Source organism: Ornithinibacillus gellani (assembly GCF_003730295.1).
Taxonomy (GTDB): Bacteria; Bacillota; Bacilli; order Bacillales; family Amphibacillaceae; genus Ornithinibacillus_A; species Ornithinibacillus_A gellani.
In genome coordinates, this window is record NZ_QTSZ01000011.1 from 1 (window position 1) to 57,671 (window position 57,671).

The following is a 57,671-nucleotide window of genomic DNA, read 5'->3' on the forward strand; positions in this document are numbered from 1 at the left end:
CCACCACCTTTAAATACTTTAACTACTATTAATAATACCCTTATATATTTAATAGTTAAAGCACTGTAATTAAAAAATCCTAAACTTCGAGTACTTAGAGTACTCTAGTTTAGGATACTATGTTTAAGGGATCACCAGAGGGGTGATTGTGGGCAACAATAATGGAAGCAGCCGAGCGTTTTACGGCTTCTCGAAACACCTCACGCGGGTGAACAATGGAAGCGTTGAGGCTGCCGATAAATATCGTTTGCTGGTGGATGATTTGATTTTTTGTATTTAAGAATAATGCGACAAAATGTTCCTGATTCAGATGCCGCATCTCTTCCATAACAAAATCTGCACCATCCTTTGGGGAACGAACGACATATCGATCTGTTGTTTTATACTGACTCATTCGTTTCCCAAGCTCAAGTGCAGATAAAATCAAAACACCTTTTGCCCTGCCAATTCCTTTTATTGCCGTTAATTCCTCTATCGTTGCATCCTTTAATAAATTTAAACCTTCAAAATGCATCAACACACGGTTAGCTAAAGATATAACTGATTCTGTTCTCGTTCCACTTCCTAGTAATATTGCGAGTAATTCCTGGTTGGATAAGTGATTTGCACCAAGCTTTAATAGCCGTTCCCGTGGTCGGTCCTCCTTTGGAACATCTTTAATTCGAATAGCATGCATCATTCATCAACATCCCTTCCATTCATTACATAGAGCATATCCAATGAAAGATGAAATAACAAATGAGCATTTTCGCAATTTACCAGTACGAATCATCTACAAAAATTACTTTCCTCTCATGCTTTTTTCCATTTTTACGCATACATTTTAATCATTCTTTAAATTCAACTATCCTTTCTAAAGATTATGTTCATATGTTTTCCAAAGCTCAAGCAAATGAATTGTAGCGGCATTTCCAATAAACTGCTGCCAATCTGGTACAACCTGATCAAATAATTGCTGCCATTTAGAATCTGCTAAGGAAAGGGCGCTACCCGTTTCTTTTAATTTTTTCCACCCTTCCGATGCTACATTTTTGTCTTGATCTAATGTGCTTAGCGACGCTTCCCATTGTGCTTGAAAATCACGAACCCATTCATAGGAATCCGTTGAAATCTCTAACGTTTTGCTAGGTACAATCCATTCTTTAACATATACGTCAAGCTGCATGGCCTTTAATTTTTCAGCTTTGCTATTTGCTGCTTCTAATGTCCCCGCAGCATCTGCAAACAGGTAATACTGATCATCCCTATTCCAAACCATCGTATGAACACCTGCTTTTTGAAATTGGGCAGCAATTTGGTCTGCATTTTCTTTTTCTGAAAAAACACCAGCTTGTAACACATATGCTTGCATGGCTTCCAATTGTATCGTCTGCGGTTGTTCTGTGGCAGATGGACTTGCACCTGTAGTAGCTTTTGGCACAGTTGATTGACTACCCCATAAATCATATGTGTTGTCTGAACCAATGAAAAATTGAATAACCATTAAGCCAAGTACTGTACCTATTAAAAGTGCAGCTATGCTAGAAAGAACGACAGGGTGAAACAACTTCACTTTCCGTTTCTTTTGAAAAGCATTGTGACTGCTAGTATCATTAGAAAATGCTAAATCACCCGCAGCTTTCTTCAATGGTATACTAGTTTTTTCTCGCTTTAATTGCTTTGCTTGAATCGCCTTCATTGCTTTTTTCTTCATCTATTTGCCTCCCCGCATTGCTAGATTTATTTTCAACCCTAGCATAGTCAAGTGAAGAAAATAGACGAAGCTTGTCACCTATCGTTCGTAAAGGTTCTACATTTTCAACATACTCATCAACATGAAAACACAAAAAGACCGATTAACTTTCATGATAATCGGCCATGTCATACGTCATATACTTTTATTGGTTTGATTCACGATGGCTGTCCTCACAAGCTTTATAAAATGAAGGGAGCCGGCAAAAAAATATACAGCTTCTGAAGACCGATGCTGGTTGGCTAATATAGTCTGCAGTACCTTCAACCAATCGGCGTCTTTCAATATACCTTTTCCTTCAATAAAACGACTGAGTTCTTGAATAGAAGCTGCTCGCTCATGTGCAAATGTCGTCAAAGTAATGGAATGAAAAAACGGCTGACTCGCTTGCAACATATGTTTGAGATCTTTATCGCTAAAACCAGCAAAGATAAGATGTTTTTCCTTATCATGATACCCTTGTTCAACCGCTGCTAAAAATGCTGACATCCCAGCCGGGTTATGCGCACCATCGATAATGATGAGCGGTTTTTTATGAACCTTTTCAAATCGACCCGGTAAAGCTGTTATTCTAAAGGCTTCAAGTGTTCGCTGCCAATCGTTACGGTAGCCCAGTTGCTCCAGTAGCTTTAACCCTTGAAGTGCAAGAGCAGCATTTTTCACCTGATGAAGCCCAGGCATCTTGATCATAACGTCTAAAGCATCACCTGTCTGATTATTCCAAGTAAATGCAGTAACATCGTTTGTAGAGACTACTTGCGTATACAGAAAATCTTCACCTAAATGATAAGAATCAGCGTGCAGCTTCACTGTTGTTTCTTTTATAATTTGTGCCGCGGAATCATCCATTTCTCCCCAAACCACAGGAACATTTTCTTTAATTATACCTGCTTTATGACGAGCAATTTCAGCAACATTTGATCCTAAAAAAGCCGTATGGTCTAATGCAACATTCGAAATGATAGATAAGATTGGCTGCATACAATTGGTTGTATCCTCCAATCCACCCATCCCTGCTTCTACTAAAGCAATATCTACAGAATTTGAAAAATGTAAAAATGCCATAGCTGTCAATATTTCAAATTCAGTAGGGTGATTGTCTTGTTTATCCATTGTCATAACATGCGGGATAACCTTTTCCAGTAAATCTAAAAACACATCCTCTGTTACTGCCTGCCCGTTCACAAGGATATGTCCAGTTAAACCCGATAAACTTGGGGAAGTAAACTGACCAGTTATATAACCATTAGCTCGTAAAGCATGCTGCATGAAGGCAACCGTTGACCCTTTCCCATTTGTTCCTGCAACATGTACGGCTTGTAGCTCATGCTGTGGGTTTCCTAGTGATTCTAAAAGCTTCACCATGCGTTCTAACCCTGGTTTAATCCCATAATTTTTTCTGTTCTCAAAAAAAGAACATGCTTCCTGATAATTTACAATCATAACTGCACCGCTTTTCCGATAATCTGATAATATACATAGTATAGCAGTTTCCAACAATATGTTGCACCCAGATTCATTGATATAGTGAAACTTCAAGCCGTGGGGGTTTTCGCACTCCCCCACGGATTGTTAGTTGACCCATCAGGCCTTTACCGGCTGTTGATCCCCCACATCAAGAATTCTTGTTATCAACAAAAATTCTCGATGTGGAGGGGCTTACAGCCAGTTAATTGGTGGTAAATACAAATGTAAACGATAATCAATTTAATAGAAAGTTTAGGAGGAAGAATGAAATTGAAACCATTTGGATGGATTATATATAATGGCAATCTGCCTGGAAATAAATTTCGTGATTTTGCTGAAATGCTTCAAGAAGCAGCTTATCGAGCTTGCTTGGAAACCAGCCTTATTCCAAACAATGCCAGCCTCTGTTTAATGGATCAATATGAGTTAGGTATTTTGGATATTCCAGAGCAAAAGTTGCCTGATTTTGTAATATTTACAGACAAAGATATTTATTTGGCTAAACAACTTGAATTACTTGGAATTCGTGTTTTTAATGGTGCGGAAGCTATCGCAATTAGTGATGATAAAATTGCCACCTATCAAATGTTAGCAGCCCATGGTTTAGCAATACCCAAAACAATTATTGCGCCAAAAGAATTTAATACAGGTGGTAGTGTACCGCCACATTATCTATACGGGGTAGCAGAAACACTTCATTTTCCACTCGTTATCAAGGAGGCATTTGGTTCTTTTGGTGAACAGGTTTACTTAATTCATAACGAGGAACAATTACATAGCAAGACTGCAGCATTACGGGGCAAACCTTTTTTATTCCAAGCTTATGTTGCCAATAGCCATGGGAGGGATATACGGTTACAGGTAGTAGGAGATCAGGTGCCGGCTGCAATGAAGCGAACATCTAAAACAGATTTTCGAGCAAATGTTACCACAGGAGGTACGACACAACCCTATGAACCTACAGAAGAAGAAATTGCACTTGCAATAGCCGGTACGAAGGCAATTGGAGCTGACTTTGCGGGTGTTGATATTTTGTTTGGGGACGATGACAGACCAATTATTTGTGAAATTAATTCGAATGCCCATATACGAAGTATGCTCGTTTGTACAGGAATTAATTGTGCTGATTCCATTATTGAATATATTAATTCTGCATTAGAAAGGACAAGCTGATGACAACTGGATGGATTATTTATAGTAAAGCGGATGCTATCGAAAATGCATCCTATATACAATGGTTTATTGAAGAGGCTGCTGCTCAACACTTAGAGCTTTCTCTCATCATTCGAGAAGAAATGCAGATGGGTATCATTCACCAAGCACCAACTATCTTACTAAATCAGCAAACAGTAGAGCTACCTGACATTGCAATTGTTCGTACCATTGAACCATTGTTGAATCAAATGTTGGAGGATCGTGGAGTCGCGGTCTATAATTCTTCGTATATTTCTAGAATATGCAATCACAAGGCAAGCACACATGTAGCTGTAAATCAACTTCAGGTTCCAATGGTATCGACTTTGTTTATGAAAAAAACACACCTATCGTCCGAAGCTCCCTTTCCTTTTCCTTTCGTTATCAAAGAGGCTGGCGGGCGTGGAGGTCAACAGGTGTTTTTAATTGAAGATCAGCAAAACTGGCTGAATCGATATCCGAAAATACAGTCCAACGATCTAATTGTTCAGGATGCCTGCGCACAGTTTGGTAAAGATCTACGGGTTTATGTCGTTGGTAAAGAAATAATCGGAGCAATTTTAAGGGAAAGCAAAAAAGATTTTCGTGCTAATTTTAAATTAGGTGGAACAGCGGCGTTATACCATCTCTCCCAAGCCGAGAAAGAACTAGTGGAACGAATTATTCAGCAATTTGATTTCGGCATGGTTGGTATTGATTTTCTATTTGATATGCAAGGTGGATTATTATTCAATGAGATGGAAGATGTTGTAGGTTCACGAACATTAAGCGCGGTAACTAATATAAACATCGTCAAAAAATATGTTCGTCATATCATGAATACGTATCAAAGATAACAATATAAATAGTAATAAGCGGAACCACCAAATGGATTCCGCTTATCATCTTACTTATTTAGTTCTTCAAGTCTCTTCTGCACTTTCGATTGTTTCTCCAGATAATCCGCTTCTTTATTTCTTTCTGCAGTAACAACCGCTTCTGGAGCTTTATTTACAAAACCAGCATTGGCAAGTTTCTTCTGTACACGTTCTACTTCTTTCGTCCATTTTTCCAACTCTTTTTGTAATCTTTCTCTTTCCTTTTCTGTGTCAATCAAACCTTCTAGTGGAAGAAAAATCTCTGCCCCGGTTACAACTGCTGACATTGCTTTTTCCGGAACATCTACCTGTTCAGCAATTTCTAAAGCATTCAGATTACAGAAATGTTCCAGATATGAACGTTCCTCTTCCAATTCTTGAACAATGGCAGCATCTTTAGGCATAACAAGCATATTAATTGGTCTAGACATTGGCGTATCTACTTCTGCTCGAATGTTTCGTACCGCCTTGATCATCGCAACTAATCGACTCATTTCTGTCGCTGCTTTTTCATCGTGAAATTCCTCACGAGGCTGTGGCCAAGCTGCAACAGATATAGAATCTCCTTGATGTGGCAGCTGTTGCCAAATTTCTTCAGTAATAAATGGCATATAAGGATGCAGCATCCGCATCGTTTGATCCAAGACATATGCTAATACAGAACGTGTTGTATTCTTTTTGTCTTCGTCATCACCGTACAATGGCAGCTTTGCCATTTCTATATACCAATCACATAAATCATCCCAGATGAAATTATATAGATGGCGACCTGCTTCCCCAAATTCGTATTTATTGGTATTTTTGGTTACATGTTCAATGGTTTCATTAAGTCGTGTTAAAATCCATTTATCTGCTAAGGAAAGCTCTCCGGATAAGTCGATATTCTCATATTTGAAACCTTCCATATTCATCAACGAAAATCTTGACGCATTCCATACTTTATTTGCAAAGTTCCAGGTAGACTCTACTTTTTCCCACTGGAAACGTAAGTCCTGGCCTGGTGTTGATCCAGTTAGTAAGAAATATCGTAAAGCATCTGCACCGTACTTATCTATTACATCCATTGGATCAACGCCGTTGCCAAGTGATTTACTCATTTTTCTTCCTTCAGCATCACGGATTAATCCATGCAAAAGCACATCCTTAAATGGCCGTTCACCAGTAAACTCTTTTGCTTGGAAAACCATACGAGCAACCCAGAAAAAGATAATATCATATCCGGTAACAAGAACATCGGTTGGATAATAACGTTTAAAATCTTCTGCTTCTTCATCTGGCCAGCCCATAGTTGAGAAGGGCCATAATGCAGAGGAGAACCATGTATCTAGTACGTCTTCATCCTGTTCCCAATTGTCAATATCAGCTGGTGGCTCCAATCCAACATATACTTCCTTTGTTTCCTTATGATACCATGCTGGAATACGATGCCCCCACCAAAGCTGTCTGGAAATACACCAATCACGAATATTTTCCAACCAGTGCATATACGTTTTTTCAAATCGTTCCGGAACAAAATTCACTTTTTGATTACTGTCTTGAAGTTCAATTGCAGCATCAGCAAGTGGCTGCATTTTAACAAACCATTGGGTAGATAAATATGGTTCTACTACAGCCCCACTTCTTTCCGAGTGTCCTACCTGGTGAGGTCTTTCTTCAATCTCAAATAAGACTCCCATATCCTGCAGGTCTTTAACGATCTGTTTTCGACATTCAAAGCGATCTAATCCTTGGTATTTGCCAGCATTTTCATTCATTGTACCGTCCTCGTTCATCACGAGTACCCGCTTTAGTTGATGACGATTACCAATTTCAAAATCATTGGGATCATGTGCAGGTGTAATTTTAACTGCACCTGAACCAAGCTCTCGATCTACATAATCATCTGCAACTATTTTGATTTCTCGCCCAACAATTGGCAGGATAACGGTTTTACCAATTAAGTGGCTGTACCTTTCGTCATTGGGGTGTACAGCAACAGCAGTATCCCCAAGCATCGTCTCTGGTCGGGTTGTCGCAATTTCAATCGTTTCATCGCTATCTTTAATTGGATAGCGCATATGATAAAACTTGCCCTGTACTTCTTCATAGATAACTTCAATATCAGATAAAGCTGTCTTTGTTTTCGGATCCCAATTAATAATATATTCCCCACGGTAAATGAATCCTTTTTCATAAAGCTTAACGAATACTTCACGTACAGCTTTCGAAAGACCTTCATCCATTGTGAAACGTTCCCGGGAATAATCTAAACCAAGACCAAGCTTTCTCCACTGATTACGAATGGTATTCGCATAAGTCTCTTTCCAATCCCAAACGGTTTCCAAAAACTTTTCCCGACCGAGATCATATCGGGATTGTCCTTTTTCACGAAGCTTTGACTCCACCACTGCTTGGGTGGCAATTCCTGCGTGATCCATTCCTGGCAACCATAGTACATCAAAGCCTTGCATTCGTTTCATTCGAGCAATTGTATCTTGCATGGTTGTGTCCCATGCGTGACCGAGATGCAATTTACCAGTTACATTTGGTGGTGGTATTACAATTGTAAAAGGCTCCTTTTCTGGATTATTTTCTGCTTCAAAAAATTTTCCACTTAACCAAAAATCGTAGCGACCCTTTTCCACATCCAATGGATTATATTTGGATGGCAATGTATTTGATTTCTGTTGTTCCGCCACTTTCATTCCTCCTTTAAATTTACAGCATGGTTTGTTACTGAAAGGCATTTGTCATTACCACAAATTTTATAAAATAAAAAAAGCCCTTCCATCCTATATAAAAGGACGAAAAGACTTACATTTCCGTGGTACCACCTTGATTTGCAGCAATGAATACAGCTGCACACTCATTCATGATAACGGTATGAACCGGCTATATTCTATTAGGATTCCATCATCCGTTCAAATAAGCTGCATCATGGGCGACCTTCCAGATAATGTACAACTAGGGATCTTTCACCAATCACCCCCTCGCTTCAAGTGCCATTATTTGTACTCTTCCCACTCATCGCATGTATATGACCATATTTTAACCGAATATGCGAGAAAATGCAATTCCGTTTTTATAAAGTATTGCACAATATACCCTAGTCCATTCATAGGATATAGAAAAAGTGTTAGGAAGATATTTATAATAGGAGGGAAACTTGTCATGGCTAGATATTACCGTTATCGACTTCCACCATGGGTGAGGAACTGTATTTGTGTCATTGAACAAGCAATGCTCCCCATTTTAGTGTTTCAATTACTACGGACACTATTCTTTCCAACTACCTTAGATGTTTTTCTTTTGGGTTTAGTCGTTGGTATTTTTGTTGCCTTTTATCTGGAATGGATTTAACTTTCTTCATTTGCTTCAAATATTTGCATTGCCAGCTGCTCCGCTTTTTTGGATACTTCCATGCCGAACATCATTTGTCTAAATAATTGTTGTAGTTGTTTTACTTGACCAAGCATGGAGGTAGCATCCTCTTGACCACGAATAGTTTGGATTGTCTGTAAATACGGTAGTGGATTTAATAAATGAATAGAAAGATAATGTAGCTCACTTTCTAGTAGTGAAAAGATATCTGCATATTCATCCAATGCCTCAAGTAATTCATCTATGGGGGCTGTAAAGCGCTTTGTTTGTTGATTGAAATAATAGATCAAATCATCCATTGGATTGCTGTAGTGGGCTTGATCCCAATTGATGATAAATAATTGTTCTGATTGTAGAACATGTGATTGATCCAGCCTGCCATGACATAATGCATATCTCCATGTCTGATTTTCATTAATGGATAAAGCATAGGCGTCCAAATGTCTTTTTAGTAGTTGACAGGCTTTTTCAACATCATGAAATTGGGTACAAATAAGTAACTCTTTTGGAGACATATACCAAGACGTTTCACATTGTTCCATATAAGCCAATAAGTGATGATATAATTGTTCCACGGTTTGTTGATAACGTATATACGGTCCAATAAATGCTTCGGATTCTATCGTTTCTGTAATTACAGTTTTTTCATGTAATTCACCTAATGCAATAAATAATTCTTGTGGGCGATGTTTAGCATTATGACTTTCAACCCAAGGGCTAAGATAATACATACCAGAATCCTTATCAATGAAACGATTTTTACGTTCTGTTACATATAATGGAAGAATTGCTGATATACGTTGTTCTGCTGCTACATCATATACATGTTTCCAGAGATTGACCCCTCCTTCTTTAAAATTACCTTTTTTGATTGCATAAAGTTTACCTTGATACTCTATTTTAGCGACACGTTCCGTAATTGTTTCTACTTGGGTTGGGTGGATTCGATATGCTGCCGCAGCTTCCATTATATTTTCCATGGACGATACCACCCTTTCAAGACAGGAAGCCCCTTGAATAGTAACTATCAAGGAGCACCTCTATTTTATGGGACAAACAAAACCAATTGTTATTCATCTTTATTTCTAATTGGAACAAATAATAATTGACCAGGTTCTACATGATCTTCGTTTAATCGATTGCGATTTACGAGATGCATTGCAGATGTCTGGTATCGTTCTGCAATGGTTTCTAAAGTATCTTTTTCCTGCACGATACATAGGCGAACACGTGTATAAGCTTCTTCATTACGTTCAAATAATCCATCCAAATATCTTATACTTGAATCCGCTGCTCCACTTTCCTCATCATCTTCCCAAGTTCCTGTAGAAATGTCGTCTAATTCAGCAACAGCAGTATGACTTGTTTCTACTACATATTCTTCAGATACGTTTTCACTATCCTCTAAAGCTGCTTCTTCACCTTCCGATTCTTTATTAAAAAATTCGGATAGGCTCTGGGATTTTTCTTTCCACTTCCAGCGATCCTTTTCTGCATCATCTAATTCCTGAGATGAAGATTCCTCTGCCAATGTCTTCGTATGCTGTTGTTCATCTGTAGTCAAATTTTCATCCAAGCGGTCAACTGAATCATGAGAAACTTCTTCTGTTTGACCTTTCAATTGATTAGCATCCTCTTCCATATCCACTGAATCCTCTCTTAATCGGGGGTCAGTTGAAGCATCGTCTGCTTGCAAGGAATAATCTAATTCTATTACTTCGGAATCTCTTTTTTTCAGATCAAATTCAAAAGCATATTCCACTTCTTCTGAATCATCAGAAGCCTGTTCTCTTTCAATTTCTGTGCCATTTTCAAGCTCCACAGTTTCTAAAGGTTGATCATTTATGCCTTCAATTTCAACAGTAGATTGAAATTGAAGCTTTCCCCCATCAGGTAATTCATAATCAAAAGCAGCGATTGAAACAGTCACTTCATCTAAATTTGCAACTCGATATGCGGGAACGGATATTTCTACTGGAAAACGATGGGAAAAAGTCATGTATCCATCTTCTTTTTCATCCACTTGTTCCATGTAACGTTTCGCATGGATGTCATCTAATTTGAGCAAAGCTTCTATCTCACCAGGTTCCGAAGGCTTCTTTTCATATTCTCCCCGAAGTTCAACTACACCGCGAATAGAAATATATTCATTAAATGTCTGAATGGAAATCTCCGGATCCAATGAAATCTCCAACATCTCTGCGACTTCCTGCTCTTTTTCAAAATAGAGGGTTTCATTTAAATCAAAGCGATAGACAGGTGGTTCTGTAACCAAGCTCATCCTCCTTTCTGCATCCATCATAAAGCATGCTATCTCTAGATTATCTATATGAATTTATCAGTAAGGATATGCTTCCTTTCTTGAACTGATTACAGATTTTCCGAACGAGAAAGCCCATGCAGGTTGCAGACCGTCTTTAGACATGGGGATGATAGTGAGGTCAGACAAAGGATGATTTTTGCCACCCTAATTATCTGAAAATATGCTATACTTGGCTTATAGACAAGTAAAAGTCTTTAAAACACATCTCGTTCATTGAAAACTAGATATCGTATAAGGTTCGATAGTCGGATGAAAAAAACTGTATGCTATGGTAATAGTAGTATAGCCATATCTGCTATATGCACTGGATATGGAGGGGCAATGGGATGCCCCAATCTTGAAGGCTGTTCAAAACAGAAATGGACTGCGAACGCATAGTCATTCAAGAATCCCACTGGCGATTGCCAGCTTGCCCGTTTACGAGTGGGAATCTCAACAGTTATTTGATTTTAAGGTCAAAGTGAAGTAGGAAATTGAACAATGCATACCTGATTTACTTTTCCACACTGTCACTGCATTGCAAATAAAATAAAGTGACACTTCAATCAATGAAGGTTTTCGGCCCCCTATTATCAACAAAAATTCTTGAAGCGGGATCTGACAGCCAGCTAATCTGTGATAAAAGTATCTACTACATAACTTATGCTAGTGTTCCTGATGAAAATATACTGGGATTTACCTGATTAACGGGTATGAGAAAGTATACTGCCTGTAACCAAATTTTAAACAAATTCACAATAACAAACGGCCATGCTTATCTCTGCGTGATAAACTTGGCCGTTTTTTCATGATGAGAGACTAGTTATGTCCCAATCCCCTATCGTTAGTCATTCATTATATGTTTAAAGACATTCCATATTGCTTCAATTGTTTGATCAATATCTTCATCCGTATGAGCTGTAGATAAAAATAGACCTTCAAACTGTGATGGTGGAAGGAATATACCTTCTTCAATCATACCGCGATAATACTTAGCAAATAACTCCAGATCTGAAGACCTAGCCGTTTCATAATTGATTACCGGTTCATCTGTAAAAAATACACCAACCATTGAACCTGCTCGATTAATCTGCAATGGTACATTATATTTATCAGCTGCTTCTCGGTAAGCTTCCTCCAGACGATCCACTTGCTGATTAATTCTTTCATAGGCATCTTTATCAACTGCATTTAAGGTTTCATAGCCAGCAGTCATCGCTAACGGATTTCCAGATAACGTTCCAGCTTGATAGACGGTACCCGCTGGGGCAATATTCTCCATGATTTCCCGTTTTCCACCGTAAGCACCAACTGGTAATCCACCACCAATTACTTTCCCTAAACACGTTAAATCCGGGGTCACATCGTAATGTCCTTGAGCACAATGATAGCCTACCCGGAAACCAGTCATTACTTCATCAAAAATGAGTAATGTACCATGCTCTTCGGTTATAGCTCTAACTTTTTTAAGGAAATCATCCACTGGAGGGACCACACCCATATTTCCACAAACAGGTTCCATAATAACTGCAGCCAGTTCATTGCCATATTTCTCAAATGCTGCTTGCAGACTATCCATATCATTGTAAGGTACAGTAATTGTATTTTGAGCAATTGCACTTGGCACACCAGGACTGTCTGGTAATCCTAAAGTTGCTACACCAGAACCAGCTTTAATTAACAAAGAGTCGCCATGTCCATGATAGCTTCCTTCAAACTTTAATATTTTATCTCTCCCTGTATAGCCTCGTGCTAAACGAAGGACACTCATTGTTGCTTCTGTACCGGAGTTCACCATTCGTACCATTTCAATGGATGGAACCCGATCAATAACAAGCTGTGCTAGCTTATTTTCTAGTAATGTAGGAGCTCCAAAGCTTGTACCTTTCGCTGCGGCTTCTGCCAAGCCTTTCACTACACGTTCATCTGCATGCCCTAACAGTAAAGGACCCCAGCTTAATACATAGTCAATATAGGTATTCCCATCAATGTCTACGATTTTAGAACCTTTCGCATGATCCATAAAAATTGGATTCATTCCAACAGATTTAAAAGCGCGTACCGGCGAGTTAACCCCTCCAGGCATTAAATCAACTGCTTCTTTATATGCATCAATCGAATTTGTAAAATCTTTCACCATCATCACCTCATACCCATTTGATAAAATCCGCTAACCGTTGTTCCTTATGATTCTTGTAACCAGCGCACTGCATCCTTTGCAAAATACGTAATGATTAAATCTGCACCAGCTCGTTTCATAGAAGTTAATTTTTCTAAGACAAGCTGTTTCTCATCGATCCATCCATTCATCGCTGCCGCCTTCACCATGGCATATTCACCACTTACATTATACGCAACAACTGGAAGATTAAAATTATTTCTCACATCACGCACGATATCTAAATATGATAAAGCCGGTTTGACTATTAGAAAATCTGCTCCTTCTTCAACATCTGATGCAGCTTCACGTAACGCTTCTAATCGATTAGCGCTATCCATTTGATAGGTTTTACGATCACCAAATTGTGGTGTACTTTCCGCTGCATCCCGGAATGGTCCATAAAAAGAGGAGGCATATTTAACAGCATAGGACATGATCGGAATGTTTTCATGCCCAGCTTCATCTAGTGCTTGGCGGATGACCCTCACGAATCCATCCATCATATTTGAAGGTGCAATAATGTCTGCTCCTGCATCTGCTTGAGCCACCGCAGTTTTTGCCAATAATGTTAATGATTCATCATTATCAACCGTTTCTCCATGGATGACCCCGCAATGGCCATGGGATGTGTATTCACAAAGACAAGTGTCAGCAACCGCTAAGATTTCAGGGGCTTCGGCTTTCGCGAATCGAATCGCTTGTTGTACAATGCCATCCTCAGCATACGCGCCTTTACCCAATTCATCCTTCTCTTCCGGAACACCAAAGTACATGACTGCTCCAATACCAAGTTGCTTTAATTCAGCTAATTCACTCCCAAGCTGATCAAGTGATAATTGAAAAACACCTGGCATGGAAGGCACTTCTTTTTTTATTCCTTTTCCAGCTACAACAAATAGTGGATAAATAAAATCATTACAAGACAGATGCGTTTCACGTACCAGTGAACGCATCGTTGCTGACGAACGTAATCTACGATGTCGTTGAAAATTTGTTTGGTCAGTCATATTTATCATTTCCTTTCATTATAGCTAATCATGCAATCAATCATATCATCTATCGTGAATTGCTGTGGATAGATAATCCGTTGGAATCCATAGTATTTAGCTCGTTTCTCCGTCGTCGTTCCAATACAAACACAAACCGGCTCATGATGCTGCTGAGCTGTAGTTTCTAACATGTTATAGAACGCATCGACCGCTGAAGGGCTCGTAAAGGTAATGTAATCAAATGATACGGTATTCCAAGCATGCTCCAATTCCTGTTTTGCACATAATCGGAAATCTGTATCATAAATTTCAAGCGAGTCATAAGAAAGTCCTGCTTTAGAAAATTCCTCTAATAATGTATTCCTGGAGCGATTACCTCGAATGAACAAAACTTTCCCCGGATGCTCAAATTGTTGCAAAAATTCATTGGCCATCGTCTCCGCATTATATAGTGTTGGTACAAAATCAGCTTTAAAGTCATACGCTTGAAGAACCGCTTCCGTCTTATGTCCAACTGCAGCAAATTGTTGGGAAGCAAAACGCTCCATTTCAAATCCAATGGACTCCATATGGTTAAAAAAGCAATGTACCCCATTGACACTGGTAAAGAAAATCCAATCGTAATCCATCAGCTTTACTGTATCCATATCCTTCCAGACTTCTTGTTTACACACGACCTCAAGCAATGGAATTTCATAGGAAATACCCCCATTCCGGATAATTTGCTTTGAAAACGCTTGAGCCTGATGTGCAGCACGTGTAACCAAAACTTTCTGCCCTTTTAAACCTGCACGCATTATGCGTCTAGCTCCTTTTTGACCTGATCGATTATTTCTTTTGCCCCTTTTGAAAGCAACTTTTCAGCAGCTTTTTTTCCTGCTTCCTTTGGATCAGTATCCCTAACCGTTTCCTTTAGGATGGTTTTTCCGTCTGGTGTACCAACAAACGCAGAAAGAACGATATCGTTGCCATCCACTTGTGCAAATCCTCCAATTGGGACCTGGCATCCTCCTTCTAAGAGACTTAGGAATGTGCGTTCAGCAGTTACTGTTTTCCGCGTTTCCGAATCATCAATGACAGCAAGTAAGTCTTTCAATTCCTCGTCCGCTTCCCGGCATTCGATTGCCAGGGCCCCTTGACCTACAGCAGGAATGACTAGCTTTGGATCCAAGTATTCTGTAATAATAGATTCATCCATGCCAACTCGCTTTAATCCAGCAGCAGCGAGAATAATGGCATCATAGTCTTCTTCTTGGAGTTTACGTAGTCTTGTTTCAATATTGCCGCGTATCCATTGAATCTTAACATCCGGGCGTGCGGCTAAAATTTGTGAAGAACGGCGTAAACTACTTGTACCAATCACCGCACCCGCTGGCAACTCCATTAATTTCTCGCCGCTTTTGGATACAAGTACATCTCGATAGTCTGCCCGAGCTGGTATGGTTGAAATCATTAAACCAGATGGCATAATAGCTGGCATATCTTTCATGCTATGGACAGCAAAGTCAATCTCTTGATCATACATTGCTTGTTCCAATTCTTTTACAAACAAGCCTTTACCACCGACTTTTGATAGGGTCACATTTAATATTTGATCACCCTTGGTAGATATTTTGACCGTTTCAAACGGATTGGTTATACCTGCTTTTTGAAGCTCTCTGATTACCCATTCTGTTTGGGTAACAGCGAGATTACTCTTTCTCGTCCCTACTTGAATCTTGCGCATACAATATGTCCTCCTTTAATTAAAGTGGAAATTAGACAACGTACTAAATAAAAAGAAATTGATTAACAAGCAAAGAAATGCGACTGCATTATACATAGCAATTGTCTTGCCGCGATATCCAGCAAGCAACCGAAGCAGTAAATAAACACTATAAACAATTAATACAATAACGGAACCAAGCACTTTCATATCGAAAAAGTAAAATTCTGTCTCCGCTACAGATGCCCATACAAAGCCAAGAATTAAACCAATAAACAATATTGGTGTTCCAATCGTTATGGCTACAAAAGCTAATGAATCTAGTTTCTTTAAATCAGCAAAACGCCAGAGCCAGCGCAGACCACGTTTATCTTTTAGCATATAATATTGCATTTGGTACATGAAAGAGAACAAAAATGACAAGGTAAAGAAACCATACGAAATAATGGTAAGTACAATATGGGCTATAAGTACCTCATGTACAAGTTCAATACCAGTTCCTTGCATACCTTCTGCTCGGGATAAAATATGAACGAGAAGAATAAAGAAACTAAATATATTCGTAAACAAAATGATGAAATGCACGTGAAATATGCGATTAATTAATAACGAAAAGCTTACCAAAATCCAACTGTAGAAAAATAAACTATCCAAAACGGTTGCAAATGGGACAACCCCTTGCACAAATACTTGGATAACCAAATAAATTGTTTGCATAGACCAAACGATGCAAAGAAACCAGAAGGCGACCCGATTTGCCTTCCGGTTATGTTGAATAAAATCAATAAAATAACCAACCACACTAAGACCATAAATGATCAGAATGAGTTCGTAAAACCACTTTGCTTCATACATGTGTGAAACCCTTCCCGATTAGTCTTTCAATGGTGTACTAGCAAAGGAGTATGTGAGCTGTTTCCGAGGCTTGGTCTGCTTCGCTGTCCCAATTTTTATCGCTTGTTTATTTAATTCCTCTTCCACCTCAGCTTCGATACCAAAAATAGAGATGAAAAGATCTAACATCTGATCTGATTCTTTTGTTGCGGCCAGTTCTTTAACCTGAGTAATCGGTTCTCGTAATAGCTGGTTAATGATACTTTTCGTATGCTTACTTAATACTTTTCTTTCCCGCTCAGTTAAATCAGGCATTTTACGTTCAATACTCTCCATTGTTTGTGCTTGAATGGACAAGGCTTTTTGGCGAAGAGCTGTAATAACTGGTACAACTCCAAGTGTTCGTAACCAATCATTAAATGCAGCTTTTTCCCCAGGAATCAAAGCCGTTATTTTTGCAGCTGCCTGTTTTCTTTCTGCGAGATTTTCATCTACGATATGTTGCAGATCATCAATATCATATAAGAAGATACCATCTAGCCCCGCAATGGTTGGATCAATATCTCTGGGAACCGCAATATCAACTAGGAAGATAGGTTCTCCTTTTCTGGAACGACAAACAGACTGAAAATCATCTTTTGTTAAAATATACTCATCAGAACCTGTTGATGTAATTAAAATATCCGCTTCCTTTAATAAATCAGGAATACTTGAAATAGGTGCTGCCTCTGCATGAAACATAGCAGCTAGTTCCTTTGCCTTTTCAAAAGTTCTATTCACGACAGTAATATGAGTTGCCCCTGAACCATGTAGATTTTGTGCCGCTAACCGGCCCATTTCACCAGCACCAATTAAAACAACTTGTTTATGCTCTAAATTGCCGAAAATCTTTTTGGCCAGTTCTACTGCTGCATAACTCACTGAGACTGCTTTTTCACCGATGCCCGTATCATGGTGTGCACGTTTGGCGAATGAAATAGCTTGCTTAAACAACTCGTTAAATATCGTACCTGTTGTTTTATTTTCCTGTGCGGATAAAAAGGCATCCCGGACCTGACCCAAAATTTGCGTCTCACCCAACACCATAGAATCTAATCCACTAGCTAAATGAAATAAATAATCAATCGCTTCATCATTTTCATGGAATTCTAAATATCCCTCAAATTGGTCTTGCTCCATTTGAAACCAGTTTTGTAAAAATTGTTTAATGTAATAACGACCCGTGTGAAGCTGATCCACTACTGCAAAAATTTCTGTACGATTACAAGTAGACAAGATGACGTTCTCCAAAATACTCTTCTGTGTTTTTAACATCTGATTTGCTTGATGAAGTGAGTCATCAGAGAAGGCAAACTTTTCCCTTATTTCCACCGGTGCCTTTCTATAATTAAACCCAACCTTAATGATATGCACGTTATCTCTCCTCCAAATGACTAAGAGATTGCTTAAAAAAGTCAATAGTAATTATAATTATAACATATGAAAGCATCCCTATTATTTCACAATGTGACCAGTTTATGAAACAATATGGTACGATTATACGTATATTAATTATACTTGCTTTGGAAGCTACATATAAAAATAGATTACTTCCAAAAATTGGAGGGGTTATGTGAAACGTCAACATGCTTTTGCAGGCTATGTATTGGTCGGTTTGGGAGCCTTTTTTCTATTAAGACAATTAAAGGTACCCATTTTAACTAATTTTTATTCTTGGCCAACCTTATTAATTATTATAGGACTTGCATTTTTAATTCACAGCTATCGTTCAAAGGACTATCAACATTTATTTACTGGCACCATCCTGCTTGGTCTTGGACTACACTTCCACGGGTTGGAGCATTATTCTTTTTGGATTAACCATTGGGCCATGTATCCACTCATCGTTGGTATCGCATTCTTGGTTCGTTATACCAAAACCAAGCATGGATTGCTCATTGGTGCAGGACTTACTATTTTCTCTTTATTAATGGTTTATTCCGTTAAATTTCAGGAGACTTTCCAATGGATTCCTTCCCTATTTCAATTTCTGGAGACCTATTGGCCAATCGCGTTAATCATAGTAGGTATTTATCTGTTAACAAAGAAAAAATAGTCCGGTCAACGGACTATTTTTTCTTTTATAAGATGGAGCTTAAGAAAGCCTTTGTTCTTTCTTCCTGTGGATTGTCAAATATATCTTCAGCTTTTCCCCGTTCCACAATTCTTCCCTCATGCATATACACAACAGAATCTGACACCTCTCTGGCAAAGCCCATCTCATGTGTTACAACTACCATTGTCATTCCTTCGTTTGCCAGTTGCTTCATTGTGGTTAATACTTCACCAACCAACTCCGGGTCTAAAGCAGATGTTGGTTCATCAAACAGCATAATATCTGGTTTCATGGCCAAAGAGCGTGCAATGGCAACCCGTTGTTTTTGTCCGCCAGACAATTTATCAGGATACACATTTGTTTTATCTGCTAGACCAACCTTTTCTAGTAATTCCTTACCTTCCTTTATCGCAGTTGCACGTTTCATCTTTTTTACCTGAATGGGCCCTTCAATAACATTTTGTAATACTGTTTTATGTGGAAATAAATTAAAATGCTGAAAAACCATGCCAACCTTCTGACGTATCTGATTTAAATTTGCTTTTTTAGGGTCAATAGCTTCTCCCTCTATTATAACGGAGCCGCTATTTTTAATTTCTAAAAAATTTAAGCATCGCAGCAATGTACTTTTACCCGAGCCGCTTGCACCAATTAACACGACTACATCACTTTCGCCTACAGTTAAATCAATATCCTTTAATACATGTAAATCACCAAAATGTTTATTCAACTTTTCTACACGAATCATCTCTCTGCTTTCAGCCATGGAATCCTCCTAATCCCCAATCGCCAGTTTTTTCTCCGTATATCCAACTAGCATCGTTAAAATAAATACCAGAATTAAGTAATAAACGGCACCAATGATTAACCATGTCATGAAATCAAATGTGTTTGATCCCATTGTGGTCGACACATTGAATAATTCTGCCAGCCCAACAAATGCAGCTAGTGAAGAATCTTTTAAACCAATGATGAATTGATTACCTAATGGTGGTAATGCTCTTCTCAATGCTTGCGGCAAAATAATCCGTAGCATTGTTTGCCCGCTAGTCATTCCAATAGAACGCCCAGCTTCCGTTTGACCTTTTCCAATGGATTGAATGGCACCACGAAATATTTCCGCAATATAAGCGCCATTATGGAATGCTAGTCCTAATGCCGCAGACCAAAAGCCACTGATTTGAAGGGAACCATAGGATAATCCATAGTAAAAGATGAAAATTTGAACGATTAACGGCGTTCCACGTACAATAAAGATGTAAGCATTGGAGATCCAGACAAATGGCTTCACTCCAGATATTTTTAACAATGCAAAAAATAAACCTACAAATATCGCAATAAATATGGAAACAACGGTTAATTTTAAGGTTAACTTTGTAGCTTCATAAAACATACCTTTACTTGCGATTAATGTATCCCATAAATGACCGATATAATCTATAAATTCCAATCTTCAACGCTCCATTCCTATCGAATTAACAAGAAAAATAGTGCCCTTTGTCCCACGACAAAGGGCAAACTTTCCCATTGTATTTGTCGACGTTGTCTTACTCAGGTGCTTCAGTGATATCAGAGTCAAAATACTTTTCACTAAGTTCTTTTAGTTTTCCATTCTCACGTAATGTGTCTAACGCTTCATTGACAGCATCTAATAATTCAGGATTATCCTTGGAAATTGCAACTGCCTGTTCACTTCTTTCAATTAATTCTTTTCCTTCAATATCCAAGCCACTTCCAATTGCTTCCTTACCGGTTAAAAAGTCAGTAATTACTGCATCGTGATGTCCTTTTTCCAAGGCTTGTAATGCGACTACATCACTGTCATATGTTTTCACATTGTCTGTAACCTGTTCTGCGTATTCTGTGTAAGTAGATCCTTTCGATAAACCGATTTCTAAATCCTTTAGGTCCTCAAGTGTTTCAATATCACTATCTGGACGAACAAATATTTGTGCACCAGAATAATAATATGGTGTGGAAAAGTCCACATTTTCAGCACGCTCTGGTGTAATTGTGTGACTTGCTACAGCAGCATCAAATCTGCCGGTTTTCACGCCTTCAACAATTGCGGAAAACTTATAACGCTCTTGAGCTGCTTCTAATCCAAGTTCTTCTGCAATTGCCATCCCTACTTCAACATCAAATCCTGTCATGGTACCATCACTTTCTATATAGCTGAACGGTTTGAATTCACCAGATGAAGCAAATGTAAATGTTCCACTCTTCACCAATTCATAGGGTTGATCATGGTTCCCTTCATTACTTTCCGCATCGCTATCTTTGTCACTGCCACATGCAGCTAAAACAAAAAAGGATAGCAATAAAATTAATGCAAAATTCAGTTTTTTCACGTGTTAAACATCCTTCCTTCTTTCTATTTTTCCATATAAAATTGTCACTTGAATAAATAATAGCAATAATAAAGCATTTTCCATAATATCATTTGATCGTATATACCAAGCTTAAGTGACGTACTGAATTATATGATGAATATAACTCCATCATTCGTATGTATCCTTACAAATACGCACGTATCCTCTGTCATATGATTCTGTTAATTCTCATAAATAATATTCTGCTTCACAGGATGAAGGCTGTTCCTCGTAAAGGTAAGCTGTATAAATAAAAAAACAACACCCCTTTTTCAAGGAATGCTGTCATATAATTAATGATTTAAATAAGATCGAAGTGTTTCCCAGGCCAAATCCTTACCTTCTCCGGTTTCTGCTGAAAAAGGGATAATAGCATCCTCTTGCTGCATGTTTAATGCTTGTATCGTCCGATTTACATGCTTCATTCGCTTCCCCTTTGGAATCTTATCCATTTTTGTTGCGACAACGACTACCGGCAATTGAAAGTGCTTGAGATATGCATACATTTGAATATCGTCCTTTGTTGGCTCATGGCGAATATCCGTAACAAGCAACACTGCTTTTAGTGTTTCTCTTGTTTGGAAATATTCCTCCATCATGCCGCCCCATTTCTCTCTTTCTTTCTTTGATATTTTGGCATATCCATATCCTGGAACATCTACAAAATAAAAAGCATCATTTAATTTATAAAAATTTAAAGTCTGTGTTTTACCAGGTTTGGAGGAAGTCCGGGCTAAATTTTTTCGATTGATCATTTTATTGATAAAGGATGATTTACCAACATTTGATCGTCCAGCCAGTGCAATTTCTGGTATTCCTTCGGTTGGATACTGTTTTTGACTTACTGCACTGATTACAATTTCTGCTTTAGTTATCTTCATGCGTTTCCCCCACCAATGCGTGCTTAAGCACCTCGTCTAAGTGACTAACTGGAATAAATCGCAATTCATCCCGCACGCTTTTTGGAATATCATCGAGATCTTTTACATTTTCTTTTGGCATAATGATTGTAGAAATACCTGCTCTGTGGGCACTTAATGATTTTTCTTTTAATCCACCAATTGGCAGTACGCGTCCACGCAAAGTAATTTCACCAGTCATGCCAACCTCTTTACGAACTGCTCTCCCTGTTAAAGCAGAAACAAGCGCTGTTGCCATCGTAATTCCTGCCGAAGGACCATCCTTTGGTGTTGCTCCCTCAGGTACATGAATATGAATATCATATTTTTCATAAAAGGCTGGATCAATTTGTAATTCTTCAGCACGGGAACGAATATAGCTGAAGGCCGCTTGTGCGGATTCCCGCATGACCTCGCCCAGTTTCCCAGTCAGTGTTAATTTACCTTTTCCAGGGTAATGAGATACCTCAATGGATAGTGTGTCTCCACCCGCGGATGTATAGGCAAGACCTGTAGCTGCACCAACCTGATCCTCTATCTCCATTAAGCCATAACGAAACATGGGTTTTCCTAATAACTCTTCTATCGTTTTCTCGGTAACAATCACACGTTTTTTCTGACTTGATACAATAATTTTTGCTGTTTTGCGACATAATGTTGCTAACTGTCTTTCTAATCCACGAACTCCTGCTTCACGTGTATATCTCCGAATTAATTTTTGTAAAGCTTCATCACGTATTTGCAGACTGCCTTTTTGTAGTCCATTTTCTTTCAACTGCTTCGGTAATAAATGCTCCTTAGCGATATGAAGCTTCTCCACTTCTGTATATCCAGCAATTGAAATGAGCTCCATCCGATCCAGTAAAGGCCCTGGTATATTATTGACATAGTTTGCAGTTGCTACAAATAATACATTGGATAGGTCATACGTCTCTTCGATAAAATGATCACTAAAATTGCTATTTTGCTCCGGATCCAATACCTCGAGCATCGCAGAGGATGGATCCCCGCGAAAATCATTTGACATTTTATCAATCTCATCTAATAAAAAAACTGGATTTATCGTCTTGGCTTTTTTCATTCCTTGAATAATTCTTCCTGGCATAGCACCAATATATGTCCTTCTATGCCCTCTAATTTCAGCCTCATCTCGAATTCCACCCAAAGAAATGCGAACAAACTTGCGGTTAATGGATTTCGCAATTGACTTTGCCAGCGATGTTTTACCAACACCTGGGGGACCGACCAAACAAAGAATTGGACCTTTGATTGTCTCTGTCAATTTCTTTACCGCTAAGTACTCCAATACCCGCTCTTTCACTTTACTTAGTCCGTAATGATCTTGGTCTAGAATTTGCTGTGCTTTCGCAATTTCAATTGTATCTTCTGTTTTTTCAGTCCATGGCAGAACGAGCAGCCATTCCAAATAGTTTCGAATAACCGAGCTTTCTGCTGAACTTTGCGGCACTTTTTCATACCGATCCAGTTCCTTCAACGCAACTTGAAGGACACGGTCAGGCATTCCAGACTGTTCAAACTTCTCTCGCAAGTCTTCTATTTCACCATGCTTGCCGTCTTTTTCACCTAATTCTTTCTGGATGGCTTTCATTTGTTCGCGCAAGTAATATTCTTTTTGCGTCTTCTCCATTGAACTCTTGACGCGTTGCCCAATTTTCTTCTCTAAATCCATTACCTTTTTTTCATTAGAAATAAATTTAATTAGCTGCTGATACCTTTCTTTTATATCTACTGTTTCAAGTAGCAGTTGTTTCTCTTTTAGTTTTAAAGGTAAATGTGAAGCAATCATATCAGCTAGTCTTCCGGGTTCTTCAATATCAGATACAGTTGCAAAGGTTTCTTGCGTTTTCTTACGAGATAGCTTTAAAAACTGTTCAAACTGCTTTAACAGGGAACGCATTAAAGCTTCTTCCTCTGCTTGGTTAGCTGAGATTTCGTCTAATCTTTCTATTTCTACAATAAATTCTTCTTCCTCTTCCACATAACGCTTAATTTCACAGCGTTGCAGCCCTTCCACAAGCACACGTATCGTTCCGTTTGGAAGTTTTAACATTTGCTTTACTTTGGAAATCGTGCCGACTCGATAAATATCCTTTGGTTTAGGTTCGTCTAAGCTGACCTTTTTTTGTGCAGCCAAAAGGATTGTCTGGTTTCCCATCATTGATTTTTCCAAAGCTTGAATAGATTTATCTCTTCCAACATCAAGATGAAGAACCATGGAAGGAAAGACAAGTAAACCGCGCAAAGGAAGGAGGGGGAGTTGTTCGAAGTTGTTCGTCATCATTCGGACCTCCGTTGTGTATTTGTTCATTCTATTCTTGTACGTAAAATTGTACATATGTTCAGCTATGTTTTTTCAAAAAAACATAAAAGTATGCCAAACTTAGCATACGCTTTCAAGGTTTTATATATGTATATAGGCAGATTCATGCCAAAAACAATCGGGCACAATAATAAATGTTTCCCTCCATCGCCAATAAACAAACATGGATAGAGGTTCAACTGTAAAATTGATTGTGCGATAGTCATTATGTTTACCTTTTAAATAAGACTGACTCGGTTCCGCACTGCTTAACTGTCTGAACCCAGTTAAATAAAGCGTTCGCCAAGTCAGTCTCCATACATTTTTACCGTTTATGCACTTTCTTTTGGCAGTTTTTCGTTCTCTTCCTTAATTGTTCCATCATGGAATATTAATTTAGGACTGCCTGTTTCGGATACAACAGTTTCTTTCGTGATGACACATTTTTCAATGTCTTCACGTGATGGTAGTTCAAACATTACATCGAGCATAATACTTTCAATAATGGATCGTAAACCACGTGCACCAGTTTTTCTTTCAATTGCACGCTTCGCAATCTCCGTTAGTGCGTCTTCTTCAAACTCCAATTCAACATTGTCCATTTGAAATAACTTGGAATATTGTTTTACCAATGCATTTTTAGGTTGTGTCAATATTTGAACCAGTGCATCCTTATCTAAAGGTTCAAGACTTCCGATGATAGGCAAACGTCCGATAAATTCTGGAATCAAACCGTAACGCAACAAGTCTTCTGGCAACACTTTCGACAGCAGCTGACCAAGCTCTAATTCCTTCTCCTGTTCGTTCGCACCAAAACCAATAACCTTTTTACCCAGACGGCGTTTGATGATCTGGTCAATTCCGTCAAACGCACCACCGCAAATAAACAATATATTTGTTGTATCAATCTGAATAAATTCTTGATGCGGATGTTTACGACCACCCTGTGGAGGTACGCTCGCTACTGTCCCCTCAAGAATCTTCAATAATGCCTGCTGTACACCCTCTCCAGAAACATCTCTTGTAATGGATGGGTTTTCTGATTTTCTTGCAACTTTATCAATTTCATCAATATAAATAATACCTTTTTCGGCCTTTTCTACATCATAGTCTGCTGCTTGGATTAATTTAAGCAGGATATTTTCTACATCCTCCCCAACGTACCCAGCTTCTGTCAATGACGTAGCATCTGCCATGGCAAAAGGGACATTTAAGATTCTTGCAAGCGTCTGTGCCAGTAACGTTTTCCCGCTACCTGTTGGTCCAATCATTGCAATATTACTTTTGGCCAATTCGACATCATCAGTAGAAGTCATGGAATTAATCCGCTTATAATGGTTGTACACTGCTACAGAAAGATTCTTTTTAGCTTGTTCTTGACCAATCACATAATCATCAAGTATTTCACAAATTTCTTTCGGTTTTGGAACCTCTTTGAACTCAGATTCCTCTTCAGAACCCAGCTCTTCTTCTACGATTTCTGTGCATAGATCAATACATTCATCACATATATAAACGCCGGGTCCAGCAACAAGCTTTCTTACCTGTTCCTGACTCTTGCCGCAAAACGAACATTTCAATTGTCCTTTTTCTTCATTAAACTTAAACATTAATGTTCACCCCTAAAAATTTAGATCACCTTTGAATCCGAAACATCATGCAACATTCACTGTTATCATATCAGAACCCTTTTAGAAAACAAAATAAAACACATTACTTTCAGCTACTGATTTTACTATATCTACATCTGCCACCGATGACTTTGTTTTCGGTCTTCAGGATTTTTGGTTCATGTTTTTATTATGGAGCGTTTTAATGAAATGTCAACTAATCATACTTGTATTATATGTGAATAGATGAAATATAATCTTTAAATCAATACTTATGTACCAAGCATTATATGTTAAATATTTTGAAGTGATTATTACCCTGTGGTTACATCCTTTCCATGCCAGTATTGCAGGCATAAAAAAACAAGGTGTATCCATAACACCTTGTTTTTTACAGAATATTATTTTGTTTTGCTATGCTCAACTAAAAATTCAATTGCTTTTCTAAAAGTAAGATCCTGCTTCACAGCATCCACATTTCCACCAAGCATTTGTTTTAAATTGTCTACATCTGTATTATACATAGAAGACATTTTTTCTAGTTCTTCATTTATATCTTCTTCAGATGCCTCAATATTTTCAGCTTTTACAATTGCTTCCAATACAAGGTTTGTTTTAACACGTTTTTCAGCATCTTCACGCATTTGATCTTTCAACGCCTCTTCATCCTGACCAGAGAATTGGAAGTACATTTCTAAAGTCATACCTTGCATTTGTAGACGTTGTTCAAACTCGCGGAACATTTGATCCAATTCAGATTGAACCATTACATCCGGAATTTCAACTGTTGCGTTATTGGATGCAGCTTCAATAAGTGTCTCACGTGTTTGATTTTCAGCGGCCTGTTTCTTTTCAGCAGCTAGTTGTTCTTTTTTCTTAGCTTTTAATTCATCTAAAGTTTCCACTTCATCATCCACGTCTTTTGCAAACTCATCATCTAGTTCTGGTAATTCCTTCACTTTAATCTCGTGAATATTAACCTTGAACACTGATTTTTTGCCTGCAAGCTCTTCCGCGTGATAATCTTCCGGGAAAGTAACTTCAATTTCAGTTTCTTCATTCGCATTTTTACCAATTAATTGTTCTTCAAAGCCAGGAATAAATTGACCAGAGCCAATTTCCAAGGAATGATTTTCACCTTTTCCACCTTCGAAAGCTTCTCCATCAAGAAATCCTTCAAAATCCATAACGACGGTATCGCCTTCTTCAACAACTCCATCTTCTTTAAGAACAAGCTCTGCATGATGCTCACGCTGGTGCTCTAGTTCTTTGTCTACATCTTCATCTGTTACCTCTACGTCTTGTTCTTCCACTTCAAGCCCTTTATAATCTCCTAATTCAACTTCTGGCTTGACTGCAACTTTAGCAGTAAATACAAGTGTTTTACCTCTTTCGATTTCATCAATATCTACAGATGGCTGATCAATTGGCTCAATACCTGTTTCTTCGATTGCATTACGGTAAGCTTCAGGTAATACAAAATCAATCGCATCCTGGTATAAAGATTCAACACCAAAACGTTTTTCAAACATTCCACGCGGCATTTTCCCTTTACGGAAACCAGGAACTTGTACTGTTTTAACAACCTTTTTAAAAGCTTTATCTAAAGCAGTTTCAAATGCTTCAGGACTCACTTCTATCGTTAATACTCCTTCATTTCCTTCTTGTTTTTCCCATTTAGCTGACATAAAAATTCCCTCCAGAATCAATTCTGATATTTTATTTTTATATTTGTGTTGATTATGAGTATGCCGTAGAGAAGCAAATTTACAACCATCTTATTATAACATAATTCACTTTGCTTTCAAGCATTTGCGTGAATTGCTAATCCTCGATGACACTATTATATAAATGTGCACACATATTAATTTCATCTATGTATTGTTTAACCAAAGGATTCGAAACATGATTGATTTCCTTGGAAGTAAAACCTTGTTCAACTATTAATCGCAAAGCCTCCGCTATGTCTGAAGTATCCTTTGTCGGTGGCATAATCGGAAATCTAACATATGTATACTGATGCAATAGCTGCTTCAAGAGTTCATATTGAGTTGGATTCTTTTGTTCTTGATCGCGAATAGCTAATAGGATACGTTTGTAAGTGGGATGATCATGCATTTCATACTGTTCAATAGGCAAATCCTTCCAACTTAATCCTAGTTTTCTCACTTTAACTTGCTCTGGATAATCAATTTCCTGTAACCATTCAAATATCGACGTTTGTACAACTGGATGAATTTTTTCATCATTAAGCAATGAAATAATTTCATGTACTGGTGCAGCATGGATTTTGCGGATATTCTCCATTTGAAGCCATTGCTGACGAAAGTCTTCATGGGATATAGCTTCCCGAAACTTATCTAGATAAATCGAAGTTTTTTCCGTATCCAATTGCTGCTCCATTTTCTCGCTTAAGTTATACAATTGCATAAACTGCTCTTGTATCATTGGCGGCAGCTTCTCTTTCTCCAGTTCCAATTCCACTTGTTCCATTAAAAGACGATACTGATTCGTTTGGAATAATATCGTTAAATAAATATGTACATAATGATAATAATTTTCATCCTTTTCATGAATGACATCTTCACACAAATCCTGTGCTTCATCATAGCGACCAAGTTCCATCAAACAAATTAGCTTCCCAATAATAATTTCATGATTTACAATTTGATAACTCAGTAATTCATCCAGCTGTGCAAGGGCTTCATCGTACTTTTTTTCTTTCAACGCGGCAAGACTTTTTTCTTCTAAAGCATGGCGCCATTTCGGAAAAATAATTAGATTTTCATTTTCTTTGTCATGTTCCATAATGTCCCTCCTTTCTGATTTTTGTTTTACCTAAATGTTTAATATAAATACATTCCCGTAATTATAGTTTGTAAACTGAAATCCTTCAATATCCACGGATATTTTTTACAATCTCCATTTTCCCAAGAAGACATAGTTGCAATGTTATCGTTTATTTTACATACTTGTCCTTTCTTTAGCGAATTATAATTAACTGGACCATATATAATATTGGATAAAACAACACTGCTTCAATGGAGATAATAGAAACCAAATATTTTGAGATGTTTGGGTGTTTATCTTATATCGTATCCAGTTACTATCTTTTTAAGGCTCTTCATGTATTTTCCCAAAAATTAAAAACCCTACAAACTATATGTTTGCAAGGTTTTTCGATACGTCCCAGGCAGGATTCGAACCTGCGACCCACAGCTTAGAAGGCTGTTGCTCTATCCAGCTGAGCTACTGGGACAAATATGTATGGAGCGGGTGAAGGGAATCGAACCCTCATCATCAGCTTGGAAGGCTGAGGTTTTACCACTAAACTACACCCGCATGATAATTGAAAAGCTACCGTATTTTATTTTTACGCAATTATGCCCCTGCATCTTATAGATTATTCGATGATGCTTGTGCTTCGGGGCAACTCGAAGCTAACTCGGTGGATGAATCGCTCGTGGCTGAGGTTTTACCACTAAACTACACCCGCATGATAATTGAAAAGCTACCGTATTTTGTTTTTTACGCAATCATGCCCCTACATCTTAAAGTTTATTCGAAGATGCTTATGTATGCATGTCTTTTTGGTCACAAGTGTTATTATATGTACTATGAGAAAGTTTGTCAACTGTTTTTTTATGATGTAATGGATAAGCGGAAAATCCGATTTGATTTCCCGCTTTCCATGACATAGCTAGGCAAAATTAAATGAATATGTCATGTCTGAAATGGCTTGTCCATTCGGAAAATAATATTGAATTGTTACATCGTTTGAATCTTGCCAACTCAGAATGGCATATGTTTTTTCAGCCCTTCCCCTTGGAGATCGTATACTTCCTGGATTAATAAATAATTGATTTTCCATTATCTTCGCTTGAGCAAAGTGAGTGTGACCATAGCAAACAATTTGTGCGCCTACTTCTTCCGCTCGATAGGCTATGGTTGACAAACCTGTATTCACCCGATGTAAATGTCCATGCGTGATGAAAAATTTGAGTCCACCTATATCTAACTGCAATTCTTTAGGGTATGTTGCATCATAATCACAATTTCCAGCCACACGATGCAACCCTTGCATTTCCGAGGAATCATATTTCAATTCGGAATCCCCACAATGAATCATATGCTTCAGTTGATGACGATGTTTTATTTCTTCCACTTCAGAAGTTAATCCATGACTATCACTCATAATTAATACTTCATACAAATGAAACTCCCCCTTAGGATGGGATTATGTAGTCATTATAACGCTTTTATCCATCTTTCCAGCTTTTCAATCGCCTTACTTCGATGACTAATTTTATTTTTCTCGGATTCTGATAATTCGGCCATGGTAGCTTGTATTCCTGTTGGTATAAAAATTGGGTCATAGCCAAAACCATTGGTACCCTTTTGCACAAAACCGATTGTACCCTCACAAACTCCCTCTTGAAAGATTGTATCTTTACCTGGAGTAGCAACTGCAAGCATGCAAATAAACCTGGCACTTCGTTTATCACCAGGAACATCAGCCATCTCGGTTAACACTTTTTCCATATTTGCCAGATCATCCGTTGGCTCACCGGCATATCGAGCTGAATAGACACCAGGTTTTCCATCGAGTGCATCAATCATTAATCCAGAATCATCTGCTAGCACCGCTTGATTTAATCGTTTGGAAATTTGTTCTGCCTTCAATGCAGCATTTTCTTTAAAAGTTGTACCAGTTTCTTCAACATCTGGTATATGGTCATCTATTTCGAGTAAGGAAATAGCTTCGATACCATATGTTTGGAAAAAACGCTTAAATTCAGCCGCTTTCCCCTTATTTTTGGTTGCTATCACAATTTGTTTCATGTTTTTATTACTCCTTTTGTGCGGTGTGAACAGGAGACGAAATGAATTCACCAAGGTCTCCAAGAGCATTCTTTTGCTGTGCTATCAATTCAGTCATTCCTTGCTGGGCCAGTTGTAGTAATGATTGTAATTCAGTAAATGAAAAAGTTGCTTCTTCACCAGTACCTTGAATCTCCACAAATTCACCTGACCCTGTCATAACCACATTCATATCAACAGCAGCCTGAGAGTCCTCCTCATAATCCAAATCTAAGACTGCATGACCATCTGCTAAAATACCAACGGAGGTTGCAGCTAAGAAATCAGTTATTGGCAGCTTGGAAAGGGATTTATTTTCCACAAGTTTACCAAAAGCCAGAACAACCGCTATAAATGCACCAGTTATGGAGGCTGTGCGCGTTCCACCATCTGCTTGGATAACATCACAGTCAACCCACACCGTTCTTTCACCAATCTTGTCTAAATCGACTACGCTGCGTAAAGCTCTGCCAATTAATCGTTGTATTTCCATCGTTCTTCCACTTACTTTACCTTTAGAGGATTCACGAATATTTCGCTGAGCAGTTGCGCGTGGCAGCATGGCATACTCTGCGGTAATCCAGCCTTTCCCTTGGCCCCGCATAAAAGGAGGAACACGATCTTCAACGCTAGCATTGCAAATTACTTTCGTATCACCAACTTCAACTAGTACCGAACCTTCTGGATGTTTAATATAGTTTGTTGTAATCGTTATTGGTCGTAATTCATTCTCTTTTCTTCCAAAGCTTCTCATGCAAAACTCCTCCTTAATTCATCCATTAGCTTAACATATTTCACATAAAAGATACATGCGCAACCTATGTAAGCTTGCGCAAGATTTAAATGCTCAAAAAAAAGACAAAATGGTAATGACCCCATGAAGTTAGTTATGACAACTTCTGGGGTTCAGCACCAATTCATTGCCTTTTATAATTGTTCAACAGGTACAAATTTTTTTCGTGCTACAGGTTCGTTATATATTTCTCCATTCTCATTGGTAATTTCATCGACATTATTTACTTGAATATCGATAGCGTCCACTAAATCCTGTTCTGTAAGTGTTCGTACTAAAGTTTCCATTACTTCATCAGCAATTACTGCTTCTCCATCTGCTTTTAAAATACCTTCATTAAATGTTAATTCAAGGACCCCATCATTTAATGAAGGTTGATTGACAAGCTGTGCATCAGCATTAAATACATGAATTAAATTGGAATCATATCCAGGCCCTTCAATTAAAGCAGAGACAATGGATTGAAAAACATCTTCCTCCTTCATTTGCACATGTCTTGTGATTGGCACATAGTAACGTTTTTCATTATGTTCAGCGGGATAATACATCGTAACTGCTTCACTTTCCATCAAATCAACCGCATCTGATTTCATTAAATTAATTCCGTTTGCTTTGGAATATCCGTTAGATACAGGCGTTCCATCCACAGGCATTTCTTCAAGTGGATGTCCATTGATCCATAATTTAATACGATCCACATTTTCAAACTGTGTTAACGTAAAAGTCATAGCTTCCAATATCTTCTTTTCCTGATCAGCTTCGTATTCCTTAAACTCTTCAGATAAATCTACGACCATTGTGCCATCTTCTTGTAAGGATAATCCCAATACTTCCGTTCCTTCAGGTAGTACTGCTTGAAATCCATTTGGAAGCATAGCTGTAACTGGTCCACCTACAATTAAGTATTCTAGAACTTGCTTTGCTACTTCGTTTGATTCGGGTTTAGGAAGTTCTAATGTTTGTGGCGCTATCATGCCGTTGACATCCAACAAATAAAGCTGCCTTGCTACTGTTTCTTTCACAGCTGTATTTCCGTCCTCATCCACCTCTTCTGTATTTTCTTCCACTGTTGCATCGTTGTCCTCTTCCTGTACACCTGACTGATCTACAGCTTCCGCATTTTGCGGTGGATCCATTTCTTCCATAGATTGTTCCCCTTTAAAACACCCCGTCAACACAACGGCAAGGCCGATTGTTATCAGCAAATATAGTGCGCCGCGCATACTCATGTCAATCCCTCCTGCGATGGTTTGTACTACTATATATACGAGCTATTGAAAATAATAGACCATAAAATCAGATTACAAAATGTTCTTCATGCATCATTTACATCCATCATCTCTTCTTAAATAAAAGCAAAAAAGCCAAGATGAGTACCATCTTGGCTTTTACACATATCTTTACTTCTTATCATATTTTTCAGGGTTGGAACCACTTCGATCATCGCAGTTCAATGCATCCAATTGCGCCATTTCTTCTGTTGATAATTGAAAATGAAATATGTCTGCAATTTCTTTCATACGGCCAATATGAGTCGTTTTCGGAATCGTAATCACACCATGTTGAATATCCCACCGAAGAATAATTTGTGCTGCTGATTTCCCATGTTTTTTAGCTAATTCGTTAATTAGCGGTTCATCCAAAAGCTGTCCACGTTTTAATGGAGACCAAGCTTCTAATTGAATTCCTTCCTTCTTACAATAATCGCGTAGTGCCCGCTGTGTTAAGTGTGGATGAAATTCAACCTGATTAATTGCTGGTACGTACTTGGCTGTTTCTTTTAACTTTTTAAGATGATGTATATGAAAATTACTAACACCTATCGCACGAATTTTACCGGTACGATATATTGATTCCATGGCACGCCATGTTTCTTGGAATTGATCACGGATTGGCCAATGAATCAAATAGAGGTCTAAATATTCAAGTTCCAATTGATTCAAACTGGATTGAAATGCTTGTTTGGTTGACTCATAACCTTGTTGATCATTCCAGACTTTACTCGTTATAAATAATTCATTCCGAGGTATCCCACTATCCTTTATTGCTCTTCCTACCCCAGCTTCATTACCATAAAAAGAAGCAGTGTCAATACTTCTATATCCGTGCTCTATCGCTGCTTTTACAATATCATAAACGTTTTGTCCATCGTCTACTTTATAAACACCCAATCCTAAACCGGGCATTCGTACGCCATTATTCAACAGAATCGTATCTTGTAAGTGCTCCATTTCATCTTATTCTCCTTTGACATGAGCTATGATTGAAGTTTTGCTTGATGAATGGTGATACTTTGTAAACTTTGGTTATCATCCTGAAAAATGGTTTGGGTAATCTTTGTAAATAACTCCAACTCTCCAGTTGTATAAAAAAGATGCTTGGCAGTGTGGTTTCCTTCATTTAATAAATGATGTACTTCAAGCATAGCACTTGTTTCACGGGCGGTTTCCTCACTTGAAGAAATAACAGTTACTGCCTCGCCCATCGCTTTTTGAATCGTATCACGAATTAATGGATAATGTGTACAGCCTAAAATAAGCGTATCAATATTCGTCTTTTTTAACGGGGCCAGTGTATCACTTACAATACGATCTGCCTTAGGGCCAGCGTGAACACCAGCTTCGACCATTGGTACAAATGGAGGGCAAGCTAATGAATGTGGAATAATATTTGCATGAATCCCCTTCAATGCACGCGGATATGCACCACTTCGAATCGTCGCATCTGTTCCGATAATACCAACTTCGTTATTATTTGTTTCCTTTATAGCAGTTCGTGCACCAGGCCGGATTACCCCTATAACAGGTATGGAAAGCTCTGCTTGTAATTCTTTTAGCGTATATGCTGTAGCTGTATTGCAAGCTATTACAAGCATCTTGATGTTCTGCTTAATTAAGTAAACAACCATTTCCCAAGTAAATTGCTTAATTTCCTGTTCCGATCTACTACCGTACGGACATCTTTTCGTATCGCCTAGGTAAATTAATTTTTCCCGAGGCAATTGCCGCATTAATTCATGCACTACGGTTAGTCCACCTACACCGGAATCTATCACGCCAATTGGTCGTTCCAAGATGAATCGCCTCATTCTAGTTGTTATTGATCATTGATGATTTTCATTTGTTCATGTAGCTTTGTAAGCAACTCATTCAATGTATCTTTCTCAGACTCGGAAAAAGTTTCTAATACATCTCCCAAATAAGCCTGTCTTTTACGGATAACTTCTTTAATGATTTTTTTGCCTTTGTCTAAAACCTGAATCCGTACAACTCTTCGATCATTCGTATCTCTCGTCCTAAGCACCAATCCATTTTTCTCCATGCGATCTACTAAATCCGTCGTCGTACTAAAGGCTAGTCCATTTTTTTGAGATAGCTCACCAATAGTCAAATCTCCCTCTTCTAACAGCCATTGCAATGCAATAAATTGTGGGGAGGTGATTGGATAATGATGCAGGATTTTCCGACCGCTTTGTTTAATCGCTCCTGATATATGTCGTAGTTTCTTTTCCATTTCAACAATATTAGACAAAGAGATTTGCTGATCCAAACCATGACCCCCCATGTTTATTTTTCCTATTTTCTATAAGCCTAGTGTACCATAAATAGCTAGAAGGAATCTGATTTTATCATTGCAAGGAATTGTAATACCATGGAAACAACTTTTTTAGCAATACTAACTTATGTGATATGATATTGTTTTTTCGCCAAGGTTAAAACCGACTTCCATAAAAGGAAAGTCGGCTTTTCTTAGAGCTTTAATTCCCCCATGCGAATTAACTCAACCACTGCTTGTGAACGCCCCTTGACACCAAGTTTTTGCATAGCATTGGAAATGTGGTTACGCACAGTTTTTTCTGATATAAACAATTCCTGAGCAATTTCTTTCGTTGTTTTGTCTTGTACAAGGTGTTCGAATACTTCCCTTTCACGATTGGTTAAAAGCTTTTTTTGTTTATACTCGTTTTCCTTCAAATGTTAACCCCTCCTTGCTGTTATAGCGTTGCAGGATGAAGGGAAATTATTTAGTCAATATAGCTTATGATAGCATTGCTAAACGGTGCACACATTCGGTATAGTGAAAGATTCCCTTTTAATTTGAAGTGATACGAGTTTCACTATCGCTTTAATATTTCGGGAAGTTTAATGAACCAATACGCTCCTCATAAACATAGGAGGAATAAAATTATTTGTTTGTTGCCATTAATTTATGAATCATATCCTTATCCATTGGTAATGGCTTACCATCATTTGGATGAATGTGAACAATTCTTCCTCTGCCAGTTAAACAGATTTCCTTCTCTTCATTAATTGCCATATAATGCAAATCGAAAGATGTATTACCAACATGATTTGCCTTTACATACATATCAATACTTTCGCCAAAATACATTTGTTTATGATAATCACATTGCAGGTCTGCAACAACAGGGACGCCTGTAGGATTGTCTAAATCACCAAATAAACCAATCATTTTCATAAATTCAATTCTTGCTTCTTCAAAGTATATAAAAGGTGATACATTATTCACATGTCCAAACATATCTGTTTCGGAAAAACGTATTTTAATTGGAATACGGAAAGAAAACGCCTGCTGCCATTCAAGCAAATTATCAATATAGCTGATTGCCTTCATTTGTTCACCCATTTCCCCTGTATTCGTAAAACAGCCTCTACCAATCTTAGGCAGAGGCTGTATATTAAACTTATTCACTTACATTATGCATGGTCGCTTCCGAAGAAGTTACGGAAAGCATGAATACTTGTTTCACGGTTCATTGCTGCAATCGAAGTAGTAAGTGGAATGCCTTTTGGACATACCTGTACACAGTTCTGTGAGTTACCACAACCAGTAATTCCGCCATCTTCCATCAATGCATCCAAACGTTCACCTTTATTCATTTCACCGGTAGGATGCGCGTTGTATAGACGTGGAAGAGATAGAAATGCAGGTCCAATAAAGTCCGATTTATCATTAACGTTTGGACATGCTTCTAAACATACACCACAAGTCATACATTTAGACAGTTCATATGCCCACTGACGCTTCTTCTCCGGCATTCTTGGGCCCGGGCCTAAATCATAAGTCCCGTCAATAGGAATCCAAGCCTTAATACGCTTCAATGCATCAAACATCCGCTCGCGATCAACGATAAGGTCACGAACTACTGGGAAAGTAGACATTGGCTCTAAACGAATAGGCTGTTCTAATTCGTCCACCAATGTAGCACATGATTGTCTTGCAGTACCGTTAATGACCATGGAACATGCACCACATACTTCTTCCAAGCAGTTCATTTCCCAATGTACTGGTGATGTCTTTTGACCGTTTGCAGTAACTGGATTTTTTTGTATTTCCATTAACCCGGAAATTACGTTCATGTTTTTACGATATGGAACATGAAATGTCTCTTGATAAGGGGCAGAATCCGGGCTGTCTTGTCTGGTAATAATAAAAGTAACCGTTTTTTGTTCAGCCATTATAATTTACTCCCTCCTTATTAATGTTTCTTTGTATAATCACGTTCACGCGGTTCTAGTAGAGAAGTATCCACCTCTTCATACGTGAATACTGGTTCGTTGTTCTCTGCATCAAATGTAGCAATCGTAGTTTTTAGCCATTCTTCATCATTACGCTTAGGGAATTCAGGCTTGTAATGCGCACCACGACTCTCATTTCGATTATATGCACCAATCGTAATAACACGTGCTAGCTGTAGCATATTTTTCAATTGGCGGGTAAACATAACACCTTGGTTACTCCAGCGTGAGGTATCATTGATACTTATATTATTCCAACGTTCCATCAATTCAACGATTTTCTTATCTGTTTCTAAAAGTTTACTATTTTCACGAACAACTGTTACATTATCAGTCATCCATTCACCAAGCTCTTTATGAATTTGGTATGCGTTTTCACCGCCATCCATTTTCATAAGTGCTTCAAACTTTTCTATTTCTTCTTGTTCACGTTTTTCAAATAAAGAAGCATCAATATCCTCCACATGAACATCTAAACCGTCGATATATTCAATTGCTTTTGGACCAGCAACCATTCCACCATAAATAGCAGAAAGCAGCGAGTTCGCACCCAAACGATTTCCACCATGCTGTGAATAATCACATTCTCCAGCAGCAAAGATTCCCGGAATACTTGTCATTTGATTATAGTCAACCCATAGTCCGCCCATGGAGTAATGAACAGCTGGGAATATTTTCATTGGAACCTTACGCGGATCTTCTCCAACAAATTTCTCATAGATTTCAATAATTCCACCAAGCTTAACATCCAATTCTTTGGGGTCTTTATGTGACAAATCAAGATAAACCATATTTTCACCATTGATGCCCAGTTTCTGGTTAACACAGACATCAAAAATTTCACGTGTAGCAATATCACGTGGTACAAGGTTACCATATGCTGGATATTTCTCCTCCAAGAAGTACCATGGTTCACCATCTTTATATGTCCAAACACGCCCACCTTCCCCACGCGCTGATTCACTCATTAGGCGAAGCTTGTCATCTCCAGGAATTGCAGTAGGGTGAATCTGAATGAATTCCCCATTCGCGTATTTTGCACCCTGCTGGTACAAAACACTAGCTGCAGAACCTGTATTAATAACAGAGTTGGTAGATTTCCCGAAAATAATACCCGGCCCACCAGAAGCCATGATTGTTGCATCAGATGGGAAAGATTTAATTTCATGTGATTTAATATCCTGAGCTACGATACCTTTACCGACACCATCTTCATCGATAATTGCACCAATAAATTCCCAGCTTTCATATTTCGTAACAAGTCCTTCTACTTCAAAACGGCGAACTTGTTCGTCTAAAGCATATAGTAACTGTTGACCTGTAGTTGCACCTGCAAAAGCAGTTCGATGGTGCTGTGTTCCACCGAAACGGCGGAAATCCAGCAATCCCTCTGGTGTCCGGTTAAACATAACACCCATACGATCCAATAGGTTTATAATTCCTGGAGCAGCTTCACACATTGCTTTTACAGGAGGTTGGTTAGCTAAGAAGTCACCACCATATACTGTATCATCGAAATGAATCCATGGTGAATCTCCCTCACCCTTTGTATTTACTGCACCATTTATTCCACCTTGGGCACATACAGAGTGAGAGCGTTTGACAGGTACGATGGAAAATAAATCTACACTAACACCAGCTTCTGCAGCTTTTATGGTTGCCATCAGTCCTGCTAGTCCACCGCCAACAACAGCGATTTTTCGATTACTCATTATTATTACTCACTCCCATTTTGTTTGCATTAGATGCCATACGCAAAAGTAATTAATGTTCTAACACCGATGTAGCTGACCACAATGAAAACAACTAGTGTGGCATATGTAATAATTTTTTGCGATTTCGGTGATTGGGCGAATCCCCATGAAACTAAAAAGCCCCATAGACCGTTAGAGAAATGAAACACGGTTGATATAACCCCAACAATATAGAACCAAAACATGAATGGATTTGTTAATATGTCTTCCATCATTCCGAAGTTCAACTCTGCCCCGAGTGCGATTTGGATTCGCGTTTGCCATACATGCCACGCAATAAATACCAGCGTAATAATTCCTGTTATGCGTTGTACAAAGAATAGCCAGTTACGTAAAAATCCATATCGATTAACATTATTGCGCGCTGTAAATACAATATAGACTCCTAGAATTGCATGAAATAAGATTGGCAAATAAATAATAACCGTTTCCAAAACAAGTTTGAATGGAAGATTATCCATGAAATTTGCTGCCTTATTAAAGCTTTCTTCTCCATACACAGCAAAATGATTCACCACTAAGTGCTGAATCAGAAAAATTCCAATCGGCACAACGCCCAGTAATGAATGCAATCTCCGGTACATAAACTCGCGATGCTCTGCCATTGGTTTCCCCCCTTAGTTATGTAGTGTGTCGCAAAACATTGGCATGACATCTTAAACAATAAAGCACGTTTTTTATTCATCCTTACTGTTTATAAATGTACAAATTGTGACATGTTTATTGTACTTCTAACTAGTATAACCGTCAAGAAAAGGAAAAGTTCACAAAGAAAACTCCGCATCTTTTATCATTACGGAGTTTTCTCGTTTCTATATCCATTCATTTTTCCTAGCTGGAATGCATAAGTATAATATCATTTATGGATTGGCTGAGGATTTCCACAGCAGTTAACATACTAGCTTCATTGATATCAAATCTTTCATGGTGATGTCCGGCAGCCAAATCCGTACCAAAAATACAATAAGTTGCTAACCCTCCATTCTTTTGCACTCGTTCCATAAAGTACGTTGCATCCTCGGAACCAGCACTATCGTTACTTTCCAGTTGACTGTTTATGATAGCTGGATGGTTCACTGCACATGTGTTCAAAATGGTAGCTAGATCGCGTGAACAGTGACAGTTTAAAGCTTCACCAACTGTTTCTATCTTATATTGAAGCTGATACATCTCGGCTGCACCAGCAACAATAGCCGTTACCTGATTCTTCATATATTTATTTATTTTTGACGTATTACCTCTCGTTTCAACTATTAATCTTGCATGATTCGCAATTACGTTCCGTCCTGAACCTGCATGCAATTCACCTACATTTATCCTGGAAGCACCGTCCGCATGACGCGCTATTGCATGCATATTTAAGGTTGCCGTTGCTGCTGCCAGTAATGCATTTCTCCCTGCCTCTGGATGACTACCCGCATGAGATGCAACGCCATGGAAAGAAATATTTAGTTTGGAGGTCGCTAAAAAACCATTATTTCCGGCAACGAAATGGTTATGTGGTACACCAGTTCCAATATGTGAAGCGATGAAATAATCAACATCGTTCACTACTCCAGCTTCCACCATTGATTTCGCACCGCGTGTACCTTCTTCTGCGGGTTGAAATATGAGTTTAATCGTGCCCTGTAAATGCCTTTTATTTTGAGCAATCCAAGAAGCCAAACCTAAACCAATTGCCATATGGGAATCATGTCCACAAGCATGCATATGATTTGGCACCTTTGATTGGAATCCTTCTTCATTTGGAAAATGATCTAACTCCTTTGATTCCTGGATGGGTAGAGCATCCATATCAAAACGATAGGCAATGGTTGGTCCACCTTGATTAAAATCCATTTTAGCAACAATTCCTGTATAACCTTCTGATAAAGGTTTAATAAACCTTTCTTTTGCTCCGTTTGCCAATGCCCATTCCAGATGTTCTTTTGTTTCTTCTTCACTTGGTTTTCCCATACAATTTTCTTCAGACATTACTTCTTTTCCCAGCTGTAATTCGAAACCAAGACCGTGCAAAATACTTGCAACAGTAGATGCTGTCCTCATCTCCAGATAACCTAATTCCGGATATTGATGAAAATCTCTTCGCCATAATCGTAATTGGGTTGCTAAATCATCCGGTAACATATTTCGTACCTCCATGCTTTAAAATTATTTCTATAAATGGGGATGAATACCTGGTCCAAACGGTATCCCAGTAAAGTAAAATACAATAATTAGTATAATCCAAGTGAACAAGAATGTAATGGAATACGGCAGCATCAGTGAAATATATGTTCCGATGCTCGCTTTTTTATCATATTTCTGCATAAAAGCTAGAATAATAACCATATATGGAAATAATGGTGTTACAATATTGGTAGACGAATCTGCAACACGATAAGCGGCCTGTGTAAATGCTGGGTGATAACCAAGCTGCATAAACATGGGAATAAAAATTGGAGCTTCTATCGCCCATTTTGCTGATCCAGACGTTATTAGGAAATTCATTAATGATGTAAATATGATATACCCAACAATGAGCCACATGCCCGTAAAATTAATTTCCGTCAAGAATTCCGCTCCATTTACTGCTACCCATGTGCCGAGATTCGACCAATTAAAATATGCTGTAAACTGAGCGATAGCAAAGACGAGTACAATATAGCTGGACATATCTTTTACTGATTCTGTCATATACGTACTAACATCTTTTCCGGACTTGATTTTACCCACACTTAATCCAAACACTACACCTACAATGATAAAAAAGAATAAAATAATGGGCACAATCCCATCTATAAATGGTGATTTAATAATACTGCCGTCTTCTCCAGCTAATGGACTATTTGGTAGAAACAGCGTAATAGCAATGATGGCGATATATGCACCACCTGCTAAAACCGCATGGATAAATGCACGCTTGGCATTGGGTAGTTCCTCTGAATCCTCTTCCTCTAAAGCATCTCCTTCATACTTACCGAGTCTAGGCTCAATAAATTTTGTGGTAACCAACCCTCCAACAATCGTTAACACAAATACGGATACAATATTAAAATACCAGTTATCTACTGGTGAGACAGTCAATGTTTCATCTAGAATTCTAACAGATTCAGTTGATATCCCGGCCAAAAGCGCATCTGTACCTGCAATAAATAAATTTGCAGTAAACCCAGCACCAGCACCAGCAAATCCTGCTGCCAAACCGGCTAATGGATGCCGTCCAACCTTATAAAACACGAGCGCAGCTAATGGTGGAATCAAGACAATTGCAGCATCAGAAGCAAGATTCCCCATAATACCTACAAATACTACCGTATAGGTTAGTAAAAATGGAGGGGATTTTAAAATGGTTTTTCTTACAGCATAATCTAATAATCCAACCTTCTCAGCTAAACCAATACCGAGCATCATGACGATTACAAGACCTAATGGAGCAAATCCCGTAAAATTATCGATCATGGAGGTCAATATAAATTCTAGTCCTTCTCCAGACAGTAAATTTTTAATCGGCGTCGTTTCACCGGTTCCTGGGTGTATTACAGAAGCATTAAATAAATTAAAAACCCAAGATATAATAATCATCAAGATAGCCAATCCGATAAATAACATAAATGGGTCAGGAAGTTTGTTACCAACTTTTTCCACCACATCCATTGATCTTTGAAAAAAACCTTTTTTCTCCTTCATTTATTCACCTCTCCATGCTGCAGCAAAGGAACCTGTTCCTAGTAAATTATGGCCGCAACCATGTCCTACATTCCCTAAAGGAAGATAACTAGTTTCATTCGGCTGTTGCCCCAATTCAGAAAGTGCATCAAAATCTCCTAAAGATCCACTTACCGGCTCTCCGGTACCATAGGTTGCAATCAATGTCGTCTCCAGATTGGCTACTTTTCGTTCTACTGTAAAAGCTTGTTCCTTACAGGCTTTCGCTAAATAGGAAGATGATTGATATTTTTCAAACCTAGTTTCCGGATGCCTGTATATGAATTCGGAATTCCCCTTAAAATATGCTTGATTGCGATCTAAATAATCCATTATAAATTCTTGCACTTCAACGCCCCCAAACATCATGTTTGATGAATTTTAAAAAGTTAGCATCACCCTATGTACAAGTTGTTACCAACGAAAAGTATCACAAGCATTTATGAGCTTGTCGCTTATTTTAAACGACAATCAACCCTAATAAAGCGCTTTCATTTTTATGGTCCATTTCACCTGTTGTTGCAAAATAAAACATAATTCATAAAAATCGCCTCCTTGTCATAATGAAATTGCTCGAACATCCATTTAAGGAAATCTTCCTTAAATTTTCCTAATATCGTACTAAATGGATTTTGATTTGTCTATCTTTTTTTGAATAATATCATTAAAATAAGTCATTCTACCTAATCCACCTGTATTTATCCTGTTACATCATAAACTGATACGAATATAGAAACGTATGATCTTGATTTTATTCACTGCTTAACCATTTTTTCATCATATTCTATTGCCTTATTTTATATTTCAATGGATAATGGATTTATTCATTAGAAATGTAATATGAAAAAGTATGTTGATTTTTGTTTATTCGAAAGGATGACCTTTATATGTCAAGGGAACAAAATAAGCTGTCAGCATCCAGCTTAGAGGAATTGCAAACAACAGGGGCTGGCTATGATATTTTACGATATGTTAGTCTCCCTGATTTATTGGGTGAAGAAGCCCCTAGCTTACTTTATTTCATGGGAAAAAACCTAGCTAGAAAAATGGATATAGAAACCATGAGTGATGTGGCATACATTTTTGAACAGCTTGGTTGGGGAAGACTTGAAATGATTAAGGAAAAGCGAAAAGAACTCGTTTTTACATTGTTATCTGATGCTGTAGTTCAAAGGCTAAAAGCCCCAATTGAAACGGAATTCCGTTTGGAAGCAGGGTTTCTTGCTGAATCCATACAACTTATCAAAGAAGTAGAATGCGAATGTACAGAGGATATTAATCATAAAATTCATCAGATAGAATTTAGAGTAATCTACACATAAAGGAAGAGGGTTCAGCTAATCAGCCGAGCCCTCTTCCTTTTTTTGATTTAAGGATTCTAAAATTAACGTTTCTATATTGGATGGGATTCCGAGTCGGGTAATGTCAGATATGCTTGCCTGCTTAATCGCCGTAATAGATTTAAAATGTCTTAACAATAATGTCCGCCGTTTTTCCCCGACACCTGGTATTTTATCCAGCTCTGACTGAAACAAACTCTTCCCCCTAAGTTGTCGATGAAATGTAATTGCAAAACGGTGAACTTCATCCTGAATTCGTTGTACCAAATAGAACTCAGGTGAATTCCTGGATAAATCTACTACTTGTGGTGGAGTTCCATAGAGTAATTCACTCGTTTTATGCTTGTCGTCCTTTACAAGACCGCATAGCGGAATATCTAATCCTAGCTCATTTTCAAGAACATCTAACGCAACACTCATTTGTCCCTTCCCACCGTCCACAATGATCAGATCTGGTAGGGGTAAGTTATCTTTTAGTACCCTTGAATAACGGCGGCGAATAACTTCCCGCATCGTATCATAATCATCAGGACCATTCACATCTCTTATTTTATACTTCCGGTATTCTTTTTTATCTGGTCGACCATCCATAAACACAACCATAGCAGAGACAGGATCGGTTCCTTGAATATTGGAGTTATCAAAAGCCTCAATTCTGTGCGGTGTTTCAATATGCATTGCGATACCTAACTTTTCTGCAGCAAGGATTGTTCTTTCCTCATCTCGCTCAATAATGCTGAATTTCTCATCTAATGCTGCACCAGCATTTTTAACGGCTAGCTCAACTAATTTACGCTTGCTGCCACGAAAAGGAGTCATCACATGAGTAGATAATAATTCACTTAACAGTGCTGCATCACTACCAATGGGTAAAAATATTTGCTTCGGTTTCAAATGATTTTCATGTAAATAAAATCTACCTATATAGGATGAAAAAGCATCTTCCGGATCATCAAAAAATGGAAAGATCGAAACATCTCTTTCGATCATTTTACCTTGACGAACAAAGAATACTTGTACACACATCCAGCCTTTATCATAGCTATAGCCAAATATATCCCGGTCCACATTGTCACTTAGTATCATTTTTTGTTGTTCCATAATGACTTCTATATGCTGAATTTGATCACGTAATTCCATCGCCCGTTCAAAATTTAGCGACTCACTGGCCTCATGCATTTTCGAGGTTAGATCATTTTTTATATCCTTAAATCCGCCTTGGAGAAAAGACGTAATCTCATCCACAATTTCTTTGTAGAACGCTTTTGTAGGCGGAGTTTCAGCACAAGCAAGGCATTGTCCCATATGATAATATAAACAATATCTGCCCGGTGGATTATTACATTTTCGCAAAGGATATAAACGATCGAGCAATTTTTTTGTCTCTCTCGCTGCAATCACGTTTGGATAAGGACCAAAGTATTTGCCGCTATCCTTTTTGACATTTCTAGTGATTAATAAACGCGGATGCCGTTCAGAAGTAATTTTCAAATATGGGTATGATTTATCATCTTTAAGCATTACATTGTATTTCGGGTCATACTGTTTTATTAAATTCATTTCCAAAATAAGTGCTTCTAATTCAGATGATGTAATGATATATTCAAAATCAACAATTTCCTGGACAAGTCGTTGTGTTTTTTTATCATGGGCGCCTGTAAAATAGGAACGGACTCGGTTCTTTAATAATTTCGATTTACCTACATATATAATCGTTTCATGCTTATCCTTCATTAAATAACAGCCTGGCTTTTCAGGCAAGACAGCCAGTTTCTTCCTTATTATATCGTTCATATCTATTTCAGTCCTTTAACATTACAGAAATTTACGCATATACCCAGTCTATCATTACATAAACGAAAAAGTCGACTATCCATAGATGGATAATCGACTTATTGGTTTCTTCTTCATTTAATAAATGAATTAAGCGTGTTTATTGATTAGCTCAACAAGCGCTTCTTTCGGCTGAAATCCAACAACTTGGTCAACAACATTGCCGTTTTTGAACAATAGTAATGTTGGGATACTCATTACGCCAAATTTACCAGCGGTTTCTTGATTTTCATCTACGTCGAGCTTTACAATCTTGACTTTATCGCTCATTTCTCCATCTACTTCTTCCAATACTGGCGCAATCATTTTACATGGTCCACACCAAGGAGCCCAGAAATCAGCCAATACAAGTCCATCTGCTGTTTCAGCTGCAAAGTTTTGATCCGTAACATTTATAATCGCCATTTATATTCCTCCTAAATGTAAAGCTTCTTTCCTAAAGTAGTATACCATTAAACGTATTTCCATACTAACAGTTTGCTTCATCCTGAAATAGGACCAAAACAAAGCTATTTATGGCTGTATAAAAGTCGAATAAGGTCACACCCCTTTATGAAGTGTGACCAAAATAACACATATACTGCTATTTACATTATTTGTTGATCATCTGTGTTTTATTTCGTTTCCACTATTAAAATTACTGCAGCTGTTTGATTTCTTCAATCAGCATAGGAACGATTTCAAACAAATCCCCAACAATACCATAATCCGCTACATTAAAAATATTTGCTTCGGGATCTTTATTAATTGCTACAATCACCTTCGAGTTAGACATGCCGGCCAAATGCTGAATAGCACCGGAAATACCAACTGCGATATATAAATCAGGTGTAACTACTTTACCTGTTTGACCAATTTGCAAGGAATAGTCGCAGTAGTCGGCATCACATGCTCCCCGGGATGCACCAACTGCTCCTCCCAGAACCTCTGCCAGTTCATATAACGGTTGAAAGCCTTCTGCACTTTTTACACCACGCCCACCTGCTATAACGACATTGGCTTCAGATAAGTCTACTCCTTCGCTTGCTTTACGGATAACATCCTTAATAATTGTACGAATATCTGTAATATCCATTTCCTTCAAGTCTACATTTCCCGAACGAGCGTCGTCCCGTTCCAATGGTGGAATATTATTCGGGCGAATCGTTGCAAAAACAATCCCGCTCGTAATCATTTTCTTTTCAAATGCTTTTCCAGAATAAATAGGACGTGTAAATACTGCTTTATCCCCATCCAGTTCTACATCAGTGGCATCTGATATTAATCCGGATTCTAGTTTACTAGCTAATTTTGGAGTTAAATCTTTTCCGATTGCAGTGTGTCCCATTACAATGCCGTATGGATTTTCTTCCTTAATAACCGACATTGCTGCTTGTCCGTACCCTTCTGAAGTATACACGTCTAATTTATCGTGCTTGACTGCAACAACTCTATCTGCACCATATTTAATCATTTCTTCGCCTTGTTCTTGTAAATCCTTAGCCCCAAACAAAACACCAACGATTTCACTATCCGGTTTTATTTTCTTTGCCGCTGCAATTGCTTCAAAAGAAACATTACGTAATACACCGTCTCTTGATTCACCAATAACTAGTATTTTTTCACTCATAGGTTTTTCTCCTCTCTTTCTTTCCTAATCATAAAACTTTTGCTTCGTTTTTAAGTAAAGATACGAGTTCCTTCACCTGTGCGTCTGGCTCCCCTTCCAGTACACGTCCAGCTTGTTTTTCCTGTGGCATGAATATTTCCAGTGTTTTTGTTTTTGGCTCTAAATCATCTTCATCCAGGTCTAAATCATCTATTTCAAGCTCCGCAAGCGGTTTTTTCTTTGCCTTCATAATTCCAGGTAAAGAAGGATATCGCGGCTCATTTAATCCCTGCTGGCAGGTGACCAATAAAGGAAGCGGACATTCGATTTTTTCCACGTCTCCTTCTACATCCTTCTCTATTTGAGCTGTATCTCCAGAGATCGTCAACCCGGTTATCGTAGTAACATAGGAAATACCTAGTCGGGTTGCAAGTCTTGGACCGACTTGACCGCTCGCCTCATCAATCGCTACATTTCCAGCTAAAATTAAATCAGCATCTTTATCCTCAAAATACGTTTCTAAAATTTTTGCAGTAGAGAATTGGTCGCCATCCTCCAAATCATCCTCTGTATTAATTAATACAGCTTTATCTGCTCCCATAGCTAATGCGGTACGAAGTTGTTTTTCTGAGTCTTCATCGCCGATTGTTACTACTGTTACTTCACCGCCATGCTCATCTCGCTGTTTGATTGCTTCTTCAACTGCGTATTCGTCGTATGGATTAATAATGAACTCCGCACTATCATCCTCGATTTGTCCATTGGATACGACTATTTTTTCCTCTGTATCAAATGTCTTTTTTAGCAATACATAGATATTCATTATGTTTTCCTCCCTAAGCTTTATTCTTGTCTTCAGCTTCTTGCCATTTATTTATCATGGAAATTCGGCTTGCGTTTTTCCAAAAAGGCTTGCACACCTTCTTTAGCATCATCTGAGCCAAATATTTCACCAAACATTTTTGTTTCCATTGTTGCTCCCGTGTCAAATTGAGAAGTTTTGGCATAAGGAACAAGCTTCATTATTCTTTCTACGGAAGGTTTACTTTTTGCCGCTATCTTTGTTGCAAGTTTATCTGCTTCTTCCAGTAATTCATTTTCCTCATAGGCATGATTAGCTAACCCTAATCTACAAGCCTCCTCACCACTAATTGGCTCACCTGTCAAAAGCAATTCATATGCCTTTGCTGTACCAACATATTGTGGTAGACGCTGTGTCCCTGCAAAACCGGGAATGATCCCAAGTGTTAGCTCCGGAAGACCAAGCTTTGCAGATTTAGTAACCAGACGTATATGACATGACATCGCTAATTCTAAACCGCCGCCTAGTGCTGCTCCATGGATGACAGCGATTACAGGAATGGGAAAACTTTCAATCCTGGAAAAGAGTTCCTGGCCTTTCCTACCCAATGACTCATAGTCTGCCGACTGTTGAAAAGATGTAAACTCTTTTATATCTGCCCCTGCAGAGAAAAATCGCCCTTCACCTTTTAATAGAATCACTTTTACTTGTCTATCATGCTCTAATTCATTCAATTGATCATTTAAATCTTGTAATATTGTGCTGGACAATGCATTTGCTGGTGGACTTGTAATACTCAAAGTTGCAATTTGATTCTGTATATTGCATGAAATCGTTTCCAAAATTAACCCTCCTTCTCCTATTCTATCGTAACAGAAATGATAGAGTTGCTCATCTGAATTTTACAGATTACTTGATGAATTTGGGACCAGCGAAATTCACATTCGCTGGCAAGGTCATCTTTTATTCAATCCTTCAGTTAGTAATGCATGAACTGCCTCTGCTTGCTCCACCAAGTTATATTTACCTTCCTTAATAACCCAATTTGTTACCATTTCATCTAACGTTCCGAAAACCATCTGTCTGACCAGGGTTATATTCACGTCAGCTGCATATATATTTTCATCTATTCCCTCTTGAATAATCGAATCAATCACTTGAAGATACGGCTTTAATACTTGATTTATTTTTCTTCTTAAAGCTGGATTTGATTGTCTTAATTCCAATTGTGCTACAATTGCAAGGTGGTGGTCTGCAGCAAGCTGACTAAAATGCATATGAATGAGTGTTAATAATTTATCATTTGCATTTTCCTTTGTATCAATTGCATTTGCAATCTGCTGAATAAACTGGCCCATTTTTTCTTCAAATACGGAAACAAGTATATCTTCTTTGTTCTTAAAGTATAGGTAAATGGTTCCGTCAGCGACACCTGCTTGTTTTGCGATTTTTGATACCTGTGCTGCGTGATAGCCATTTTCGGCAATCACTTGGACAGCAGCATCAATTATTAGCTTATATTTTGGTTTATTCTTTTTCATCACTGTCCCCCTAGCCAACAAAACTGAATGAATAATCATTCATAAATATTGTAAACGAGTAGACAGGATGATGTCAATTATGGACATGCTTTTTTATTAAACTTTTTATATGGCATACATATGTTAAACCAAAATTACGTTATTTTGCTTCCTGCTGTTTAGACTTTTCTTCATCCACTAACTGTCTTCTTAAAATTTTACCAACTGCTGTTTTCGGTAATTCTTCTCTAAATTCATACAGCCGAGGTACCTTATAGGCAGCCAAATGTTTCCGACAAAATGTATTCAATTCATCTGTATCAAGCTGATATCCCTGTTTTGCAACTATATATGCTTTCACGGTCTCACCGCGATATGGATCGGGAACCCCCGCTACTACCGCTTCTTGTATCCCTTCATGTTCATACAGTACTTCTTCAACTTCACGTGGATAAATATTATAACCACCTGCAATAATCATATCTTTCTTCCGATCCACGATATAAAAATATCCATTATCATCCATGTAACCAAGATCACCCGTTAACAGCCAACCATCTACAAGCGTATTATCGGTTTCTTCTTCATTGTTCCAGTAGCCTTTCATAATTTGCGGTCCCTTTACAGCTACTTCACCCACTTCTTCAATTTCTGCTTCTTCCAGAGTTCCCATTTTGTAGATGATTGCATCCGTATCTGGCCAAGGTATTCCAATACTGCCATTGATTCGCTTATCCCAAACAAAATTCGCATGTGTAACAGGAGATGATTCTGTGAGCCCATAACCTTCCACAAGTCTTCCTCCCGTTACCTTTTCAAATTGATCTTGAATTTCAACGGGAAGCGGTGCAGATCCACTAATACAGGCTTCAATCGAAGATAAGTCATATTTCTTTAAGCTGGGATGATTAAGCAATCCAACATAAATTGTCGGTGCACCTGGAAATAAAGTTGGCCGCTGTTTATGGATTGTTTTTAATGTTTCTTCCGCATCAAATTTAGGTAATAATAGCATTTTTGATCCTAGCATGATGGATAAATTCATTACTGTTGTCATTCCGTACACATGGAAAAATGGTAGTACGCCTAGTACAACTTCCTGACCGCGTTTTGTTTTATACAGCCATGCCTCACACATTTCTACGTTGGAAACAAGATTCATATGTGTCAGCATTACCCCTTTTGGATAACCAGTCGTTCCTCCAGTATATTGCAGCAATGCAAGATCTTCAGTTGGGTCGATGGTAACTGGTTTATATTGTGGTTCAGATGCTGCCATAAACTGCTTCCACACATGTGTGTCATCAGATTGTTCTACCTTAACGACCAAGTTGTATTGCTTTTTTTGAATAAAAGGATATACTACGTTTTTTGGAAATGGAAGATAATCTTTAATTTCTGCTACAATCACATGTTTTAAGTTCGTATTGTTTCGTACGTGATTTACCCTTGGCAATAAAATATCCATACAAATAATAAATTCAGAACCAGAATCTTTCAGTTGATACTCCAATTCACGTTCTGTATAGAGCGGATTCGTTTGAACAACAATTCCCCCAGCCATTAATGCACCGTAATAACCAATAACAGCCTGTGGACAGTTTGGCAGCATGATGGCAACACGATCCCCTTTTTGCAAACCCAATTTTTGAAAATAGTTTGCCATTCGTCTTGCTTCATCATACAATTCCACAAAAGATAGTTCCTTACCCATAAAGTAAAGCGCTTTCTTTTCTTTGTAGCGTTCAGCTGATTCCGCAAGAAACTCATGTAACGGCTTTTTACTATACGTAATTGTCGTTGGAATTTCTTTCGGATAATGCTTCTCCCAAATCTTTTGATGTATCATTTTATCCCCCTCCTTTTTCCTATCATATCTTCATTATAGCGAGTAATGATTATTTTTTGAAATGATTTCGAAACTTTCTTTAAAAAATATCAATTTACGTGATTATTTTTACGATTTCATTTCTTTAGGGATATATTACCAAAACAACTGAACTCAACTTATAAGCTTTATCATAATTGCAAACCGGAAAAAGAATTCAATGCGGACTTCACGTAGTTTATTACGGATGCAAGCTTATAAGCAAACTGTACACACAAAAAAGCATAGCCGAACGTTTGCGACTATGCCAATTTCTGAAATCAATCACGATTTGCTGCCGTTAAGTGCCTACTTTGAGGAGAGCAAGTTACACATGTGATATCGTCTTCTTATATAAATAATACCAAGTTAAATAGTACTTACCATAAATAAATGACACCAACAACAATAAAAATAGCTGCAACAACAATGAGCACCTTAGCCAGTGTTTCCAATATGATATACTCCCTCTATCCCTTGTACAACATAAAGAAGATGAAGTTGTGATTATATATTCATACCTCATCCCTATAGCCTGTACATTATATTTAAATAATCTACTGTTTCTATACTTATTCATGCACTACACAATACTTGCCCCAATAATAAATGATAAACCGATTGAAATCATCATGGACATCAATCCGACTGCAACATTTCCTTTTCCGATTTCATCATCAATTTTCATCGTTGGCGTTAGAAATTCAAAAATAAAATAACCAGAAAGCAGCAGCAAGAAACCTAGCACACCCCAACCTATGCTTTGCATCAGTGTATCATTGTGCTCAATGGAGTATCGAAAAATCGTCATGATCCCAAATAGCTTACCACCTGTTGCCATTGCCACTGCGATATTGCCTTTTTTAATTTCTACCCAATTTTTATATGTGGTAACCAATTCAAATATAGCAAGAAATACAACTGTGCATAGAATAACAACACTATAACGCGCTGCAGTAATCACGATAATATTTTCCCAAAAAGTTTCCAAGACATGTCGCTCCTTTCTTCATTATTTTAATTCTAGTACCGTTACACCACTGCCGCCTTCGCCTTCCGAACCAGGACGGTAATTGGCAATTCGCGGGTGTTTCTTTGCAAATTCCTGAACTCCTTTTCGAAGTGCGCCAGTCCCTTTACCATGAATGATATGAACCTTTTCATAATTTGCGAGTAAGGCATCATCAATATATTTTTCCAGTCGCATGACTGCATCCTCAAAACGTTCCCCACGTAAATCAAGCTCAATCCCTACATGATAGCCAGATCCCTTTATTGTAGTAAGTGGTTTGGAAAGATCTTGCTTAGGCTGTTTCATTAATTGAAGATCTTTTCGTTTAACCTTTACTTTCATAATTCCAACTTGGACCATGTATTCATTCTCACCAACCTGCTCCAATACCGTACCATTTTGATTGACTGACAACAGCTTAATGTCATCTCCCGGTGACAGTTTATCTGTTTGAATCGGTTTACTTCCCAGGCTTTCTTTTTGCTTAGAAGTCAAGTTAGGCTGCGCTTCTTCCAACATTTTTTTGGCTTCAATCCATTCATGTTCCTTTAGAACAGATTGCTGTTTCATATTACGAATTTCAGAAACAATCATTTCCGCTTCTTCCCGGGCTTTAGTCAAAGCTTTCTCTGCCTTTTCCTCGGCTTTACGGTAGAGTGATTCCTTCTTTTGCTCCAATGCAGTCATTTCTTTCTGTAACGCTTCATGTAGCGACTCGCTATCTATTAATACACGATGAGCTTCTTCGTATTCTTGCTCGGCTTGCAGCTGTGCAGCCTCTAAGGAAGCAATCATATTTTCAACATTTTTGGAGTCAACTCCGATTAACCCCTTTGCCCGCTGTATAATGGAATGATCCAATCCGAGACGACTAGAAATATCAAACGCATTACTTCTGCCAGGCACTCCCAAAAGTAATCGGTAGGTTGGCTTTAGTGTCTGTACATCAAATTCAACGGAGGCATTTACGACATGCTCCCGATTGTAACCGTATGCTTTCAGTTCGGGATAATGTGTTGTCGCTATAACCCTCGCTCCACGATCAATGACCTCATCCAATATAGCCATCGCAAGTGCCGCTCCCTCTTGAGGGTCTGTACCCGCACCAAGCTCATCAAATAATACAAGTGTCTGATGATCAACATGCTTCATAATATCAACAATATTCGTCATATGAGATGAAAATGTACTTAGGTTTTGTTCAATGGATTGCTCATCACCGATATCAGCGTACACATGTTCAAATACAGCCATTTCACAGCCATCTAATGCTGGAATCTGCAAACCAGACTGTGCCATCAGTGTACATAAGCCAATAAGCTTCAGGGTCACTGTTTTACCACCTGTATTGGGTCCTGTTATCACAATTGTTGTGAAGTCTTTACCTATTTCCACATCATTCGCTACTACCTCTTCAACTGGAATAAGCGGATGTCTTGCCTGCTTCATCGAAATATAGCCTTTGTTATTCATCTTAGGCATAGAAGCCTTCATCGTTCGTCCGAGCTTGGCACGCGCGAAAATAAAATCAATTGCTGCTAATACACGAACATTCTCAATTAATGCTGGTTCTTCTACAGCAATTTTCCCTGTCAATTCATGGAGAATTCTTTCCACTTCTTGTTTTTCTTTGATGAACGCTTCTTGTAGCTGATTGTTCAAATCAACGACTGCTTTCGGCTCCATAAAAAGAGTTTGACCAGAAGCAGATTGATCATGAACAATTCCACCAACAGCGCCACGATGTTCCTGCTTAACCGGTAAAACATAACGATCATTTCGAATCGTAATGATCGCATCAGACAGTAAACTGCTCTTTGTTTTAATATAGTTATCCAATCTGTCACGTACACGGCTTTCGAAAGTTCGAATAGAGGATCGAATGCCACGGAGCTTGACAGATGCACCATCCATCACATGTCCATGGTCGTCGATACAACTTTTTATTGCTGTCTCTAAGGAACGTAAAGGTGTTATTTGATTGGTTAATTCTTGAAGAATGGGCAGGTTCTCTTCCAGCTTTTCAATAAAATCCTTAGCTTGACGCCCACCATATATAGTATTGGCCACATCTAAGCATTCTGTTGTTGATAATACACCACCGATTACCGCTCGCCCTATATTACTTCGAATATCATGGATGCCTCCTAATGGAATGCCTCCATGTAAACGTAATACAGTTGCAGCTTCATCCGTTTCTTTTTGTTTCCAAATTACCTCATTCAAGTGATGTGAGGGATATAATTTGACAGCTTCATCTTTACCAAGTGCGGTGGCAGCATGGCTTTTAAGCTGTTCTTTTATTTTTGTAAATTCGAGTACACGTAGAACACGTTCATTCATATTTGGCTACTCCTTTAGATTGCATACGAAAATCTTTATTTATTCCTCTCAAAGTATGCAATCAGCTGTTCCTTTGTCCATGTATTAATCACTGTATCTGTTTGAAGCCATCCCCTTCGCGCGGTTCCTACGCCGTATTTCATATGTTCGAGCATATGAAAACTATGTGCATCTGTATTAATGGCAATTTGAGCCCCTTGTTTTTGCGCTTCTCTCGCCCATTCACTGGATAAATCCAAGCGGTTTGGGTTGGCATTAATTTCTAATGTCGTATTGGTTTCGACGGCCTTTTCAATTAACTGTGATAAATTAACGTCATATCCATCTCTTCTTCCAATTAATCTACCTGTAGGATGCGCTATTAAGGAAACATATGGATTTTCGAGCGCTTGCATCAATCGCTTCATAATCAATGCTTGAGATTGATTAAAACTAGAATGAATAGCTGCAATGACAAAGTCCATTTCCTTTAAAAAGTCATCCGAAAAATCCAATGAGGCATCCGGTAGAATATCCATTTCCACACCTGCAAATATATGAATATCATCATATAAGTCATTCATTTTATGAATTTCTTCACGCTGTTTTCGTAATCGTGTTTCATCCAAGCCATTCGCTACCCGAAGATATTTGGAATGATCCGTTATAGCGATATATTCATATCCTTTATTCCTGGCCTGATTTACCATTTCTTCTACAGATTGTGCACCGTCACTCCAAGTCGTATGCATATGTAAATCACCACGAATATCATCTAGCTGCACGAGGTCCACAGTTTCTGTAAATGTTGCTATTTCCCCTGCATTTTCCCGGGCTTCAGGAGGAATATACGTTAAATTAAAATGTGTAAAAAAATCGCTTTCTGTAGAAAAAGTTAATAGCTCACCAGTTTCTTCTACTTCAATTCCATATTCATTGATTTTTTCACCGCGGGATTTTGCTAATTGTCGCATTGCTACATTATGGTCTTTGGATCCTGTAAAATGATGTAAAGTAGTTGCAAATTCTTCAGGTGAAACCAAGCGAAAATCAACATTCATATCATAGGTGGATTCCAGTGTTACTGAAACCTTTGTATCCCCTTGGGCAATCACCTCTTTGATTGCACTCATTTCCAAAAGCGCTTCCTTTACTGAATGTCTATTTTCACATGCAATAATAAAATCAATATCTTTTACCGTTTCTTTCATTCTACGTAAACTACCCGCTAGTGAAAATTGATGGATATCTGGAATCGTCTGTAAATAAGCTTCTATTTGTTCAGCAATGGGAAGCACCATAGCAATTGGTAGACGTTCTGGCCGCTTACCTATTTCTTTTAATGCAGCTAAAATATTTTCAACTGACTTTTTCCCAAACCCTGGTAGCTCTTGAACTGCACCACTTGTCAGCGCATCCTTTAAACTGGCTGCATCTACTACATTTAATTCTTGATAGAGCTTAGCTAGTTTTTTTCCACCTAAACCAGGAACTTGCAATAATGGGATAAGACCTTCTGGAACTTCTTTTTCAAGTTGTTCCAGAACCGGAGAAGTTTCAGTTTCAAGATACTTTAGAATAACCGTACTTGTCCCTTTACCAATCCCTTTTATTGCAGTAAAATCTTCAATTTCTCCAAGCGAACGTGTATCGCGTTCCAATGCCTGACTTGCCTTCCGATATGCTGCTATTTTAAATGGATTTTCTCCTTTAAGCTCTAGGTAAATTGCTATTTTTTCTAATAATTTAATGATATCTTTTTTATTAATGGACATGCTTCAACACCTGCTTTCTATTCATACAAAATCTCTCTACCTCATTTGAAATAGATAAGATCAAGCCTGTCTGTCCAATCAGTTGCTGCTCACATGAATAAGATAATTCTATTTAAAGAAACCGCTATTTTGTACCATGCTAGCCAAATCCGTAAACCACAATTCTTTCATTTTTTCAGATAAATATGGTGTGTTTTCTAGCATCCAATGAACAAGGCTGGAACCATTTAAATATGTCTGTATCTGTTCTAGTGGAGCTAATGTTAAAATATACAGCAGCAAAAATAAAACAACATACACCTCTAAAAATCCTAGTACTGCTCCAGCCAAACGATTGACAGAATTTAAAATAGGCAGTTGCGCTACAAAATCCAACATAGATGAAAGAATTTGCAGTAATATTTTTACCGCTAAAAATATAATGATAAACGAAATTGCATTATAAAAAGCAGTTTCCATTGGGACAACCTGATGTAAATTCCCCCAAAAACCACCCTCATTCATATCTGGATATGGAATCCACAACGGCAGTTTAACCGCTATTTTATCATAGTATAAAACAGCGACGATAAAGGCTGCGATAAAACTGATCATGTGCAGCGCCTGAAGAATGAATCCTCGCTTCAGACCACGCATCACACCAAAAATTAGTAGTAAAATAATGATAAAAGTAATCATACTCTATTTGTCCTCTTTCTTTTTTAATGCCCCCAACAAAGAAGCGTATTCTTCTTTTAATTTCAAATAATCATTCGTCGTATTTACCGCTGTAAGAACAGCTAATCTTGACGTATCCAGACTTGGATTATGTTGATGCATTTCATTCATTTTTTGATCAACCAATTCCGCTACAAGCATGACCCTGCTTGCTGGCTCATTTCCAACGATTGTATACGATTTATTATGTATTTCTACAGTTACTCGTGTTTTATCTGATTCCTGGGACACACGAACACCCTCCTAATTTAGATTCTACATGATAACCCATTAGGGCACTTTAAGCACCCGAAAGAACATCTATTATTTTACCATGAAGGAATGTATATTGGAAACCGATACTTATAAAGACCAAAACACTATC

Annotated in this window: 53 protein-coding genes, 2 tRNA genes and 1 other annotated feature; of the genes, 6 read left to right on the top strand and 49 right to left on the bottom strand. The window is 38.1% G+C overall.

The window, feature by feature from the left end; all coding sequences use genetic code 11:
• Positions 1 to 109 precede the first annotated feature (109 nt).
• From radC to DX933_RS02705, 3 genes are all read right to left on the bottom strand, one after another.
• A complete protein-coding gene (gene radC / locus DX933_RS02695) occupies positions 110 to 679 on the bottom strand; it encodes a RadC family protein (RefSeq protein WP_123314946.1) in 570 nt (189 codons plus the stop codon).
• 174 nt (positions 680 to 853) lie between these two features.
• Positions 854 to 1,693 (bottom strand): SPOR domain-containing protein, encoded by an 840-nt coding sequence (locus DX933_RS02700; protein ID WP_123314947.1) that lies wholly within the window; start codon positions 1,691 to 1,693, stop codon positions 854 to 856.
• Between the two features lie 174 nt (positions 1,694 to 1,867).
• Entirely contained in the window at positions 1,868 to 3,229 is a 1,362-nt protein-coding gene (locus DX933_RS02705) for a bifunctional folylpolyglutamate synthase/dihydrofolate synthase (RefSeq protein ID WP_145962258.1), read from the bottom strand.
• A 240-nt stretch (positions 3,230 to 3,469) separates the two neighbouring features.
• Between DX933_RS02705 and DX933_RS02710 the strand changes: the two genes are divergently transcribed.
• Together DX933_RS02710 and DX933_RS02715 are read left to right on the top strand one after the other, a co-directional pair.
• Entirely contained in the window at positions 3,470 to 4,372 is a 903-nt protein-coding gene (locus DX933_RS02710; RefSeq protein ID WP_123314997.1) for an ATP-grasp domain-containing protein, read from the top strand.
• Entirely contained in the window at positions 4,372 to 5,229 is an 858-nt protein-coding gene (locus tag DX933_RS02715; protein ID WP_123314949.1) for an ATP-grasp domain-containing protein, read from the top strand. The genes DX933_RS02710 and DX933_RS02715 overlap by 1 nt, the downstream gene beginning before the upstream one ends.
• A 50-nt stretch (positions 5,230 to 5,279) precedes the next feature.
• Here the strand turns inward: DX933_RS02715 and DX933_RS02720 are convergent, their stop codons facing one another.
• Entirely contained in the window at positions 5,280 to 7,928 is a 2,649-nt protein-coding gene (locus DX933_RS02720) for a valine--tRNA ligase (protein WP_223805855.1), read from the bottom strand.
• A 98-nt stretch (positions 7,929 to 8,026) separates the two neighbouring features.
• Positions 8,027 to 8,266, bottom strand: a binding site (T-box leader).
• 134 nt (positions 8,267 to 8,400) lie between these two features.
• On the opposite strand from DX933_RS02720, the gene DX933_RS02725 reads away from it, so the two are divergent.
• A complete protein-coding gene (locus DX933_RS02725) occupies positions 8,401 to 8,589 on the top strand; it encodes a hypothetical protein (protein WP_123314951.1) in 189 nt (62 codons plus the stop codon).
• Here DX933_RS02725 and DX933_RS02730 read toward each other — a convergent pair.
• Both DX933_RS02730 and spoVID read right to left on the bottom strand, forming a co-directional pair.
• Entirely contained in the window at positions 8,586 to 9,590 is a 1,005-nt protein-coding gene (locus DX933_RS02730; protein ID WP_123314952.1) for a protein kinase family protein, read from the bottom strand. The genes DX933_RS02725 and DX933_RS02730 overlap by 4 nt on opposite strands.
• 89 nt (positions 9,591 to 9,679) lie before the next feature.
• The gene (gene spoVID / locus DX933_RS02735; protein WP_190279385.1) at positions 9,680 to 10,885 is read right to left on the bottom strand and encodes a stage VI sporulation protein D; all 1,206 of its coding nucleotides are present in this window, start codon (positions 10,883 to 10,885) and stop codon (positions 9,680 to 9,682) included.
• 385 nt (positions 10,886 to 11,270) lie between these two features.
• Between spoVID and DX933_RS18700 the strand changes: the two genes are divergently transcribed.
• Positions 11,271 to 11,402 carry a hypothetical protein gene (locus DX933_RS18700; RefSeq protein WP_263363166.1) on the top strand — a complete coding sequence of 44 codons (132 nt, stop codon included), beginning with the start codon at positions 11,271 to 11,273 and terminating at the stop codon, positions 11,400 to 11,402.
• 354 nt (positions 11,403 to 11,756) lie between these two features.
• Here the strand turns inward: DX933_RS18700 and hemL are convergent, their stop codons facing one another.
• The 6 genes from hemL to hemA are packed head-to-tail and all read right to left on the bottom strand — an operon-like array spanning position 11,757 to position 18,014.
• Positions 11,757 to 13,049: a glutamate-1-semialdehyde 2,1-aminomutase gene (hemL, locus tag DX933_RS02740; RefSeq protein ID WP_190279386.1), complete on the bottom strand. Its 1,293-nt coding sequence runs from the start codon at positions 13,047 to 13,049 to the stop codon at positions 11,757 to 11,759.
• 47 nt (positions 13,050 to 13,096) lie between these two features.
• Positions 13,097 to 14,080 (bottom strand): porphobilinogen synthase, encoded by a 984-nt coding sequence (gene hemB, locus DX933_RS02745; protein WP_123314955.1) that lies wholly within the window; start codon positions 14,078 to 14,080, stop codon positions 13,097 to 13,099.
• A gap of 5 nt (positions 14,081 to 14,085) precedes the next feature.
• Entirely contained in the window at positions 14,086 to 14,859 is a 774-nt protein-coding gene (locus DX933_RS02750) for a uroporphyrinogen-III synthase (protein ID WP_123314956.1), read from the bottom strand.
• On the bottom strand, positions 14,859 to 15,788 hold the full coding sequence (gene hemC / locus DX933_RS02755) for a hydroxymethylbilane synthase (RefSeq protein ID WP_123314957.1): 930 nt from the start codon (positions 15,786 to 15,788) through the stop codon (positions 14,859 to 14,861). Before hemC ends, DX933_RS02750 begins: the two co-directional genes overlap by 1 nt.
• A 15-nt stretch (positions 15,789 to 15,803) precedes the next feature.
• The gene (gene ccsA / locus DX933_RS02760; RefSeq protein WP_123314958.1) at positions 15,804 to 16,622 is read right to left on the bottom strand and encodes a cytochrome c biogenesis protein CcsA; all 819 of its coding nucleotides are present in this window, start codon (positions 16,620 to 16,622) and stop codon (positions 15,804 to 15,806) included.
• An 18-nt stretch (positions 16,623 to 16,640) separates the two neighbouring features.
• Positions 16,641 to 18,014, bottom strand: a complete 1,374-nt coding sequence (gene hemA / locus DX933_RS02765) for a glutamyl-tRNA reductase (RefSeq protein WP_123314959.1) — start codon at positions 18,012 to 18,014, stop codon at positions 16,641 to 16,643.
• Between the two features lie 199 nt (positions 18,015 to 18,213).
• On the opposite strand from hemA, the gene DX933_RS02770 reads away from it, so the two are divergent.
• Positions 18,214 to 18,696, top strand: coding sequence for a LiaI-LiaF-like domain-containing protein (locus tag DX933_RS02770; RefSeq protein WP_123314960.1), 483 nt, complete (start codon positions 18,214 to 18,216; stop codon positions 18,694 to 18,696).
• Between the two features lie 25 nt (positions 18,697 to 18,721).
• Here DX933_RS02770 and DX933_RS02775 read toward each other — a convergent pair whose 3' ends face one another.
• The 25 genes from DX933_RS02775 to DX933_RS02900 form a co-directional block, all read right to left on the bottom strand.
• Positions 18,722 to 19,462, bottom strand: a complete 741-nt coding sequence (locus DX933_RS02775; protein ID WP_123314961.1) for an amino acid ABC transporter ATP-binding protein — start codon at positions 19,460 to 19,462, stop codon at positions 18,722 to 18,724.
• 9 nt (positions 19,463 to 19,471) lie between these two features.
• Positions 19,472 to 20,089, bottom strand: coding sequence for an amino acid ABC transporter permease (locus DX933_RS02780; protein WP_123314998.1), 618 nt, complete (start codon positions 20,087 to 20,089; stop codon positions 19,472 to 19,474).
• Between the two features lie 154 nt (positions 20,090 to 20,243).
• The gene (locus DX933_RS02785) at positions 20,244 to 21,047 is read right to left on the bottom strand and encodes a transporter substrate-binding domain-containing protein (protein ID WP_123314962.1); all 804 of its coding nucleotides are present in this window, start codon (positions 21,045 to 21,047) and stop codon (positions 20,244 to 20,246) included.
• A 314-nt stretch (positions 21,048 to 21,361) separates the two neighbouring features.
• Positions 21,362 to 21,949 (bottom strand): ribosome biogenesis GTP-binding protein YihA/YsxC, encoded by a 588-nt coding sequence (yihA, locus tag DX933_RS02790; RefSeq protein WP_123314963.1) that lies wholly within the window; start codon positions 21,947 to 21,949, stop codon positions 21,362 to 21,364.
• Positions 21,936 to 24,266, bottom strand: coding sequence for an endopeptidase La (lon, locus tag DX933_RS02795; RefSeq protein WP_123314964.1), 2,331 nt, complete (start codon positions 24,264 to 24,266; stop codon positions 21,936 to 21,938). The genes yihA and lon overlap by 14 nt, the downstream gene beginning before the upstream one ends.
• A 353-nt stretch (positions 24,267 to 24,619) precedes the next feature.
• Positions 24,620 to 25,897: an ATP-dependent protease ATP-binding subunit ClpX gene (clpX, locus tag DX933_RS02800; RefSeq protein WP_123314965.1), complete on the bottom strand. Its 1,278-nt coding sequence runs from the start codon at positions 25,895 to 25,897 to the stop codon at positions 24,620 to 24,622.
• A 401-nt stretch (positions 25,898 to 26,298) separates the two neighbouring features.
• Positions 26,299 to 27,585, bottom strand: coding sequence for a trigger factor (tig, locus tag DX933_RS02805; protein WP_123314966.1), 1,287 nt, complete (start codon positions 27,583 to 27,585; stop codon positions 26,299 to 26,301).
• Positions 27,586 to 27,721: 136 nt separating this feature from the next.
• A complete protein-coding gene (locus tag DX933_RS02810; RefSeq protein WP_123314967.1) occupies positions 27,722 to 28,705 on the bottom strand; it encodes a tetratricopeptide repeat protein in 984 nt (327 codons plus the stop codon).
• 377 nt (positions 28,706 to 29,082) lie between these two features.
• A tRNA-Arg gene (locus DX933_RS02815) sits at positions 29,083 to 29,156 on the bottom strand.
• Between the two features lie 9 nt (positions 29,157 to 29,165).
• Positions 29,166 to 29,239, bottom strand: a tRNA-Gly gene (locus DX933_RS02820).
• Between the two features lie 358 nt (positions 29,240 to 29,597).
• A complete protein-coding gene (locus tag DX933_RS02830) occupies positions 29,598 to 30,110 on the bottom strand; it encodes a YfcE family phosphodiesterase (RefSeq protein WP_190279387.1) in 513 nt (170 codons plus the stop codon).
• Positions 30,111 to 30,145: 35 nt separating this feature from the next.
• Positions 30,146 to 30,739, bottom strand: a complete 594-nt coding sequence (locus DX933_RS02835) for an XTP/dITP diphosphatase (RefSeq protein WP_123314969.1) — start codon at positions 30,737 to 30,739, stop codon at positions 30,146 to 30,148.
• 7 nt (positions 30,740 to 30,746) lie between these two features.
• The gene (gene rph, locus DX933_RS02840; RefSeq protein ID WP_123314970.1) at positions 30,747 to 31,511 is read right to left on the bottom strand and encodes a ribonuclease PH; all 765 of its coding nucleotides are present in this window, start codon (positions 31,509 to 31,511) and stop codon (positions 30,747 to 30,749) included.
• Positions 31,512 to 31,684: 173 nt separating this feature from the next.
• Positions 31,685 to 32,779: a GerMN domain-containing protein gene (locus DX933_RS02845; RefSeq protein WP_190279388.1), complete on the bottom strand. Its 1,095-nt coding sequence runs from the start codon at positions 32,777 to 32,779 to the stop codon at positions 31,685 to 31,687.
• Between the two features lie 171 nt (positions 32,780 to 32,950).
• On the bottom strand, positions 32,951 to 33,781 hold the full coding sequence (locus tag DX933_RS02850) for an aldo/keto reductase (RefSeq protein ID WP_123314971.1): 831 nt from the start codon (positions 33,779 to 33,781) through the stop codon (positions 32,951 to 32,953).
• Between the two features lie 26 nt (positions 33,782 to 33,807).
• The gene (racE, locus tag DX933_RS02855; protein ID WP_123314972.1) at positions 33,808 to 34,623 is read right to left on the bottom strand and encodes a glutamate racemase; all 816 of its coding nucleotides are present in this window, start codon (positions 34,621 to 34,623) and stop codon (positions 33,808 to 33,810) included.
• 23 nt (positions 34,624 to 34,646) lie between these two features.
• The gene (locus DX933_RS02860) at positions 34,647 to 35,063 is read right to left on the bottom strand and encodes a MarR family winged helix-turn-helix transcriptional regulator (protein WP_397315755.1); all 417 of its coding nucleotides are present in this window, start codon (positions 35,061 to 35,063) and stop codon (positions 34,647 to 34,649) included.
• Positions 35,064 to 35,299: 236 nt separating this feature from the next.
• The gene (locus tag DX933_RS02865; protein WP_123314974.1) at positions 35,300 to 35,524 is read right to left on the bottom strand and encodes a helix-turn-helix domain-containing protein; all 225 of its coding nucleotides are present in this window, start codon (positions 35,522 to 35,524) and stop codon (positions 35,300 to 35,302) included.
• 211 nt (positions 35,525 to 35,735) lie between these two features.
• A complete protein-coding gene (locus tag DX933_RS02870; RefSeq protein ID WP_317843074.1) occupies positions 35,736 to 36,197 on the bottom strand; it encodes an acyl-CoA thioesterase in 462 nt (153 codons plus the stop codon).
• 71 nt (positions 36,198 to 36,268) lie between these two features.
• A complete protein-coding gene (sdhB, locus tag DX933_RS02875; protein ID WP_123314975.1) occupies positions 36,269 to 37,030 on the bottom strand; it encodes a succinate dehydrogenase iron-sulfur subunit in 762 nt (253 codons plus the stop codon).
• Positions 37,031 to 37,050: 20 nt separating this feature from the next.
• The gene (gene sdhA, locus DX933_RS02880; protein ID WP_123314976.1) at positions 37,051 to 38,802 is read right to left on the bottom strand and encodes a succinate dehydrogenase flavoprotein subunit; all 1,752 of its coding nucleotides are present in this window, start codon (positions 38,800 to 38,802) and stop codon (positions 37,051 to 37,053) included.
• Between the two features lie 29 nt (positions 38,803 to 38,831).
• The gene (locus tag DX933_RS02885) at positions 38,832 to 39,449 is read right to left on the bottom strand and encodes a succinate dehydrogenase cytochrome b558 subunit (RefSeq protein WP_123314977.1); all 618 of its coding nucleotides are present in this window, start codon (positions 39,447 to 39,449) and stop codon (positions 38,832 to 38,834) included.
• 226 nt (positions 39,450 to 39,675) lie between these two features.
• Positions 39,676 to 40,971 (bottom strand): amidohydrolase, encoded by a 1,296-nt coding sequence (locus DX933_RS02890; protein ID WP_123314978.1) that lies wholly within the window; start codon positions 40,969 to 40,971, stop codon positions 39,676 to 39,678.
• Between the two features lie 30 nt (positions 40,972 to 41,001).
• Positions 41,002 to 42,513, bottom strand: coding sequence for an AbgT family transporter (locus DX933_RS02895; protein ID WP_123314979.1), 1,512 nt, complete (start codon positions 42,511 to 42,513; stop codon positions 41,002 to 41,004).
• Entirely contained in the window at positions 42,514 to 42,879 is a 366-nt protein-coding gene (locus DX933_RS02900) for a zinc-binding metallopeptidase family protein (protein WP_123314980.1), read from the bottom strand. It abuts the gene before it with no gap.
• Between the two features lie 539 nt (positions 42,880 to 43,418).
• Between DX933_RS02900 and DX933_RS02905 the strand changes: the two genes are divergently transcribed.
• Positions 43,419 to 43,853 carry a YslB family protein gene (locus DX933_RS02905; protein ID WP_123314981.1) on the top strand — a complete coding sequence of 145 codons (435 nt, stop codon included), beginning with the start codon at positions 43,419 to 43,421 and terminating at the stop codon, positions 43,851 to 43,853.
• Positions 43,854 to 43,868: 15 nt separating this feature from the next.
• Here DX933_RS02905 and uvrC read toward each other — a convergent pair whose 3' ends face one another.
• The 12 genes from uvrC to zapA form a co-directional block, all read right to left on the bottom strand.
• Positions 43,869 to 45,665: an excinuclease ABC subunit UvrC gene (gene uvrC, locus DX933_RS02910; RefSeq protein WP_123314982.1), complete on the bottom strand. Its 1,797-nt coding sequence runs from the start codon at positions 45,663 to 45,665 to the stop codon at positions 43,869 to 43,871.
• Positions 45,666 to 45,794: 129 nt separating this feature from the next.
• Positions 45,795 to 46,109 (bottom strand): thioredoxin, encoded by a 315-nt coding sequence (gene trxA / locus DX933_RS02915; protein ID WP_123314983.1) that lies wholly within the window; start codon positions 46,107 to 46,109, stop codon positions 45,795 to 45,797.
• Between the two features lie 232 nt (positions 46,110 to 46,341).
• Positions 46,342 to 47,313 carry an electron transfer flavoprotein subunit alpha/FixB family protein gene (locus tag DX933_RS02920; protein WP_123314984.1) on the bottom strand — a complete coding sequence of 324 codons (972 nt, stop codon included), beginning with the start codon at positions 47,311 to 47,313 and terminating at the stop codon, positions 46,342 to 46,344.
• Between the two features lie 28 nt (positions 47,314 to 47,341).
• Positions 47,342 to 48,115, bottom strand: coding sequence for an electron transfer flavoprotein subunit beta/FixA family protein (locus DX933_RS02925; protein WP_123314985.1), 774 nt, complete (start codon positions 48,113 to 48,115; stop codon positions 47,342 to 47,344).
• A gap of 47 nt (positions 48,116 to 48,162) precedes the next feature.
• Positions 48,163 to 48,936: an enoyl-CoA hydratase gene (locus DX933_RS02930; protein ID WP_123314986.1), complete on the bottom strand. Its 774-nt coding sequence runs from the start codon at positions 48,934 to 48,936 to the stop codon at positions 48,163 to 48,165.
• Positions 48,937 to 49,050: 114 nt separating this feature from the next.
• Positions 49,051 to 49,635, bottom strand: coding sequence for a TetR/AcrR family transcriptional regulator (locus DX933_RS02935; protein ID WP_123314987.1), 585 nt, complete (start codon positions 49,633 to 49,635; stop codon positions 49,051 to 49,053).
• A 139-nt stretch (positions 49,636 to 49,774) separates the two neighbouring features.
• Positions 49,775 to 51,463: a long-chain-fatty-acid--CoA ligase gene (locus tag DX933_RS02940; RefSeq protein ID WP_123314988.1), complete on the bottom strand. Its 1,689-nt coding sequence runs from the start codon at positions 51,461 to 51,463 to the stop codon at positions 49,775 to 49,777.
• Between the two features lie 601 nt (positions 51,464 to 52,064).
• Positions 52,065 to 52,472, bottom strand: a complete 408-nt coding sequence (locus DX933_RS02945; RefSeq protein WP_123314989.1) for a DUF350 domain-containing protein — start codon at positions 52,470 to 52,472, stop codon at positions 52,065 to 52,067.
• A gap of 21 nt (positions 52,473 to 52,493) precedes the next feature.
• Positions 52,494 to 54,836, bottom strand: a complete 2,343-nt coding sequence (locus tag DX933_RS02950; protein WP_123314990.1) for an endonuclease MutS2 — start codon at positions 54,834 to 54,836, stop codon at positions 52,494 to 52,496.
• A gap of 35 nt (positions 54,837 to 54,871) precedes the next feature.
• Positions 54,872 to 56,590 carry a DNA polymerase/3'-5' exonuclease PolX gene (gene polX, locus DX933_RS02955; RefSeq protein WP_123314991.1) on the bottom strand — a complete coding sequence of 573 codons (1,719 nt, stop codon included), beginning with the start codon at positions 56,588 to 56,590 and terminating at the stop codon, positions 54,872 to 54,874.
• Positions 56,591 to 56,698: 108 nt separating this feature from the next.
• Positions 56,699 to 57,268: a CvpA family protein gene (locus DX933_RS02960; protein ID WP_123314992.1), complete on the bottom strand. Its 570-nt coding sequence runs from the start codon at positions 57,266 to 57,268 to the stop codon at positions 56,699 to 56,701.
• A 3-nt stretch (positions 57,269 to 57,271) separates the two neighbouring features.
• Positions 57,272 to 57,538: a cell division protein ZapA gene (gene zapA, locus DX933_RS02965; protein WP_123314993.1), complete on the bottom strand. Its 267-nt coding sequence runs from the start codon at positions 57,536 to 57,538 to the stop codon at positions 57,272 to 57,274.
• Positions 57,539 to 57,671 lie beyond the last annotated feature (133 nt).

What these genes read in the sequence shown, in the direction of transcription:
- radC (WP_123314946.1), bottom strand. Translation starts at nt 679, where the DNA reads ATGATGCATGCTATTCGAATTAAAGATGTTCCAAAGGAGGACCGACCA.
- ccsA (WP_123314958.1), bottom strand. Translation starts at nt 16,622, where the DNA reads ATGTATGAAGCAAAGTGGTTTTACGAACTCATTCTGATCATTTATGGT.
- DX933_RS02810 (WP_123314967.1), bottom strand. Translation starts at nt 28,705, where the DNA reads ATGGAACATGACAAAGAAAATGAAAATCTAATTATTTTTCCGAAATGG.
- sdhB (WP_123314975.1), bottom strand. Translation starts at nt 37,030, where the DNA reads ATGGCTGAACAAAAAACGGTTACTTTTATTATTACCAGACAAGACAGC.
- DX933_RS02775 (WP_123314961.1), bottom strand. Translation starts at nt 19,462, where the DNA reads ATGGCTGAAAGCAGAGAGATGATTCGTGTAGAAAAGTTGAATAAACAT.
- DX933_RS02925 (WP_123314985.1), bottom strand. Translation starts at nt 48,115, where the DNA reads ATGAATATCTATGTATTGCTAAAAAAGACATTTGATACAGAGGAAAAA.
- DX933_RS02905 (WP_123314981.1), top strand. Translation starts at nt 43,419, where the DNA reads ATGTCAAGGGAACAAAATAAGCTGTCAGCATCCAGCTTAGAGGAATTG.
- DX933_RS02920 (WP_123314984.1), bottom strand. Translation starts at nt 47,313, where the DNA reads ATGAGTGAAAAAATACTAGTTATTGGTGAATCAAGAGACGGTGTATTA.
- sdhA (WP_123314976.1), bottom strand. Translation starts at nt 38,802, where the DNA reads ATGAGTAATCGAAAAATCGCTGTTGTTGGCGGTGGACTAGCAGGACTG.
- DX933_RS02860 (WP_397315755.1), bottom strand. Translation starts at nt 35,063, where the DNA reads ATGGAAAAGAAACTACGACATATATCAGGAGCGATTAAACAAAGCGGT.
- rph (WP_123314970.1), bottom strand. Translation starts at nt 31,511, where the DNA reads ATGAGAAGCTTTGGAAGAAAAGAGAATGAATTACGACCAATAACGATT.
- DX933_RS02780 (WP_123314998.1), bottom strand. Translation starts at nt 20,089, where the DNA reads ATGTTTTATGAAGCTACAAAGTTAACCTTAAAATTAACCGTTGTTTCC.
- DX933_RS02725 (WP_123314951.1), top strand. Translation starts at nt 8,401, where the DNA reads ATGGCTAGATATTACCGTTATCGACTTCCACCATGGGTGAGGAACTGT.
- DX933_RS02835 (WP_123314969.1), bottom strand. Translation starts at nt 30,739, where the DNA reads ATGAAACAAATTGTGATAGCAACCAAAAATAAGGGGAAAGCGGCTGAA.
- uvrC (WP_123314982.1), bottom strand. Translation starts at nt 45,665, where the DNA reads ATGAACGATATAATAAGGAAGAAACTGGCTGTCTTGCCTGAAAAGCCA.
- clpX (WP_123314965.1), bottom strand. Translation starts at nt 25,897, where the DNA reads ATGTTTAAGTTTAATGAAGAAAAAGGACAATTGAAATGTTCGTTTTGC.
- DX933_RS02870 (WP_317843074.1), bottom strand. Translation starts at nt 36,197, where the DNA reads ATGGGTGAACAAATGAAGGCAATCAGCTATATTGATAATTTGCTTGAA.
- DX933_RS02845 (WP_190279388.1), bottom strand. Translation starts at nt 32,779, where the DNA reads ATGAGTATGCGCGGCGCACTATATTTGCTGATAACAATCGGCCTTGCC.
- hemC (WP_123314957.1), bottom strand. Translation starts at nt 15,788, where the DNA reads ATGCGCAAGATTCAAGTAGGGACGAGAAAGAGTAATCTCGCTGTTACC.
- lon (WP_123314964.1), bottom strand. Translation starts at nt 24,266, where the DNA reads ATGACGAACAACTTCGAACAACTCCCCCTCCTTCCTTTGCGCGGTTTA.
- DX933_RS02700 (WP_123314947.1), bottom strand. Translation starts at nt 1,693, where the DNA reads ATGAAGAAAAAAGCAATGAAGGCGATTCAAGCAAAGCAATTAAAGCGA.
- polX (WP_123314991.1), bottom strand. Translation starts at nt 56,590, where the DNA reads ATGTCCATTAATAAAAAAGATATCATTAAATTATTAGAAAAAATAGCA.
- DX933_RS02850 (WP_123314971.1), bottom strand. Translation starts at nt 33,781, where the DNA reads ATGGAGCACTTACAAGATACGATTCTGTTGAATAATGGCGTACGAATG.
- DX933_RS02715 (WP_123314949.1), top strand. Translation starts at nt 4,372, where the DNA reads ATGACAACTGGATGGATTATTTATAGTAAAGCGGATGCTATCGAAAAT.
- DX933_RS02960 (WP_123314992.1), bottom strand. Translation starts at nt 57,268, where the DNA reads ATGATTACTTTTATCATTATTTTACTACTAATTTTTGGTGTGATGCGT.
- DX933_RS02730 (WP_123314952.1), bottom strand. Translation starts at nt 9,590, where the DNA reads ATGGAAAATATAATGGAAGCTGCGGCAGCATATCGAATCCACCCAACC.
- trxA (WP_123314983.1), bottom strand. Translation starts at nt 46,109, where the DNA reads ATGGCGATTATAAATGTTACGGATCAAAACTTTGCAGCTGAAACAGCA.
- DX933_RS02890 (WP_123314978.1), bottom strand. Translation starts at nt 40,971, where the DNA reads ATGTTACCGGATGATTTAGCAACCCAATTACGATTATGGCGAAGAGAT.
- DX933_RS02895 (WP_123314979.1), bottom strand. Translation starts at nt 42,513, where the DNA reads ATGAAGGAGAAAAAAGGTTTTTTTCAAAGATCAATGGATGTGGTGGAA.
- DX933_RS02950 (WP_123314990.1), bottom strand. Translation starts at nt 54,836, where the DNA reads ATGAATGAACGTGTTCTACGTGTACTCGAATTTACAAAAATAAAAGAA.
- tig (WP_123314966.1), bottom strand. Translation starts at nt 27,585, where the DNA reads ATGTCAGCTAAATGGGAAAAACAAGAAGGAAATGAAGGAGTATTAACG.
- hemB (WP_123314955.1), bottom strand. Translation starts at nt 14,080, where the DNA reads ATGACTGACCAAACAAATTTTCAACGACATCGTAGATTACGTTCGTCA.
- DX933_RS02940 (WP_123314988.1), bottom strand. Translation starts at nt 51,463, where the DNA reads ATGATACATCAAAAGATTTGGGAGAAGCATTATCCGAAAGAAATTCCA.
- DX933_RS02750 (WP_123314956.1), bottom strand. Translation starts at nt 14,859, where the DNA reads ATGCGTGCAGGTTTAAAAGGGCAGAAAGTTTTGGTTACACGTGCTGCA.
- DX933_RS02935 (WP_123314987.1), bottom strand. Translation starts at nt 49,635, where the DNA reads ATGAAAAAGAATAAACCAAAATATAAGCTAATAATTGATGCTGCTGTC.
- yihA (WP_123314963.1), bottom strand. Translation starts at nt 21,949, where the DNA reads ATGAAGATAACTAAAGCAGAAATTGTAATCAGTGCAGTAAGTCAAAAA.
- DX933_RS02885 (WP_123314977.1), bottom strand. Translation starts at nt 39,449, where the DNA reads ATGGCAGAGCATCGCGAGTTTATGTACCGGAGATTGCATTCATTACTG.